This window comes from Bradyrhizobium sp. SZCCHNS1050 (genome assembly GCF_032484785.1).
GTDB lineage: Bacteria > Pseudomonadota > Alphaproteobacteria > Rhizobiales > Xanthobacteraceae > Bradyrhizobium.
The window spans coordinates 226,946-283,624 of record NZ_JAUETR010000002.1; the positions used below are offsets into that span (position 1 = coordinate 226,946).

The window sequence follows — 56,679 nt, forward strand, 5'->3', positions numbered from 1 at the left end:
CGCGATCCCCAGCCCATAGCAGATCAGGGCCGGCGTTGAGCCCCTTGGCGCGCATCAGCGCCTTGCGCTCGCGTGCGAACAAATGCCGCGCCAGCACGAACGACCACCACGGCACCTCATCGAGCCGGCGCAGCACGGCGTCGACGTCACCGGCCTCGCTCTTGAAGCGGCCGCGCTCGACGGTCGAGAACACGTCGCGCTTGAGCAGAACGCCTTCGCTCCAGCGCGCCGCCAGCACGGCGAAATCAGTCTTCGGCAAACTCATGGGGCTCTCACGCAGCGGCCGCGACGGGCAGGTGCTCGGCGATCCAGCGGTCGAGATCGGCCAGCGCGCGGGCGCTCATCGCCTGCTTCTTCGCCACCGTCTTCTCGTTGCCCTTCAGCCGCGTGCCGTCCGGCTTGCGGGTCGGGGTCGTCGCCAGCGGCGGGAACAGGCCGAAATTGATGTTCATGGGCTGGAACGAGCGCGTCGCACCGTCGATCGTCTCGATGTGGCCGCCGGTGATATGGCCGAGCAGGGCGCCGAGCGCCGTGGTTGGTGGTGGCGGCAGCAGATTGGCGCCGCGCACCTCGGCGGCGGCGTAGAGGCCGGCGATCAGGCCGATGCTCGCCGACTCCACATACCCCTCGCATCCCGTCATCTGGCCGGCAAAACGCAGCCGTGGCTGGACGCGCAGGCGGAGCTGCGCATCGAGCAGCTTCGGCGAGTTGAGGAAGGTGTTGCGATGCAGACCGCCGAGCCGCGCGAACTCCGCGTTCTCCAGCCCGGGAATGGTGCGGAAGATCTGCTGCTGCGGGCCATATTTCAGCTTCGTCTGGAAGCCGACCATGTTGTAGAGCGTGCCGAGCTTGTTGTCCTGGCGCAGCTGCACGATCGCGTAGGGCTTGACCGTCGGATTGTGCGGATTGGTCAGGCCGACCGGCTTCATCGGGCCGTGACGGAGCGTCTCGTGGCCGCGTTCGGCCATCACTTCGACCGGCAGGCAGCCGTCGAAATAGGGCGTGTTGGTCTCCCACTCCTTGAAGTCGGTCTTCTCGCCGGCGAGCAGCGCCGCGACGAAGGCGTCGTACTGCTCCTTCGTCATCGGACAGTTGATGTAGTCAGCCCCCGTGCCGCCCGGACCGACCTTGTCGTAACGCGACTGGAACCACGCCTTGGTCATGTCGATCGTGTCCTTGTGCACGATCGGCGCAATGGCGTCGAAGAAAGCAAGTGCCGTCTCGTCGGTCAGGTCCCGGATGGCCTCGGCGAGCGGCTGCGAGGTGAGGGGACCGGTGGCGACAATGACGCGATCCCACTCCGCCGGCGGCAAGCCGGTAACTTCGCCGCGGCGCAGCGCGATGCGTGGATGCCCTTCGAGAGCCGCTGCGACGGCCGCCGAGAAGCCGTCGCGGTCGACGGCCAATGCGCCACCGGCCGGAACCTGATTGGCGTCGGCAGCGCGCATGATCAGCGAGCCCAGCCGGCGCATCTCGGCATGCAGCAGGCCGACGGCGTTGTTGGCCGCATCGTCGGAGCGGAAAGAGTTCGAGCACACCAGTTCGGCCGGGGTGGCGGTTCGGTGCGCCTCGGTCATGCGGTCCGGCCGCATCTCGTGCAGCACCACATCGACTCCAGCCTCGGCGAGCTGCCAAGCGGCTTCAGAGCCGGCGAGGCCGGCACCGACAACGTGGACGGTATTCGAAGGTGATTTGGAGCCTGTCATGCGCGGGACAGGTAGCGCTTTTCCCGAGCGCTGCAAATGCGCCAATGAGGCTCGGCGCGAGAAAGCGGGCGCATGTGTTTCGCTGCGCCAGGCCTAGATGCGGCAACGCCCGCAGCGAGGCGGGCGATGTCCGGTAGATATCGGAAGAAGGCCGATCAGCCGTTGTAGTGACCGGCGGCAACGCGCGGGATGTCCGAGCGATCGAGACCGATGTCGGCGAGTTCGCGATCGCTGAGCTGCGACAGCTCGGCAACGTTGCGCTGATACTCACGGAACGCCTGAACCATGCGGATGAGCGAGAGCAACATGAGAAATCTCCTTTAGTTCACGATTCAGTTCTTCATTGGAACCTCATCGTTGAAATGAACATAGAAGAGATTGTTGCGATGCGGAAGTGCCGATGTTGCGATGCAGCTAAACCTCCGGCGCATAGCTTGGGTAACGCTTGAGTAAGAATCGGGCAGCGGATCAGAGGGTGCGGATCTGTTGGAAACCTCCGTAATCATGCTGTTTTTCAATCGTTCGTTTGAAAAGCCCGATCGATTGGCTGTCACTGCGGCTATGAAGCCGTTAGGCGTTGAGCATCTCGCGAGCCCCGACGAAGTGCATGGGTCGATCGGCGTGAATTTTTATTCACTCTTTGATGTCGCGACGGTGAACCGATGTCCACGATCACGCGCGGCTCGCAGTGATTTCATTTCGCGAGAATATCGCGGTGGTGCGACAAATTGTCGCGGCGTCCGGCAATGATGCCTGCGCCGTCGCACCAGCGAGGAAAAACAATGAACAGCAAACTGTTGGGGGCCGCGCTCGTCATCGCGGCGATGACCGCGTTCGGTCCGGCTCAGGCGGCGCGGATGCACGGCGCCGGCTGCAGCGGGGCCAACCTGGAGAAGACTGAGACGGCGATCGAGGCTATGGCTGATGGCGATGCCAGATACACGGCGCAGCGAGAGATCGCGGCGGCCCAGGATGCGCTGCTGAGCGGCAAGATGGGCGCCTGCAGCGTTCATCTGACGAAGGCGATGCAGGCCGGGATGATCAAGTAGCGCGTCAATCGTTCGCATCGTTGAACCAAGGGCCGATCGCGTCACCGCGATCGGCCTTTTTCCGGGCAGGCTATGGCGCCCGCGCCAGCTGCGTCGCGAAGGTCGCGATCGTCCGCGCATAGACCTCGCTCTTGTTCCACTGCTGGATGACCGCAAAATTCGGGCCGCCGGGCTCCCAGTCCTTGCCCTTCTGCCAGCCATAGCCCTTCAAATAGTTCGCAGTGGAGGCGAGAACGTCGGGCGCGCTGCGGATCAGGTCGCGCCGGCCATTGCCGTCGAAATCGACGGCATATTTGATCCAGGACGACGGCATGAACTGGGTCTGTCCGATCTCGCCGGCCCAGGCGCCGCGCATCTCGGCCGGCTGGAGATCGCCGCGGTCGACGATCCGCAGCGCATCCAGCAACTCGCCGCGAAACTGCTCGGCGCGGCGGCAGTCATAGGCCAAGGTCGCGAGCGCACGGATGGTCGGGAACTTGCCGACATTGACGCCGAAATCGGTCTCGAGGCCCCAGATCGCGACCAGCACCTCGCCGGGCACGCCGTAGCTCTGCTCGATCCGCGACAGCACCGAGCCGTATTGCTTCAGCATGTTGGAGCCGCGGGTCAGGCGCGGCGGCACCATGCGCCCGGAGAACTCTTCGAAGGTCTGGCTGAACACCTTCTGACCGCGGTCGCGGTTCAGCACGCTTTGGTCCGGCGTCACGCCCGTCAGCGCCGCATTGATCGTGTTTTGCGAGATGCCCTTGGCCGCAGCCTCGGTCTTGAACTCGGCGAGCCAGCCGTCGAAATTGCCGTTGCCGCAAGGTACCGCGGCGTGCGCTGGCGCTGACAGGGGGGTAAGGGCAGCGAGACAGGCAAGAGCGGACACGGCGAGAACGCGAGCAATCATCGAAACACCTGGACGGCAATGGATTCAAAAAGCGTTGCTGGGCGTGCTCCATGTCGGGCGTAACCGCGGCAGCAGCAAGGCCTTTCGATCACATTGGCGTCGGATTTCGTGAGCGCCGCCACACTCTGCGGCCGCTCGACGCGACCGCCGGCCCGGAGGCCGGCGGCAGTGAAAACTCATCGCTGCGTCCTCACATCTGGTCACGCGAGCGCCATGGGAACAGGTTCGCCGGGAAATCGGCCGCGGGCTTGGAGCTGCGGGGGACCGGCGGCACGATCCGGGCGGCGTCGGGGTGGATCGCGATGGCCTCACGGTAGAGATGCCAGGTGGCGTGGCCGAGCACCGGGATCACGACGGCGAGACCGAGGAAGAACGGGATCGTGCCGGCCACCAGAAGCACTGCGACGATGAGGCCCCAGGCCGCAACCGGAACTGGGTTCTTGGCCGCCACGCGGAGCGAGGTGACGACCGCTTCGAGCGCGCCGGCGTGACGGTCGAGCATCAAGGGGAAGGACACGATGCTGAGGCACAGCGCCAGCAACGCGAACAGGAAGCCTGCGCCACAGCCGACCGCGATCAGCCACCAGCCTTGCGGCGTGGTGAAGACCCGCTGCAGGAAATCGCTCACACCGGTCGCGCCGCCATAGCCGAACACTGCGACGTAGATCGCCTGCGCGGTCGCGACCCAGGTGACGAACAGCGCGAACAGCAGCGTGCCCAGTCCGAGCATCGAGCCGAACGACGGCGACCGCAGCACCTCCAGGGCATCCCAGGCACTGGTGTCCTCGCCGCGGTCTCGGCGGCTGCTGAGCTCATAGAGACCGAGCGCGGCGAACGGGCCGAGCAGGGCGAAGCCGGCCGCCAGCGGAAACAACAGCGGCACCACCGCATAGCCGAACACTGCACGCGCCAGCACCAGGCCGAGAACGGGATAGATCGCGCATAGCATCACGGCGTGACTCGGCACTGCCTTGAAGTCATCCCAGCCGAGCCGCAGCGCACGCATCAGGCTCGACATGTCGATCGTACGAATCGTCAGCTCAGCCGCGACCTCGTCTGCCGCCCGAACGTGGGAGGCAGCATTGCTGTGGTAGGTAGCCATCGTCGTGTGCTCCCTCAACTTGCGCAGGGCGCTTCCCAACCACGCAGGCGGGCTGCGCTTCTCGTTGGAACAAATTCGCGGATGGCCAGACGCGACGAACCTCGGGGCGGCCATTCGCGAACGGAAGTCATCAGGATAGTGGCAAAACAGGCTGCGCCTACTCACGCCTCGGTGAGGGCTGTGAATGTCGCAGTGCATTAGCTTGGCACGCCCATGCAGAAGCCTGAGCATGGTCCAATAAAGTCGTTCCGCCGTCATTCCGCCTTGGGTAAGCTTCACATTCGTCGCCGTGTTCGCGTTTGGCAGGCCACGGCGGTGGCGGAGCGGCTCCGACGGGCGTCTCTGCAACGGAACATCGCCGGCCGAGTTCTTCTTACGATCACCATCCATTGGGAGCCATTGATGAGCGTTTTCGGAAAGATCATGGGCGCGATTTTCGGCCATCATGCCGAGGCGGCACCGGCCGGCGGCAGCACGCCCGCCGCGGGCGGCGCCGCGCCGGCCGGCGGCGCGGCTGCGTCCCCGACGGCGGCCCCGGCTGCTGCGCCGCAAAATGTCGATGTGGCTGCGATCGTCGACAAGGCGGCGGCTGCCAAGCACGAGAAGCTGGAGTGGCGAACCTCGATCGTCGACCTGATGAAGGCGCTCGATATCGATTCGAGCCTCGCTGCGCGCAAGGAGCTCGCCAAGGAGCTCGGCTATAGCGGCGACACCAACGACTCCGCCAGCATGAACGTGTGGCTGCACAAGCAGGTGATGAGCAAGCTCGCCGCCAATGGCGGCAAACTGCCGCCGGAGATCAAGCACTGAGCGTGCGCCGCTCACGGCAAGAACAAGAAGCGAAAGGCCCGCCATCGTGCGGGCCTTTGTCGTCTTGGATCGCGTCTGGCGTGAGGCTGTGCCAGCGCCTCAGACGTGCACGAAGCCGGCGCGTTCCCAGGCCTCCGCATGTAGCTGGTCGCGGTCGAATCCGATGTCGCGCAGCGTGCGCTCGTCGAGCTGGTCGAGATAGGCGAGCTGCGTGCGGTAGTGAACGTAGCGCTTGAGAACGTCGAAAATGGCTGTGATGAACATGTGCCTCTCCCCATGGGTCTGGTTGCTTGCTCGGCGGGGGATTGCTGATCCATCCAGGTAGCCATTGCGTTAAGGCGCTCCGTCCAATCGTCTCGCCCGGTAATTCCACGGCCCATCAGGCCATGATGTCCCGGTTCTCCGGATGGTCTCGGAGGTAGTCGGCGACGAAGCTGCAGCCCGCGATGACCTTGCGGCCGTCGGCGCGGATCAGCGCGAGGGCACCTTCCACGAGCTGCGAACCGATGCCGCGGCCTCGCAGCGGTAGCGGGGTCTCGGTATGGGTGATGATCACCCCCTGCGGCGTGGCCCGGTAATTGGCAAACGCGACGTGGCCGTTGATGTCGAGCTCGAAGCGGCTCCCGGCCTTGTTGTCACGGACATCAGTCATGCGCCTCTACTTTCGTTTAGGTTTCTCGGTGATCTTGAGGAACTCCGCCAGCAGTGCACGGATCGACCATGGCTTGCCATCGACCGCACCCCGGATGTCGTCGATCTTCCATTGGCCCGCTTCGCGCACGAGGTCGTAACGGATGATGTCGTCGGCCTGTTCCTTGCGCTCGGTCCGGTGGCCGCGAATACTGACCGCGACGGTTGCCTTGTCGCCGTCCTGCATTTCCGACGTCACCTTGAACGAGGCGACATCGGGATCCTGCGAATTCGTGACGGGATCGAAATCGATCGCCCCGACCTCGCCCTTGGGCGTGCGGGCGTCCATCTTCGCCCATTGGGCGGCCAGCGACTTCGACAGATATTTCGCGCGCGCCGCCTTGTCCTCGATGACGAAGGTGCCGCCATCCTCCCCCTTGCCCTTGGCGACGCGGGTGTAGATCGCAGTCATGATGCCGACAGGCTCGCTGGAAGCAGGCGCCTGCGCGTGCAGCGGAGAAGCGGCGAGCACGCCAGCGAGGCCGAGAAGCAGGAAGCGACGATCGATCATGGTTGTCCTCAAATCAGATTCGGCGCGCGGTGATATGAAGAAATGCGCGGCCGGCCACGGTTTGTCGCGCGGCATCCGCATCCGTTCGAAACACGCCACCGCATGGGTGGGATGGGGAGGCCGGCCTTGCGAGGGCGAGCAGGACCGGGATAAACAGGCCCAAAGGTATCGGGCGGCTGAGATCGCCTGAAGGATCGATCGAGGGGACGCTTCCATGGGTCTGTTCGTCAGCAGCAGCGGCGCGAGAGATTGTCGATGACACCGGCACCCCTGCGCATGTCCCGCCGGGTGATGAACCTCGCGCATATCGTCACGCAAAATGGCCGCCGGCTCGGCGACCGCGTCGGCTTCGTCTGGGGCGAGAGGTCGTGGACCTGGCGCGAAATCGACGCGATGGTCTCGGCGCTCGCGGCGGCGCTGGCCGAGCAGGGGATCGCCAAGGGCGATCGCATTCTGGTGCACTCCAAGAACTGCGAGGAGATGTTCGTCTCGATGTTCGCCGCGTTCCGGCTCGGCGCGGTCTGGGTGCCCACCAATTTCCGACTGATGCCGGACGAGGTCGCCTATCTCGCGACCGCCTCGGGCGCGAAGGCGTTTCTCTGCCACGGCGACTTTCCGGATCATGCTGCCGCAGTGACGACTGCTGACTTTACCTGGCGCATCGGTGAAGGCGGCAGCTTCGGCACGGGGGCCGTGGCCGACGCAATGAAGGCGCATGTCGGCGCACACGTCGCGAACGCGGCCGTCGAGCATGACGATCCCTGCTGGTTCTTCTTCACCTCCGGCACGACCGGTCGCTCCAAGGCGGCGGTGCTGACGCATGGCCAGATGGCGTTCGTCATCACCAATCATCTCGCGGATCTGACGCCGGGCACGACCGAGTACGACGCGTCTCTCGTCGTGGCGCCGCTGTCGCACGGCGCCGGCGTGCACCAGCTGATGCAGAGCGCGCGCGGCGCCAAGACCGTGCTGCTGCCGAGCGAGAAGTTCGACATCACCGAAGCCTTCCGCCTGATCGAGATGCATCGCGTCAGCAACCTGTTCACGGTCCCGACCATCCTGAAGATGATGGTCGAGCATCCCGCGGTCGACCAGTTCGATCACTCCTCGCTGCGCCACGTGATCTATGCCGGCGCGCCGATGTATCGCGAGGACCAGAAGCGCGCGCTGGCGCGGCTCGGCAAGGTGATCGTGCAGTATTTCGGCCTCGGCGAGGTCACCGGCAACATCACTGTGTTCCCGGCCGCGGCGCACGAGGAAGAGGATGGACCGGAGGCGCGGATCGGCACCTGCGGCTATGAGCGCACGGGCATGCAGGTCTCGATCCAGGACGATCAGGGACGCGAGCTGAAGCCGGGCGAGACCGGCGAGATCTGCGTCATCGGTCCGGCCGTGTTCGCGGGCTACTACGACAATCCCGACGCCAATGCGAAGGCGTTTCGCGACGGCTGGTTTCGCACCGGCGATCTCGGCCACATGGATGCGCAGGGCTTCGTCTACATCACCGGCCGCGCCTCGGACATGTACATCTCCGGTGGCTCCAACATCTATCCGCGCGAAGTCGAGGAAAAGATCCTGACGCATCCCGACATCGGCGAGGTCGCGGTGCTCGGCGTGCCCGATCCGGTGTGGGGCGAGGTCGGTGTTGCCGTCTGCGTGGCGCGCGAAGGTGCGGCCGCGCCGAGCGAGAGCGCGATCGCCGGCTATCTCGCCACCAAGCTGCCGCGCTACAAGATGCCGAAGCGCTTTTTCTTCTGGGACGCGTTGCCCAAATCGGGCTATGGCAAGATTCCGAAGCGTCTGGTGCGCGACGAGCTCGAGGCGCGCGGCCTGCTCGATCTCACCAGGCAGGGCTGACGCGTGATGCGATCCATCACCCAGCCCGGTGCGCCCGTCGCGGATCGCATCCAGTGGGTCGAGGCCCGCGGCCGTGTGTTCACCTTCACCATGGAGCAGGGGTTGCCGCTCTTGGACGCCGCGCGCCGCGGCTTTGCGGCCAATGGCTTTGCCGGCGGTGTGCTCGATATCAAAGGCGGTGCGCTCGGACCGTTCGCCTATGTGATGCCGGCGCTGTCGAAGACGGCGGATCATGCCGCGTTCTACAGCGACACCTATCGTCCCGCCGGTGTGACGCGCCTGTCGACGGGGACGATGACGCTCGGCGTGCGCGACGGCGCGCCATTCTTCCATTGCCACGCGCTGTGGATGGAGGAGGGGAGCCGCAACGGCGGCGGGCACATCCTGCCGGAGGAGACCATCGTTGCCGAGCCGTTCGAGGTCGACGCCTTCGGGCTCGACGGCGCGATCTTCACGGCAGAGCCGGACGTCGAGACCGGCTTCAAGCTGTTCGGGCCGGTAGCGGCCGCGCGAAGCGGCGCCATGACGGATCGCCGCGCCTTCGCGCTCCGGCTGCGGCCGAACCAGGATTTCGCCGGCTGCCTTGAGGCATTCTGCCGGGCGCAGGGGATCAGCAAGGCCCGCATTCGCGGCGGCGTCGGCTCGACCATCGGGGCGCGCTTCGAGGACGGCGTCGTCGTCGAGCCGTTCGCGACGGAGCTGACCATCACCGCCGGCGCGATCGCGCCGGGCGACGACGGCCTTGAAGCCACTGTTGACGCCGCGCTGGTCGACTACACCGGCGCGCTCGCGCGGGGGCGCCTCGTCCGCGGCGACAATCCGGTGCTGATGACGATGGAGCTGGTGCTGGAGGTCGTGGCGTAGCCCGCGTGGGCCGGTGGCCGATGCGGGCGCGATGTGCGAGATTGCCGGTGATGTCACCGAGGTTGTGAAGGCGTCATGGCGAGGAAGCAACGCGAGATCCGGCTGCCGGCCCCTTATCTGAAGCGGCTGTGGCTCGATCCGGCGAAGATCTCCGATCGCGCGGCCTATCCGTTTTGCCTGCCGTTCCTGCAGGACGCGTTCGAGCTCAGCTTCACCAACGCCATCACCATCATTGTCGGCGAGAACGGCACCGGCAAATCGACCCTGCTCGAAGGCATTGCCGCGCTCGCGGGCTACGACGAAGCTGGCGGCGGCAAGGGTTACATGCCGGTCGACCATGGGCGTGCGATCGAGCGTATGGGCGGCGCACTCGCCGCCGCGCTGCGCGCGAGTTGGTTGCCGAAGATCACGCAAGGCTGGTTCTTCCGCGCCGAGAGCTTCTTTTCGGTGGCGCGCTATCTCGATCAGGCCGCACTGGACGATCCGTTCGGCGGGCCGCCGCCCGACTTCCTGTCCCATTCGCATGGCGAGGGGTTCCTGCGCTTCTTCGAGGAACGCTGCCAGCGCCAGGGCATCTACATTTTCGACGAGCCGGAATCGGCACTGTCGCCGGCGCGCCAGATCGAGTTCCTGAAGCTGATGCGGCGCATGGATGACTCCAGCCATTGCCAGGTGCTGATGGCGACGCATTCGCCGGTCCTGATGGCCTATCCCGGCGCGACCCTGTTGCGGCTGACCAAATACGGCCTGGAGAAGGTCGCGGTGCAGGATACGGATCATTTCAAGGCGATGCGTGAGTTCTGCGCCGACCCCGACGGCTTCGTGCAGGCGGTGCTGGCGGAGTGAGGCCGGGATGATAGGCGAGCAGAGCGAAGCCTGCTCGGCCCTCATTGCGAGCGAAGCGAAGCCATCCAGGACCCACGAGGACTCTGGATCGCTTCGTCGCTTTGCTCCTCGCGATGACGGAGAGACATGACTGCGCGTTCTCGCCGTGCCAAGTGCACCCGAGCTTTGACGTTCATTCCGCCCTCCTCAGTGAGAGGGCGCAGGGAAGGCCGGGTGCAGGCCGCACCCATGGCCCGCCTGCGAAAAAAATGCAGGCGGCAGGAACCACAGGATTGGCCGAACAACCGGCGGATTCAATTGGTCGTCGCAACACTCGATGAGGAGGTTGCGATGGGCATTCGAAAGAAACGGTCAACGCGGGGCAAGCTGGGATCATTGGGGCGCCCACCAGTTGCGGGGCGTGCGGAACAGCAGAAATTTTGGCGTGGGATTGCCGCTGGGTTGAACAGCGAGAATGCTGCGCTGGCTGCTGGATTATCGGATGCTGTCGGCCCCCGATTATTTCGAAAAGCGGGCGGCGTGGCACCGGCAATGTTCCGACCTTCAGCGAAGCCGCTCTCCGGACGGCACCTCTCTTTTTCTGAGCGCGAAGAGATTGCGCTGCTGAATGCGCAGCGCCATTCTGTACGAGAGATAGCGCGGCGTCTCAATCGATCTCCCTCGACCATCTCCCGTGAACTCGATCGCAATGCGGCCACGCACGGCGGCAAGATGGCCTATCGGGCGACGGCCGCCCAGTGGCATGCAGATCGATCGGCCCGGCGTCCTAAGCCGAGCAAGCTTGCAAGCAACGCCGCCTTGCGCGCTTATGTTGAAGAGCGGCTTGCAGGGTTTGTCGCACCTCCAGGCGGCGTTCGGCGGAAGGCCGGTCGTGCGGGCTCTAGCCAGGATCAGGGGTGGACGAAAGCGTGGAGTCCCGAGCAGATTGCCCGGCGCTTACCGATCGACTTCCCGGATGACGAGGCGATGCGCATCAGCCACGAAGCCATTTACCAGGCGCTTTTTGTTCAGGGCCGAGGAGCGCTGAAACGCGAGTTGTCGTCCTGTTTGCGAACGGGACGTGCGCTGCGCGTGCCCCGAGCGCGTACGCGGAAGCGCAGCAAAGGCTTCATATCGCCAGAGATCATGATCAGTGAGCGTCCGGCCGAAGTCGCGGATCGAGCTGTGCCGGGACATTGGGAAGGAGATCTGATCGTCGGCTCCGCCAGCTCGGCAATCGGCACGCTGGTCGAACGCAGCACGCGGTTTACAATGCTCCTGCACCTTCCACGGCTGCCGGGGTTTGACGATGGCCCACGTACGAAGGATGGGCCTGCGCTCTCCGGACACGGAGCTGAAGCGGTACGCGATGCGATCACGCGCACCATCGTCACCTTGCCCAAAGAACTCCGCCGCTCGCTAACCTGGGATCAGGGGACCGAAATGGCTCAACACAGTGACCTCAAGATCGATACAGACCTTCAGATCTACTTCTGCGATCCAAGAAGCCCCTGGCAACGTGGCACGAACGAGAACACGAATGGCCTGCTGCGGCAGTACTTCCCGAAAGGTACCGATCTGAGCGTCTACGATGCTGACGAGATCGCCGCCGTGGCCGCAGCGCTCAATTCCCGACCGAGAAAGACGCTAGGATGGAAAACTCCAGCAGAAGCGCTTGACGAGCTGCTGTCACGAATGAAAACACTTGGTGTTGCGACCACCGCTTGAGCCCGCCACCGGCCTTCCCTGCGCGACGGTTTCTACCGGCTTATACGCGCTCTCCTCGGTGCGCCGGGCCTTCTGGCCACCGTCATCGGCGCGACGCCTTGAAGGCATCGACACCCACTTGACCTCAGCGTCGGGAGGTCAGGACCACACGATTTCGCCGTCCGCCACAAAACCCGTCGTCTGCGCAAAAGCGCCGGGCCCGTGACGTCCATCGCATCCCGCCCTCCACGCCCGTGACGACCGCGAAGCGCCCCTCTCGTGAGGACAGGACGCATGCAGGAAAACAGAAATTCCGAAATGGCGAAACAGGAATATTTTTCACGGCAGGACTGGACAAGGGTGATGCCGCTGATCCCGTGCGCAAATTTAGGTTTTGCGCGCATGGCCGTTTTGGTGTCAAAACGGCCGCGTCGTGGCTCGGCCATGTGCGCGCCGTGCCCGTCGGGCGACTCGGAACGTGACAGGAGCGAAGGAAGAGGGGCTGCATGCCGGAGCAGATCGGTCGCCACGACAAGCTCGAACAGGCGCTCCTGGCCCTGGATGATCGCGCCATGGTGCTGGAGGAGCTCGACGGCTTCATCGCCGGCCTGCTCGTGCTCCCTGAGCCGATTCCGCCGGGCGAATGGTTCGCGGCGGCCTTCGGGCTCGGCAAGGGCCGTCGCTCCGTGTTCACCAGCATCGACCATGCCAACGAGGTGCTCGGGCTGGTCATGGACTATCACCGGGAGATCGCGCTGACGCTCGCGCATCATCCGGAGCAGTACCAGCCGCGCTTTCCCATCGACGGCTTCAACGGCGAGGTCGTCTGGGAGCTGTGGATCGACGGCTTCGCGGCGGCCACGAACCTGCGTCGTGACAGGTTCGATGCGTATGAGCGGGTGGGCGGCGAAGTCGCCATGGCTGCGGTCGGTCTGATGATGATGATCGGTGCAACTCTCGACGAGAACCCGGATCCCGTCGAATATCGAAATCTCAGTCGCAACGCGCCCCAGAATATCCGCGAGGCGGTGCTGACGCTGCATCAATACCGGCAGAGCGGGGCTCCGCTGCCCGCGTCCACCAGCTTCGCCCGGCAGCCCAATCCCTTCGCGTCGTTCGGCAGGGTCGGCCGCAACGACCCCTGTCCCTGCGGTTCCGGCCAGAAATACAAGCGCTGCTGCGGCGCGAATTGATCGGCCACGACACGGTCTTTTTTGTTGCAACAATCGGGAGCGGTGCAAAGATGCGCCGCCGCGCGCCGGATGCGCCGGCCAATGAGAGTGACTGAGGAAACGACATGAGGATGGTGTTCGGCAAGGCGCTGGCCGTGACGGCGGCGCTCGCGATCGCAACGACGGCCCTGACCACAGCGGATGCGCATGGTCCGACCCGGCGCAAGGTGCAGGAGCACGTCGAGATCAACGCCGCGCCCGCCAAGGTGTGGGCCGTGATCGGCAACTTCCAGGACATGAGCTGGCTCGGCGTCGTCGACAAGACCGCGGGCGACAAGGGCAACGAGATTGGCGCCACGCGCAAGCTGACCCTGAAGGGCGGCGCTACCGTCGACGAGGAGCTCTACAAATACGACGCCGAGAAGATGAGCTATTCGTACCGTATCACCGCCGTCGACGTGAAGGTGCTGCCGGTGACGAACTACTCGTCGACCATCGCGGTGACGCCGAGCGCGGACGGCAAGGGCAGCGTGGTCGAATGGACCGGCGCGTTCTACCGCGGCTTCCCCAACAACGATCCGCCGCCGGAACTGAACGACGAGGCTGCGGTCAATGCGGTGACCGGCCTGTACAAGGCTGGACTCGAAGGGTTGAAGAAGAAGGTGGAAAGCGGGAGCTAGCGTGGATTGACGATGTTGCTTGGTCGGCGCTCTCCATCTCACCGGACTGCTGCGAGCAACCCGGCCATGGCGGTCTTGGCGCAGACGAGCGCCAAACTCCGATTGCCATATGCGATCGCATTTCCGTCCATGGGCAGATGCCAAGCCAGCGCGCATCGTCTCCCGCATCATCTCCGTGCGCTTTTGTCCGGTATCTTGCTCGCGTCCGCCACAATCATCGCCCATGCCGAGGAGGCCTTCGTCACCAACCAGCTCAGCGACGATCTGACGATCGTCGACCTCGCGACCTCGAAGCCGGTGGCGACGATCCCGATCGGCGGCAAGCCGGCCGGCGTCGCGGTGGCTGCCGACGGACGCTTCGCCTATGTGGCGAGCCCGGACGACAAGAGCGTGAGCGTCGTCGACGCTGTCGCGCGAAAGGTGGTTGGACGGGTCGAGGTCGGTGGCGGGCCGCTCGGCATTGCCGTGACGCCGGACGGTTCGACGGTCTACGTCGCAGACTGGTACAACGCCGCAATCCGCGTGATCGATGCGAAGACCCGGACCGTGACCGGCAGCATCGCGGTCGGCGCCTCGCCGTCGGGGCTTGCGGTGACACAAGACGGCAAGCTGCTGCTCTCCGCCGACCGCGATGACGACATGGTCTCGGTGATCGACACGGCGACGCGCCAGCGCCTTGCGACCATCAAGGTCGGCACGCGGCCGTTCGGTGTCACCATCGACGCCGAGGGCAAGCGCGCCTACACGGCAAATGTCGCCTCCAACGACGTCTCGGTGATCGACCTCGCCGAGCGCCGCGAGATCGGCCGGGTCAAGACCGGTTTGCGGCCCTATGCGGTGGCGCTGGCGCAGGGCAGGGGCTTCGCCACCGACCAGTATGACGGCACGGTCAGCGTGTTCGACCTGGCGAGCCTGCAGCCGCTCAAGCGCATTAGCGTCGGCGACTATCCGGAGGGCATCGAGGCGACCGCCGACGGCCAGCGCGTCATCGTCGCCAATTGGGAGAGCAACATTCTGAGCGTCATCGACGTGGCCGCGCTGAAGGTCACCGGAGAGATCAAGGTCGGCGACGGTCCGCGCGCATTCGGCGCGTTCCTGCGGCGGTGAGCAGGTCCGCCGGTGGCGGAAATGGAGTTGCATCTGCAGCCTCCGTCACTGCGAGCGCAGCGGCGCAGCGAAGCAATCGAGGCCGCGCGAAGACTCTGGACTGCTTCGCTGCGCTCGCAATGACGCGGTGAGGTTATCGAGGCTCGTCACTATCCCTGCATGTCGCCGGCGGCGCTGATGCAGGCTACGAATCTCGTCTGGCGGGCACCACCAACCGCTCCACGATCTCGTCCATCCGGGTGAACAGCATCTCCGGCTGGTGGTCGCGCAACGCCTGCTCCGCGGCATAGCCCCATGTCACCGCGCCGAAGGCGATGCCGGCGGCGCGCGCCGCCTCGATGTCGCGGGTCTCGTCGCCGATCGCGATGGCCTGGGCTGGGTCGACGCGCAGCCGCTTCAGCACCCGGCGAAACTTCCGTGCCTTGCCGAACACCGAGGCCGAGCAATCGAAATCGGCGAACAGACCGGCGCGCGATCCGAGCTTCTGCCGCGCGTTGGCCTCGCTGTCCGACGACACCAATGCGAGCATGGTGCCGTTCGCGGCAAGCGTGTCGAGCATGATGTCGACGCCTGCAAACAGCGGGATGCTCGCTGCATGCGCCGTCTTCAGTCGGCGCACGTGGCGCGCGATGAAGGGCAGCTTCCAGCGCGGCACCTGAAGGAAATCGAGGATCTCACGGGTCGAGGCATGGCGGAGCCCGTCGATGTCCTCGTCCTTCACCTGACGAAAGCCGAAGCGCTGCGCGACGACGTTCACGTGGGTGCGAAACCACGGGAAGCTGTCGGCGAGGGTGCCGTCGAGATCGAAGATGACGAGAGAATATGGCATCCGGGCGCGGGGTGAGCGTGGCGAGGAGCTGATGATCGTCGAGGCGTGTCGTCCTGCGACAGCCCTGCGCCATAGCAATGGGAGGGGCGGCGCGCAAATGAGATGCGATCATTGCGTGTCGCAGCTCCACGGTGACGTTCGATGATCAGGGGTTGAACATGTTGTGATGTGCACCTGGAGATAACGCGGTCTATCATCCCGGCGGGCCGGCGGATCATGGTCTGCCTGCCCGATTTGATCGAAATTGTTTTCATCATTCAAGCCAGAGAGATTTCACATGGCCCTCAACAAGGTTGCTGCAGCGTATCTGTCCTACTTCGCCTATATCGACGACGCGCTCGATGTGGTTCAGCCGAGCGATTTCGTGGCGATGCTGAAGTCCGTCCCATCGGGTGCGGCGAACGGTCCGTGGTCGCTATGCTGGGGCCCGGCGGTCAACAACGGCGTGCTCGCCTACGTCGCGCAAGGCAACGACGGCAGCTACGCGGTGGCGTTCCGCGGCACCGATGTCGATGGCTCGGTCGCCGGCGCGTTCGAGAACGTGCTCGCCGATGCCGATGCTGTCTTCCAGGTGCCGTGGCTGTATCCGCAGCAGGCCGGAGCGCCGCTGCAGATCAGCGCCGGAATCAACGACGCGCTGGCGCTGGTCATCGCGCTCACCGATCCCACGACGGACCTGTCGCTGCTGGACTATCTGCGCGGCCTTGCGGCCAAGCAGAACCTGCAACTGATGGTGACCGGGCACAGCCTCGGCGGCGCGCTCGCCGTGGTGGCGACGGCGTGGCTGCAGGACCAGTTGCCGAAGCTGAACTCGTCGCTGACGTTCACGCTGTGGCCGCACACCTTCGCGGCTCCGACGATGTGGAACGCGGGCTTCGCGACGACCTTCGCAAAGAGCTACACCTATTACGCGGCGGTCAACAGCAACGATATCGTGCCGATGGCCTGGGCCAACCTGAACGGAATTCTCGGTACCTATCCGCCGCCGGCGCCGGTCCTGAAGGACACCAACTACTACTCGATCTACAAACCGCTCGAGTGGCTCAGCGCAGCGATCCCGACCTATACGTCGATTGCGCCGAGCAATCCGGATCTGTTCACGATCACGCCGATCGTCGAGGCGAACGACTCCTGGACCGCGGAAGCCGGCTACATGCATTCCATGCAGCTGCAGTATTTCCCGCATGCGACCGGCACGAAGGCGCCGCCGCTGCCGGGAGTCACCAAGACCGGCGTGGCGCGGCCACGGGCGGTCGCCGTCGCGGCCTGAGCGCCGCAGGGCAGCTTTTGCAGGGCTGGGTTCGCTCAGTCCTGCAAGGGGGGCTCCGTGCGTCGGCCAATCAACCTTTCATCACGTTTTTTGTGAGTGTGCGCTGCAGGAACGCCTTGCGCCGTGCGGTGGTTGACCCGCGCAGAAGCAAGGAGAGAGACATGCAACGCACGATCAAGATGGCCGCGCTGGCCGGAGCCACGCTGGTGATCGGCACCGCCGCGGCGTCCGCGCAGGGCTATGCCCGTTTCGGCGACTCGATGGCCTGGGTGCCGCCGGCGCAGACCTCCGATTCCGAGCCGATGTATGGCGCCGCGCCGGCGCCGGCCTACGCGCCGGGTCCGGTGGCTGGCCCAGTGGCCTGGGGCCACGGCTACAACGGCACCAACCATCCGACCCCTGGCTCGACCCAGGGCGACGTCGGTCCGTCCGGCAACAACAACGGCACGCTGACCGGCGCCTACCGGCAGTGGTAGTTGCCATCTCGCGCTGAAGTGAGTCGATCAAGCCCGCCGCTCCGACAAGAGCGGCGGGTTTGTCGTCCGAGAGGGCGCCCAGTCGCTTGCGAGGTGATGCGACCAGCATTCCGGATCATCTGATCGCGGCAACGTGAGCGCCACGTTGTGTCGCACACATGTTGTGGCGGGTGGCGGAACTGCCGGGGCATGACGATGGTTTGTTCCTCGATGAATTGGGAACAACGGAGCAAGTTCATGACACGCACGTTTGGATTGGCAGCGCTCACCGCCGTCACGCTGGTCGCCGGCACGGTCGGCGCCTCGGCCGGAGAATACGGGCCGGGCGGCTACGGCTATGGCGGCCAGGTCACCAGCACCTATGCCTACCGCGACTCCTTCGCCTGGGCGCCAGGGCCGGTCTATGAGGAAGGCTACGTCGCCGTCGCGCCGGGCCCGTATGACGGCCCGGGCTGGAGCGCCGGCTACAACGGCACAAACCACCCGACCCCAAGCTCGACCCAGGGCGACGTCGGCCCGCGCGGCAACAACAACGGCACGCGGAGCGGGTATTATCGCCAGTGGTAATCTGAGTTCGTTGCAGAAACATCGAGCCCGCCGCTCTGCAGAGAGCGGCGGGCTTTGCTGTCATGAACCGATATCGACCACATGCGTCATTGCGAGGAGCGCAGCGACGAAGCAATCCAGAGTCGCGTACGCGGCCCTGGATTGCTTCGCTTCGCTCGCAATGACGATCGATAAAAGGGAATTGAGGGCAACTACTCCGCCGCTTCGCTCGCCGCGCCGCGGCCGCGCTTCTTCGGCTTGGCCGACTTCTCCAGCACCGGCTTCAGGAACTGCCCGGTGTAGCTGCGCGGGGCCTTGACGATGTCCTCCGGCGGGCCCCAGGCGACGATCTCGCCGCCGCCGTCGCCGCCCTCGGGGCCGAGGTCGATGACCCAGTCGGCGGTCTTGATGACCTCGAGATTGTGCTCGATCACGACGACCGTGTTGCCCTGCGCGACCAGCTCGTGCAGCACCTCCAAGAGCTTCTTGACGTCGTGGAAGTGCAGGCCCGTCGTCGGCTCGTCCAGGATGTAGAGCGTGCGGCCGGTGGCGCGCTTGGACAGCTCCTTGGCGAGCTTGACGCGCTGCGCCTCGCCGCCGGACAGCGTGGTGGCCTGCTGGCCGACGTGGATGTAGTCGAGGCCGACGCGGCGCAGGGTCTCGAACGTGTCGCGTACGCGCGGCACCGCCTTGAAGAACTCGGCGGCCTCCTCGACGGTCATGTCGAGCACGTCGGCGATCGACTTGCCCTTGAACAGCACGTCGAGCGTCTCGCGGTTGTAGCGCTTGCCCTTGCAGACGTCGCAGGTGACGTAGACGTCGGGCAGGAAGTGCATCTCGATCTTGATGACGCCGTCGCCCTGGCACGCCTCGCAGCGGCCGCCCTTGACGTTGAAGGAGAACCGGCCGGGCTCGTAGCCGCGCGCCTTGGATTCCGGCAGGCCGGCGAACCATTCGCGGATCGGCGTGAACGCGCCGGTATAGGTCGCGGGGTTGGAGCGCGGCGTGCGGCCGATCGGCGACTGGTCGATGTCGATGATCTTGTCGATGTGCTCCAGGCCCTCGATGCGGTCGTGCGGCGCCGCCGCCTCGTTGGCGCCGTTGAGCTTGCGCGCGATCGCCTTGTAGAGCGTGTCGATCAGCAGCGTCGACTTGCCGCCGCCGGACACGCCTGTGATCGCGGTGAACAGGCCGAGCGGGATCTCGGCCGAGACGTTCTTGAGATTGTTGCCGCGGGCATTGACGACCTTGATGGTGCGGCGATGGTTCGGCGGCCGCCGCTCGGGCACCTCCACCTCGAGTTCGCCGGTGAGATATTTGCCGGTCAGCGACGCCGGATTGCGCATGATCTCGGCCGGCGTGCCCTCGGCGACGATGTTGCCGCCATGGGTGCCGGCGCCGGGACCGATGTCGAGCACATAGTCGGCGAGGCGAATTGCGTCCTCGTCATGTTCGACGACGATGACGGTGTTGCCGAGGTCGCGCAGCCGCTTCAGCGTGTCGAGCAGGCGGGCATTGTCGCGCTGGTGCAGGCCGATCGACGGCTCGTCGAGCACGTAGAGCACGCCGGTTAGCCCCGAGCCGATCTGCGACGCCAGGCGGATGCGCTGGCTCTCGCCGCCGGACAGCGTGCCGGAGGAGCGCGCCAGGGTCAGGTAGTTGAGGCCGACGTCGAGCAGGAAGGTGAGGCGGTCGCGGATCTCCTTGAGGATGCGGGTGGCGATCTCGGTCTGCTGCGCATTGAGCTGCTTCGGCACCTCGGCGAACCACTCGCCGGCCGCCTTGACGGAGAGGTCGCTGATCTCGCCGATGTGCTTGCCGCCGACCTTGACGCACAGCGCCTCGGGCTTCAGGCGGTAGCCGTTACAGCCGGCGCAGGGCACGTCGTTGAAGTACTTGCCGAGCTCCTCGCGCGCCCACTCGCTCTCGGTCTCGCGGAAGCGGCGCTCGATGTTGGTGATGACGCCCTCGAACGGCTTCTTGGTGTCGTAGGCGCGGACGCCGTCCTCATAGGTGAACTTGATCTCGTCGTCGCCGGAGCCGTGCAGCAGCGCGTTCTGCGTCTTCTTCGGCAGATCCTTCCACTTGGTGTCCAGCGTGAACTTGTAGAACTTGCCGAGCGCGGTCAGGGTCTGCAGGTAATAGGGCGACGACGACTTGGCCCAGGGCGCGATCGCGCCCTTGCGCAGGGTGACGTCCTTGTCGGGAATGACGAGGTCGGCATCGACGTGCTGCTCGACCCCCAGGCCGCCGCATTCCGGGCAGGCGCCGTAGGGGTTGTTGAACGAGAACAGCCGCGGCTCGATCTCGGGGATCGTGAAGCCGGAGACCGGGCAGGCGAACTTCTCCGAGAACAGGATGCGCTCGGGCCCGCTCTTATCGTGGATCTTTGCGGTTTTCTTTTTTTCCTTCTCCTCCGCCGGCGCGGCCGAGGCGGGAGCGTCCGCGAACTCGATGACGGCCAGGCCTTCGGCGAGCTTCAGCGCGGTCTCGAAGCTCTCCGCGAGGCGCTGGCCGATGTCGGGGCGCACGACGATGCGGTCGACGACGACGTCGATATCGTGCGGGAACTTCTTGTCGAGCGTCGGCGCCTCGGCGAGCTCATGGAAGGTGCCGTCGATCTTGACGCGCTGAAAGCCCTTCTTGAGATATTCGGCGAGCTCCTTCTTGTACTCGCCCTTGCGGCCGCGCACGACCGGCGCCAGCAGATAGAGGCGGGTGCCCTCGGGCATCGCCAGCACGCGGTCGACCATCTGCGAGACGGTCTGGCTTTCGATCGGCAGGCCGGTCGCCGGGGAGTAGGGCACGCCGACGCGCGCCCACAGCAGGCGCATGTAGTCGTAGATCTCGGTGACGGTGCCGACCGTCGAGCGCGGGTTCTTCGAGGTCGTCTTCTGCTCGATCGAGATCGCCGGCGACAGGCCGTCGATCTGGTCGACGTCCGGCTTCTGCATCATCTCCAGGAACTGGCGGGCATACGCCGACAGCGATTCGACGTAGCGGCGCTGGCCCTCGGCATAAATCGTATCGAAGGCGAGCGAGGATTTGCCGGAGCCGGACAGGCCGGTGAACACGACGAGCCTGTCGCGCGGGATCTCGACGTCGATGTTTTTCAGATTGTGCTCGCGGGCGCCGCGGATGGTGATGGCCCGCAGGCTCGACTGGTTGGCTTGCGCGCGCTGCTTGGCCTTGAGCACTTCATCCATGACGATCGTCCCACGGCGCAGAGTCGCGCCATCGTTGCAGGCGCGTTTCGCCGGAAGCCGGCCATCGGACGCCAGGGGGAAAAGGTATGGTCGGAACGTAGGAAGAACGGAGCTGGATTTCCAGTGCCGTCAGCGAATCATCAACAATGCGCTCAGGGAATGGCAGCGACTGGCAGGAGGCTGCCGGTTCCGTCCTGTTTTGTGCACGATCCCACAAAGAAAAAGCCTCCGCTCTTGCAGAGCGGAGGCTGTGTGCGTTGGCCCGGAGGCAAAAACTTAGAAGTGGTAGTTGATGCCGACCTGACCGGAATGCACGTTGAGGGTGCCGGTCGTGAGCGTGCCGAGGCCGGTGAAGGTGTAGCTCTCGCCACCGAAGCTCTTGTAGAGGTACTCGCCCTTCAGCGACCAGTTCGGGGCGAACATGTACTCGACGCCAGCGCCGACGGTCCAGCCGGAGTGGATCTTGCTGTCGGCAGCGGCGAAGCCGGGGGCCGTCAGCGAGATGCGGTTGTCGGCCCAGGCGTAACCACCGGTCGCGTACAGCAGGGTCGGGCCGAAGGCGTAGCCGATGCGGCCGCGGACAGTGCCCCAGTCGCGGATCTTGGACTCGGCGTTGACACCGAGCGCGCCGACGTTTGCGTTGATGTCGGCCCAAGCGGCGTCGGCCTCGAGGCCGAACACGACAGCACCCTGCTGCCAGTTGTAGCCGACGGTGCCGCCGGCGAAGCCGCCCTTCATGGCCGCGAAGTCAGCATTCTCGTTGGCGTAGCCGCCCATGGCACCGATGTAGAAGCCGGTCCAGGTCAGCACCGGCGCGGCAACCGGGGCCTTGGTGTAGGTCGGGCGTGCGGCAAGATCAGCGGCGGCAGCGGGAGCGGCCAGGGCGGCCAAGGCCACGGTCGCGAGCAGGATCTTCTTCATTCCAGTCTCCAGTTTATTTTTATTCCTCGAAGTCCGCATCGCACCGATAAGCTTACGCACGAAACAGACTCACCCGTTCAAGTTGACGAGGTTCCTATAGCCCGGTTCCGTACGGATTACCGTCACCCTGAAGACACACTCGCGCCCAAACCGCGTTTTTACGGCCAAGTTCCAGAAAGCCTATGTCGCTCAGTTACTTGGTTCCGGGTGTGGCGAGCCGGCAAGGTGGCATCAGGGCAACAAAAAAGGCCGGCTTTCGCCGGCCCTTCTCGGAACCTGTCGGTTTGCAGGCATCAGTACTTTGCGATGACCGGGCCGCCGAAGTGGTAGCTGAGGCCGGCCTTGACCGTGTGAACGGTGTCCTTCCACTCGGAGCGGTTGAGCGCCGCAGCGCTGTACTGGATCGTGCTCTTGCCGAAGTCGAGATAGTTGTACTCGAGCTTGGCCGACCAGTTCGGCGCGAACATGTATTCGGCGCCGGCGCCGACCGTATAGCCCCAGCGGGTGGTGTTCTGGCTGAAGACGTTGCCGGGCACGCCGTCATAGCGATGCTGCAACTGGCCCACCGCGGCGCCGCCGCTGACGAAGAACAGGGCGGGACCGGCGGCATAGCCGAGGCGGCCCTTGATGTCGCCGAAGCTGGTCAGCTTGGTGAAGAAGGTGTCGCCGACGCCGGCATTGACCACGGCGGAGCGGCCGTTGATGTCGGCCCAGTGATAGTCGCCTTCGAGGCCGAACACGACGTTGTCGACCTGCCAGTTGTAGCCGACCACGCCGCCGACGAAGCCGCCATTGGTGTTGTAGTTCTGGGTGCCCAGGAAGCCCGGCGCATTGAAGCGGCCGAGGAAGGTCTCCTTGCTGGTGCCCCAGCCGCCGCCGCCCTGGATGCCGGCGTAGAGGCCCGACCAGCTCAGGATCTGCGCGACCATCGGCGGCGCCTTGGTGTACGGGCGGGCCGCCATGTCGGCCGCCGACGCGGATGTGGCGGATGCGATGCCGACGAGCGCCGTCGTGATCACAAGCAACTTCTTCATCAAATTCTCCCCCGGGAGGTTGGAATGACAAGCGATGGGCAAGTCATACACAGGGCATCCCGGAGAGGCTGTAACGCGCCCGCCACAGAAATGAAAAAGCGTTATATATCATATATTTAGCACAAAAACGCCGCGACGCTGCCGGGCTGTTGACACGAAAAAGGCCGGCGCGACGGCCGGCCTTTCCGAATGCGTGCGAGCGGCGGCTTTTTTCAGTAGCGCGTGCCCATCGGCGCCCCGAATCGATAGTTCACGCGGACGGTCGCCATATCGATGTCCTGCTTGATGGTGTCGACGCGCGACAGCACGGTTGCGGTGGCGGGGAAGCTGATGTCGCGCGAGCCCATGAACAGGTGGTCGTACTCGACGGCGACCGACCAGTTCGGCGCGAAGCCGAACTCGACGCCGGTGCCGACGGTGCCGCCCCAGCGGGTCTCACTGGCGGAATCCAGCAGCGTGCCGACCGGGAAGGGCGCGGCCGCATTCGCCGTGCCGGTGTATTTGTTGTGGGTGACGGCGGCGCCGCCCTTCACGTACCAGAGCACGTTGCCCCAGGCGTAGCCGACCTGGCCGGTGAACAGGCCGATCGCATCGGTCTTGGTGGTGTTGGTGATGCCCGCGGCCAGCGCAGCCGTGCTCGCATTGGACGACTTCAGGTCGGTCCAGTTGCCCTGGGCCTCGACGCCGAACACCCAGCTCGCCGCCTGCCAGCGATAGCCGACCTGGCCGCCGATGAGGCCGCTCGAGGCATTGTGGCAGCCTTCGGACTGGGTCGGCGCGACCGCCACGCCGCCGACGCGGTTGAGCGTCCAGCAATTGTGGCTCCAGTCCGCGCCGCCATTGACGCCGAGGTAGAACCCGGCCCAGCTCGGCAGCGGCGTGACATAGGCCGGCGGTGGCGCCTTGCTGTAAGGGCGCGTCGCGAAGTCGGCCGCCGAGGCCGGCGCCAGTCCCAGCGCCGCGGCGCTTGCGGTCAAGATCAAGGTCGTCTTCTGCATTCGTCTCTCCCCAGTCCCAATACACCACGCTCCGGATCCCTCCGATCCGGGCCCACGCGAAGGTGGCCTGTGGCTGGTTGTAAGGGAGACTGCTTTCCAAACTCGTGACCGGGACGAGCCGCGTGGCGGGATGTGCCGATCGTGCTTAAGCGCGGGTAAAGACGGCGACTGCCAATGCCGACGGGGGGAGCTGTGTCACAGCGTGAGTGACGACAGGCCGGGCAAGCGCCGCCGCGTGAGATCCCGAGTGTCAGCCCTCGAGGGTCAGTGCTTGGAAACGACGGGACCGCCCCAGCGATAGTTCACGCGGACCGTCGCCATGTCGACGTCCTGGCCGACCGCATCGGTCCGGCCCGCGGCTCCAAGGGGAACACCCGAGAAGCCGAGGGTGCGGTTGCCCATGAACAGGTGCTCGTATTCGGCTGCGACCGACCAGTTCTTGGCGAAGCCGACCTCGACACCAGTCCCGACCGCAGCCCCCCAGCGCGTGGCGCTGGACACGTCGAGCACCACGCCCGTGGCCGTGGAGAGGCCGTTGTACTTCTCACCCGCGACCGCGGCGCCACCCTTCACGTACCAGAGCACGTTGTTCCAGGAATAGCCGATCTGGCCGGTGAACACGCCGATGCCGTTGATCTTGGTCTGGTTGGTCACGGCCGGGGCGAACTGGCTGGTGTTGCTGCCCTTGAGGTTGGCCCAGTTGCCTTGACCTTCGATGCCGAACACCCAGCCGCCAGCCTGCCAGCGATAGCCGATCTGGCCGCCCGCCAGCGCGCCGGTCGCATCATGGCAGCCTTCCGCGTTGGTTGCGGCCACGCCGGCAAAGCTGACCTTGTTGGTCCAGCAGGTGCGGGCCGCTGCGCCACCGGCATTCAGGCCGATATAGAAGCCACTCCAATCATAGATCGTCGTGATCATCGCAGGCGCTTTGGTGAAGGTGCGCGCGGGCAGATCGGCAGCGATGGCCGGCGCAATCCCCAGCGCCAGCGAAGTTGTCGCCCCCAGCAACAGCCTTCTCATCGCATTCCCCAAACCACGTCCGACGCCCGCACGCACGCTCTCACCAACGCCCACCCGCCGGACGTTGATAGCTCCTTCCGCCGTAAAAAGCCGTCACCCAAAGGACACAACGGCTCGGCAAGTGCCGGTTCTGGCACACAAAAAAGGCCGGCGCGAGGCCGGCCTTTCGACATATTCGCTTTTTGCGTGCAATCAGTAGCGCGACACGATCGGGCCGCCGAAGTGATAGGAGACGCCCGCCTTGACGGTGTGCACGGTGTCGCTCCACTCGGAGCGATTGGCCGGAACCGCGCTGTACTGAATCGAGCTCTTGCCGAAGTCGAGATAGTTGTATTCGACCTTGGCCGACCAGTTCGGCGCGAACATGTACTCGGCGCCGGCACCGATCGTCCAACCCCAGCGCCAGTTGTTCTGAGCGAAGCTATTGGCCGCGCCACCATTGAGCGCTGCGTCGTAGCGGTGCTGGAGATCGCCGACGGCAGCGCCGCCGCTGACAAAGAACAGCGCCGGACCCGCAGCCCAGCCGAGGCGGCCCTTGATGTCGCCGAAGCCGCGCAGCCTGGTGAAGTAGGTATCGCCGAGACCGGCGTTGACGACGCCCGACCGGCCGTTGATGTCGGCCCAGTGATAGTCGCCCTCGAGACCGAACACGATGTTGTCGACCTGCCAGTTGTAGCCGACCACACCGCCGACGAAGCCGCCGCTGGTGTCATAGTTCTGGGTGCCGGCAAAGATCGCCGTATTCGGCGCCCCGAAGAAGGTCTCGTTGCTGCGGCCCCAGCCGCCGCCGCCCTGCAGGCCGAGGTAGAAGCCGGCCCAGGTCGGAAGCGGCGCCGGCGCCATCACCGGGGCCTTCGTGTACGGGCGGGCGGCGAGATCGGCGGCTCCCGCCGGCGTCAGCGCCCCCAAAACCATCAAGCTGACAGCTCCGAGAAAAATTCGTTTCATCCCAAGTCTCCCGCGTTGGGCGTCTCCAAAATGGTCCCCGGAGACGCTCGTCTGTGAAGTTGGTGCGACCACGCTTGCGGCCCCAATCCATCCTCAAATATACGCGATTCAACCCTGGATACCGTCTCCCAAAAGCCACAGCCGAGGAGGAAGTGAGGCTGGCTAACTTGATGAAAGTTAATCCCTTTTTCGTGAATAAGGGAACTTTTTCCGGGTTCCATTGCGAGAACTTGCGGTTCCATCGAGTTCCGTGGAACTCGACGCACGGTTGTAGACATATGCGTGCGAACAAAACTGGAACAATGGCCTTCCGCCTGCTATATGTGGATAAGCAATGGACAGGGCGGGTGGACCGCGCGGCAACCGTATAGGGTCCGCCGCGAGAGGAAGGGTTAGCCACCGGACGCCGTGAGGCCGGTGTGGACGGCCGGTCCGATGATCGAGAACCGCGGGAGAGTGGTGATGGCGGGTAGTGTGAACAAGGTGATTCTGGTCGGCAACCTCGGCAAGGACCCCGAGATCCGGCGCACGCAGGATGGGCGGCCGATCGCCAATCTGAGCATTGCGACGTCGGAAACGTGGCGCGACAAGGCGACAGGCGAGCGCAAGGAAAAGACCGAGTGGCACCGCGTGGTGATCTTCAACGAAGGTCTTTGCAAGGTCGCCGAGCAGTATTTGAAGAAGGGCGCCAAGGTTTACATCGAGGGCGCGCTGCAGACCCGCAAATGGACCGATCAGAGCGGTGTCGAGAAGTACTCGACCGAGGTCGTGCTGCAGGGCTTCAACTCCACCCTGACGATGCTCGATGGCCGGGGCGGCGGTGGCGGCAGCTTCTCCGATGACATGGGTGGCGGTGATTTTGGCAGCAGCGGTCCGTCGATGGCGCCGCCGCGCCGCGCGGTTGCTTCGGCGGGCGGTGGCGGACGCAACAGCGACATGGACGACGACATTCCGTTCTGAGACGCGCGCGGACGCTGCTGATGCGAGCCGGCTTGCCCGTGTCTGGACGGCAGGCCGGCGGTCATCCGAGGGGGCCGGCCGGGGTGCTGCAAGCGATCGTGCGAGGTTGGTACGATGATGGAGGCTGTGGCAAGGACCCTCGACTTCTATCGGCTCGCCGAGGGCCTGAAGCGCGAGTTGCGCCACAGCTGGCTGTCCGACGGGCGCCGCGAGAGCGTGGCCGAGCATAGCTGGAGCATGTCTCTGCTCGCGTTGCTCGTGCACCGTCATCTCGAAAGACCGGTCGAGATCGATCGCGTGCTGAAGATGATCATCGTCCACGACCTCGTCGAGGCGCTGGTCGGAGACGTCCCCTTCTTCGAGACCGGCAGCCGAAAGGATGCCAAGGTCGCCAAGGAGCGCGAGGCGATCGAAGTCATCCGGTCGCGCTTGCCCGGGGGAGGCGGACAGGAGATATTCGACCTGTTCCACGAATTTGAGGCGAAGCTCACGGCGGAGGCCAAGTTCGCCGCGGCGCTCGATCACCTCGAGGTTCAGATGCAGCACAACCTTGCCGATCTTGGGACCTGGGAGCCCGTCGAGTACGATCTCGTCTACACCAAGATGGACGCTGTATGCGCCCATGACGCCATGCTCGTCGAACTGTGCGGGCTGGTGAAAGGCCAAGCCGAAGCCAAGATGCGTGCTGGCAGCGTGGATGTCGACGCAATCAAGGAACGTCTGCACGAGCTGCGGGCTGCAATCTAGCTCTGGGGGCTGCCATGAGCTTCGCGCCGCTGCTCGACGCCGAGCCCGCCGTCCAGCTGCACGCCGTCGCCGCAATGACGGCGTTCGCGCTCGGGCTCGTTCAGTTCGCCGCCCCGAAGGGGACCGTGCCGCATCGAACGGTCGGCTGGATCTGGGTCGCGCTCATGGAGCCCGATCCACCTGCTGTCGATCTACACGCTGGCCGTGCTGCCGCTGGCGGTGTGCATGATCATGCTGTTTTCCGGCGCCCTGGTGATCGCCGGACTGTTCACGCTGCTGCCGGGACGCATCATGCACAAGGTCGTCTTCGGGCCGTAGCCGAAACGGTTCCCGGAGCCTGCCATGGGCGGCCGCGGCAGCCGGTTAAGTGACTGGAAAGGCGAGCAGAAAAAGCGCGCTTCGGATCGCCTTGGGGGTGGCCTGCGGCACGCTCCTGCGCTATATGATTCCAAGCGATTTTCGCGTGTCAAAACCCACCGGTATCCCCTTTGTCCGATAAAGAAGATGAGAAGCCCGGCGAGCCGGGCGGACCTTCCGACATTCGTCCCGTTTCCATCCTCGACGAGATGAAACGCTCCTACCTCGATTACGCGATGAGCGTGATCGTGTCGCGAGCGCTGCCCGATGCGCGCGACGGCCTCAAGCCCGTGCACCGGCGCATCCTGTATTCGATGTACGAGCAGGGGCACACGCCCGACAAGAAATACGTCAAGTCCGCGCGCGTGGTCGGCGACGTCATCGGTAAATATCATCCGCATGGCGACCAGTCGATCTACGACGCCATGGTGCGCATGGCGCAGGACTTCTCGATGCGCGTGCCGCTGATCGACGGCCAGGGCAATTTCGGCTCCGTCGACGGCGATCCGCCGGCCGCCTACCGATACACCGAAGCGAAGCTCGCCAAGTCGGCGATCCCGCTGCTCGACGACATCGACAAGGACACTGTCGACTTCCAGCCGAACTACGACAATTCGGACAAGGAACCGTCGGTTCTTCCGGCCAAATATCCGAACCTGCTGGTCAATGGCGCCGGCGGCATCGCGGTCGGCATGGCCACCAACATCCCGCCGCACAATCTCGGCGAGGTGATCGATGCCTGCATCGCGCTGATCGACAATCCCGCGCTCACGATCGACGAGCTCATCAACATCATTCCGGGGCCGGATTTCCCGACCGGCGGCATCATTCTTGGACGCGCCGGCGTCCGCTCGGCCTATCATCTGGGCCGCGGCTCGATCATGATGCGCGGCAAGGTGACGATCGACACGATCCGCAAGGATCGCGAGGCGATCATCATCTCCGAGATTCCCTACCAGGTGAACAAGGCCACGATGGTCGAGCGCATCGCCGAATTGGTGCGCGAGAAGAAGGTCGAAGGCGTTGCCGACCTGCGCGACGAGAGCGACCGCGACGGCTACCGCGTCGTCGTCGAGCTGAAGCGCGACGCCGTGCCGGACGTCGTGCTCAACCAGCTCTACAAGTTCACGCCGCTGCAGACGAGCTTCGCCGCCAACATGCTGGCGCTCGACGGCGGCCGCCCACAGACGATGACGTTGAAGGACCTGCTGACGATCTTCGTCGCGTTCCGCGAGCGTGTCGTCACGCGCAGGACCAAGTTCCTGCTCAACAAGGCGCGCGACCGCGCCCACATCCTGGTCGGCCTCGCCGTGGCCGTGGCCAATATCGACGAGGTCATCCGGGTCATCAGGACCTCGCCCGATCCTGCGTCCGCGCGCGAGGCGTTGATGTCGCGCGACTGGCCGGCGCGCGACGTCGAGGCCATCATCACGTTGATCGACGATCCGCGTCATCGCCTCGCCGAGGACGGTACCATCCGGCTGTCGTTCGAGCAGGCCAAGGCGATTCTCGACCTGCGTCTGCAGCGCCTGACCGCGCTCGGCCGTGAAGAGATTTCCGACGAGCTCGACAAGCTCAAGGTCGAGATCAACGACTATCTCGACATCCTGCGCTCGCGGGCGCGGGTGCAGGGGATCATCAAGGACGAGCTCGCCGCGATCAAGGCGGAGTTCGGCACGCCGCGCCGCACCGTGATCGCCGAGCAGGAAGGCGAGGTCGAGGACGAGGACCTGATCCAGCGCGAGGACATGGTCGTGACCGTGTCGCATGCCGGCTACACCAAGCGCGTGCCGCTGTCGGCCTATCGGGCGCAGCGCCGCGGCGGCAAGGGCCGCTCGGGCATGCAGACGCGCGAGGAGGATTTCGTCAGCCGGCTGTTCGTGGCCTCCACGCACACGCCGGTGCTGTTCTTCTCGTCGCGCGGCCAGGTCTACAAGGAGAAGGTCTGGCGGCTGCCGATCGCGGCGCCCAACGGGCGCGGCAAGGCGCTGATCAACATCCTGCCGCTGGAGCAGGGCGAGCGCATCACCACGATCATGCCGCTGCCGGAGGATGAATCCTCCTGGGCCAATCTCGACGTGATGTTCGCCACCACCGGCGGCAACGTCCGCCGCAACAAGCTGTCGGATTTCGTCGACGTGCGCCGCTCCGGCATCATCGCGATGAAGCTCGACGAGGGCGAGGAGATCGTCAACGTGCAGATCTGCACCGAGCGCGACGACGTGCTGCTCACGGCGTCGGGCGGGCAGTGCATCCGATTCCCCGTCACCGACGTGCGCGTCTTCACCGGGCGCACCTCGATGGGTGTGCGCGGCATCGCGCTCGCCGGCGGCGACAAGGTGATTTCGCTGTCGATCCTGCGCCATGTCGAAACGACCTCGGACGAGCGTACGGCGTACTTGAAGATGCGCCGGGCGATGTCGGGCGATGCTGCCACCGAGGAGCCGGTCGAGACCGAGGGCGAGGAGGCGGCCGCTGGCGCGATCCAGCTGTCGCAGGAACGCTATGTCGAGATGTCGGCGCAGGAGCAGGTGGTGCTGACCGTCTCGGTCAATGGCTACGGCAAGCGCACCTCGTCCTACGAGTACCGCACCACCGGCCGCGGCGGCAAAGGCATCGTCGCGATGTCCGTCAACAACCGCAACGGCAAGCTCGTCGCCTCATTCCCGGTCGAGGATGGCGATCAGATCATGCTGGTGACGGACAAGGGGCAGTTGATCCGTTGCCCCGTCGACGGCATCCGCATCGCGGGACGCTCGACCCAGGGCGTCATCGTGTTCGACACCGCCGATGATGAGCATGTCGTGTCGGTGGAGCATATCGGCGAGGAGGCCGAGAACGGCAACGGGGCGAGCGAGCCGGCGAATGGCGAATAGGGAGTAGCGAATAGGGACGAATCAGGTTTCGGGCTATTCGCTATTCGCTATTCGCTATTCGCTATTCGCTATTCGCTATTCGCTATTCGCTATTCGCTCTCTCCTCACTGCGTCCGGTCGACTCCGATGATCCGCGCCTCACGAATGGTCCCCCGGGTTCCGGCGCTGCGCAGGCAGCCCGCTTCGAAGTTCGGCCAGGCCTGCTGTGAGCAGTCGCGGCCGATCGGTCGAATGTCCAGGCGGTCCGCCTTGGCGAGCGGACGCGGCACGCTGGCTTCGACCTGAGGAGCGAAGCCGGGCAGGAGGGTGATGCCGGCAGCCACCAAGCCGGCCGCTGCGACTGCAGATAGCGCTTTGATCATGACGGTCCCCTGTCTGGGCCGTTCGGCCCGTTGTTCGTTAAGGATTTGATAATCAGTTCGGGTTTCGAGACGTCTTCGCGGAACGGGCGAATTGGTTTCGTCTCGGCGCGAGCGTGTTTCGTGTCCCGAGTTCCGATGAAACAATCGCGGTAGCCGACCACAGTTCCGGCTCCCCGGTGTCGCAACCCATTTCATTGCGGTGCGGTCTCTCGGCCGCTCTTTGCCCATCACAGCCACGCCAGCGGGCCTGACGGCGGCTTGCCGGCCTGTTCCGGGCGGTATAGGACGGGCGCATGCAACGCATTGCGCTCTATCCGGGCTCGTTCGATCCCGTCACCAACGGCCATCTCGATGTGGTCCGGCAGGCCGTTCATCTCTGCGATCGCCTGATCGTCGCGGTCGGCGTGCATCACGGCAAGAAGCCGCTGTTCTCGACCGAGGAGCGGCTGGCGATGGCGCACGAGATCTTCGGTCCCGTCGCAGCCGCGGCGGGCTGCGGCTTCGAGGCTTCGACCTACGACAATCTGACCGTCACCGCCGCGCAAGAGGCCGGTGCGATCATGATGATCCGGGGCCTGCGCGACGGCACCGATTTCGACTACGAGATGCAGTTGGCCGGCATGAACCAGACCATGGCACCGCAGGTCCAGACGGTGTTCGTTCCAGCCTCGGTGGGTGTCCGTCCGATCGCGGCCACGCTGGTTCGCCAGATCGCCGCCATGGGCGGCGAGATCTCGCATTTCGTGCCGCCGTCGGTGGCCGAAAGTCTCAAGGCCAAGTTCAAGTGATCCTTCGGGCACCGGCCGCTTCCGGCGGTGCCTTCCTCTCCTCATCGTCTCATGTCATCGGAGTTGCCATGATCCGCGCTCTCGCCTTCGTCTTTGCTCTCGTGTTCGCATTGCCGGCGCTGGCCCAGTCGCTGCCTGCCGGCCTCGACAAGCAGAATGCCCTGGTCATCGACACCACCAAGGGCCGCATCATCATCAAGCTGCGCACCGATCTGGCGCCACAGCATGCCGAGCGACTGAAGACGCTGGCGCGCGAAGGCTTCTACAACAACGTGCCGTTCCACCGCGTCATGGACGGCTTCATGGCGCAGACCGGCGACGGCCAGAACTTCAATGGCACCGGCGGCTCGAAGTACCCGAACCTGAAGCAGGAGTTTTCGAGCACGCCGTTCAAGCGCGGCACCGTCGGCATGGCGCGTCGGGGCGATAGCGTCGATTCTGCCAACTCGCAGTTCTTCATCTGCTTCGGCGATGCGTCCTTCCTCAACGGCCAATACACCGTGATCGGCGAGGTCGTGCAGGGCATGGACGTCGTCGACAAGCTCAAGAAGGCGCCTCCGGGCTCGTCGGGCGGTGCCGTCACCGATCCGGACAAGATGGTGAAGGTTCAGGTCGCCTCGGACATCAAGTAGGCAGGCAGAGCGGGGGCATGCCCGGGTCTCGCGCCCGGGTTCCCCCGGGCCTTAAGGAACCTTTTGCCACGTCGCGGAGGCATGCCGATTCTGCCGCCCCGTCACATCGACAGGGCCGGTGGCTTCAGCTTTAAGCGCATTGGGTCTATTCTGGGCCAGCATCTCTGGGCCAGCATCGCGGGCCTCGTCGTGCTCGGATTGCCGTCAGGAGGGGTGACGGCCGCAAATGGGAAGGCGCCGCGACATTTCAGACCCAGGATTTGCTTTGTCCTGACCCCCGTCAATTCTACAAAAACCGAGAGACCAGAATGGCTGTGACCGAAAATACCTTGATCCTCGAGACCACTCAGGGCCCCGTCACGATCGAGATGCGTCCCGATCTCGCGCCCGGCCATGTCGCGCGCATCAAGGAGCTCGTCCGCGAGGGCTTCTACGACGGCATCGTCTTCCACCGCGTCATCGACGGCTTCATGGCGCAGACCGGCTGCCCGCAGGGCACTGGCACCGGCGGCTCCGGCAAGAAGCTGAAGGCCGAGTTCAACGCCGAGCCGCATGTTCGTGGCACCGCCTCGATGGCGCGTGCGGCCAATCCTGATTCTGGCGACAGCCAGTTCTTCATCTGCTTCGACGACGCCCGCTTCCTGGACAAGCAGTACACGGTCTGGGGCAAGGTCACCGAGGGCATGGAGAACGTCGACAAGATCAAGCGCGGCGAGCCGGTGCAGAACCCGGACAAGATCGTGAAGGCCTACATGGCCGCCGACGCGGCTTAGACTTTGCGATCCTCACGGTGAGGCGCGTGCGCAGCACGCGTCTCGCACCATGAGGCAGACAGTCGGGCCTTCATCCTTCGCGACGCGTGCTGTCGCACGCTCCCCGGAATGAAGGGCCGATGGTCGTCCCAGAACGACGATGCGCACCGACCTGTTCGATTTCCATCTTCCCCCCGAAAACATCGCGCTTCGCCCGGCGAGCCCGCGCGAGTCCGCGCGCATGCTGGTGGTGCAGGGCGACGGTGTCCTGCGCGACCGCACGGTCGCCGACCTGCCGGACTGGCTGGAGCCCGGTGATCAGCTCGTCGTCAACGACACCAAGGTGATCGCGGCGCAGCTGTCCGGTCGGCGCATCAGCCGCGAGACCGAGGCGAAGATCGAGGCGACCCTGATCAAGCGGCTCGACGGCTCGCGCTGGCAGGCTCTGGTGCGGCCCGCCAAGAAGCTCGCGCCAGGCGATACGATCCGGTTCGGCAACGAGGGCAAGGTCTGCCTGCTCGGGCATCTCGACGCCACCGTCGAGGCCAAGGGCGAGGAGGGCGAGCTGACGCTGTCGTTTGTGTTCCATGGGCCCGCGCTCGACCAAGCGATCGCCGATCTCGGCCGGCCGCCGCTGCCGCCCTACATCGCCGGCAAGCGGCCCGCAGACGAGCAGGACGCGACAGATTATCAGACCATGTTCGCGGCCAAAGAGGGCGCGGTGGCTGCGCCGACGGCTGGGCTGCATTTCACGCCGACGCTTGAGCAGCGGCTGCGCGAGCGTGGCGTCGGGCTGCAGCGTGTCACCCTGCATGTCGGCGCCGGCACGTTCCTGCCCGTGAAGGTCGATGACACCGAAGGCCACCGCATGCATGCGGAGTGGGGCAGTCTCACGCCGGACACGGCGGCCGCATTGAACGAGGCGCGCGCCAAGGGCGGCCGCATCGTCGCGGTCGGCACGACGTCGCTGCGGCTCGTGGAGAGCGCGGCGCAGCCCGACGGCACGATCGCGCCGTTCGAGGCGGAGACGTCGATCTTCATTACGCCCGGCTATCGCTTCCGCGCGGTCGATATCCTGATGACCAACTTCCATCTGCCGCGCTCGACGCTGTTCATGCTGGTCTCAGCCTTCGCCGGCTTGGAGACGATGCACGCGGCCTATGCGCATGCGATCCGCAGCGGCTATCGCTTCTATTCGTATGGCGATGCGTGCCTGTTGTTTCGTCAGCCAGACGAGCGCATCGTCGAGCCGTAGGGTGGGCAAAAGGCCCACCCTGCAAGTTCGCCCTGAGAGCTACGCCATCGCCCGCTCGGGCAGGAGCTCGGCGATCTGCACCGCATTGAGCGCAGCGCCCTTGAGCAACTGATCGGCGGCAACGAACATCGCGATCGAGTGGCCTGACGGATCGGACAGATCCTTGCGGATGCGACCGACCAGCACGTCGTCCTGACCGGAGGCGTCGACGGGCATCGGGAAGTAGTTCTTGGCGCGGTCGTCGACCACGCGCACGCCGGGCGCGGTCGCCAGGATGCGGCGGACGTCGTCCTCCGAGATCGGCTTCTCGCATTCGAAGGTGATGGATTCACAATGGGCGCGCAGCACCGGCACGCGGACGCAGGTGACGCCGATGGCGATGCCTTCGTCCTCAAAGATCTTGCGGGTCTCGTTGATGACCTTGGTTTCCTCGTCGTTGTAGCCGGTCTCGGGATCGATGGCGGTGTTGTGGCTGAACAGGTTGAAGGCGAACGGATGCGGCATCACCTTGGGCGCATAGACCTGGCCGTTGAGGCTCGCGCGAGTCGACTGCACCAGCTCGTCCATCGCCGCCGCACCGGCGCCGCTGGCGGCCTGATAGGTCGAGATGATCACGCGCTTGATGCGATTCTTCTGATGGATCGGCCACAGCGGCACCAGCGCCGTGATGGCCGCGCAGTTTGGATTGGCGATGATGCCCTTGTGGTCGCGGATTCGGCGGGCGTTGATCTCCGGGATCACCAGCGGCACGTTCGGATCCATGCGGAAGGCCGAGGAATTGTCGACCACGACGGCGCCAGAGCGCACGGCGATGGGCGCGAACTTCTTGGAAATGCCGCTGCCGGCCGAGAACAGCGCGATGTCGACGCCCTCGAAGGAGCGTTCGGTCAGCTCCTCGATCACGATGGTCTGGCCGCGGAAGGTCAGGGTCTGGCCGGCCGAGCGGGCGCTCGCCAGCGCCTTGAGCTGGCCGACGCGGACGTTGCGGCGGTCCAGGGTGGCGATGAATTCGGCGCCGACGGCGCCGGTCACGCCGACGATGGCAATGGTGGGATCGTGGGACACGTCTCAAGTCTCCGGTTGAAATTCGGGCAATAAAAAAGCCCCGGACCTTCATCAGGCGGGGCTTCGGTTCGAAGATGGTCGCAATCGAGTTCGACTACGCGCGCACGCCTCCCGAGGCCCTCGTGGGCTTGGTGGTTTTCGTCGTGCGTTTGGTCGAGATCGACATGGCGCGGGACCATAGGGGCGGTCGGAACCGCCGTCAACGGCCGAAATGGACGAAAACGGCGCCATCGCGGTTGAATCGGGGGCCATCCTGACGCAATAAGCCGGCCATGAGCTCCTCGGCCAGCGACCTTCCCAACCATTTCGAACTGCTCGGCAATGACGGCGCGGCCCGCACCGGCCGGCTGACGACGCCGCATGGCGTGGTCCGCACCCCGGCCTTCATGCCGGTCGGCACCGCCGGCGCCATGAAGGGCATCCACTGGCGCGACGTCCGCGAGGCCGGCGCCGACATCGTGCTCGGCAACACCTATCACCTGATGCTGCGGCCCACGGCGGAGCGCATCGCCGCGCTCGGCGGCCTGCAGCGCTTCACCGGCTGGGGCGGGCCGATGCTGACCGATTCCGGCGGCTTCCAGGTGATGTCGCTGTCGGGTTTACGCAAGGTGACCGAGCAGGCGGTGACGTTCCGCTCGCACATCGACGGGGCGAAAATCGAGCTGTCACCGGAGCGCGCCATCGAGGTGCAGCGCCTGCTCAACTCCGACATCGCGATGCAGCTCGACGAATGCGTGCGGCTGCCGGCCGAGCGCGACGATATCGAGCGCGCGATGCGGCTGTCGCTGCGCTGGGCCGAACGCTGCCGCCGCGCGTTCGAGAGTGCGCCGGCAGGCTACATGCTGTTCGGCATCGTGCAGGGCGGCGATGTGCCCGCACTGCGCGTCGCCAGCGCGCAGGCGCTGGTCGACATCGGCTTCCACGGCTATGCGATCGGCGGCCTGGCCGTCGGCGAGCCGCAGGCGGTCATGCTCGAGATGATCGAGGCGACCGCGCCGGTGCTGCCGGCCGACCGTCCGCGCTACCTGATGGGCGTCGGCACGCCTGACGATCTCCTGGAGTCGGTCCGGCGCGGCATCGACATGTTCGACTGCGTGCTGCCGACCCGCAACGGCCGCCACGGCGTCGCCTACACACGCTTCGGGCCGGTGAACCTGCGCAATGCGCGTCATGCCGACGATGACAGGCCGCTGGATGAGGAGAGCCCGTGGCCGGCGGCGCGCAGCTATGCCCGCGCCTATCTGCATCATCTGATCAAGGCCGGCGAGGCGCTCGGCGCCACGCTGCTGTCGGAAATCAACATTGCCTACTTCCAGCAATTGATGGCCGGGATGCGCGCGGCGATCGCACAAGGGCGCTTCACGGAATTCTACGAGCGCACCAAGGCCGATTGGGCGCGCGGCGACATCGCCCCGCGCGCCGGCTGACAGCCGCTTCAGGTGAAGGCCGCCAGCTCGTTGTGAGCCCGGCCCTATGCGCCGGCCCTCTTGAAATTGTGCTGATCATGCATTGCCGACCTGCCCGACGGTCGCGTTATCCTCAGCGACGGAACGGCCGCGACATCACGTCGCGGAACTCTCTCGCCCTGGCGCCGTTCAGTTGCAGACCGTTCAGTTGCACACGAAGCGGCTTTTCACGGAGTGCTTGGTGACGAAGCCATAGCCGCAGGTGTCGCAGGTCCAGAGATAGCTGATCGCATTGTCAGCCAAATATGCCGACGCCTCCGCGGCAATCATGGAGTCGGCGCAGACCGGGCATGTCGGCAGATCGCAGCCGCGAGGATTCGGGCGTGCGGTTGCGGTCGACACGAGATCAGCGAGTGCTGACATATTGACCTCCTGGACGATCTCTTTGTTGGCGATCTCTGCTTGAACGACGTCAATTTCGAAAAGGGTCGATTTCGAACGAGTCGCGTTCGAACGGGTCTATTCCGACGAGTCCAACTTTCGCGGATATCAAGTCCGTCACACAAAGAGTTTGTTTGGGTGGTCTGTTCTTATGTCTATTCTACAACGGTGCTGTCGTTTGGCACGAACGCCCCGATTGTATCACTCCGAAGATGACATCTTGCTGATGTCCGCCCGGGTTGCAGTCGACCTGCACCGTGAATCTTCGTCCGGCTGCAATCAAGCATACACCGAGTTTATTGACCTTGTCGCAACACAAATGCGTTGGTTTTTCGCAATTTAGCCACGACTTGTTGTGCGCCGCGATCGTCCTAAGATCGCGCAAACGTGCTTGCGCAGCGCAACAGGCTCGCTGAAGATGGTCGGAATCGTTGTCGACGTCGCGCGGGGCGCGCAGAGGAGTGATTTCATGGAGTCGTCAGCACAGCGTCCCGGACGCGGGCGCGTATTTGATTCAATTGTCGACGCGTTCGGCAATACGCCGATTGTGCGGTTGCGAAAGCTGCCGGAGCAACATGGCGTCAAGGCGACCATCCTCGCCAAGCTGGAATACTTCAATCCCGCCGCGAGCGTGAAGGATCGGATCGGCGTCGGCATGATCCTGGCGATGGAGCAGGCCGGCGTGATCAAGCCCGACACCGTGCTGATCGAGCCGACCTCGGGCAATACCGGCATCGCGCTGGCCTTCGTTGCTGCGGCGCGCGGCTACAAGCTGAAGCTGGTGATGCCGGAGTCGATGTCGGTGGAGCGGCGCAAGATGCTCGCGTTCCTCGGCGCTGAGATCGTGCTGACGCCGGCTTCGCAGGGCATGAAAGGCGCCATCGCCACCGCCGAGGAGCTGTTGCGGACGACGCCGAACTCGGTGATGCCGCAGCAGTTCAAGAACCTCGCAAACCCGGACATCCATCGCCGCACCACCGCCGAGGAGATCTGGAACGACACGGCGGGCAATATCGACGTGTTCGTCGCCGGCGTCGGCACCGGCGGCACCATCACCGGCGTGGGCCAGGTGCTGAAGGCGCGCAAGCCCGGTCTCAAGGTCGTCGCGGTCGAGCCGGAGGAGAGCCCGGTGCTGTCGGGCGGCCAGCACTCGCCGCACAAGATCCAGGGCATCGGCGCCGGCTTCGTGCCCGACATTCTCGACCGGTCCGTGATCGACGAGATCGTCAAGATCAACAGCACCACCGCCATCGAGACCTCGCGCGCGCTGGCCCGCAACGAGGGCATTCCCGGCGGTATCTCCTCGGGCGCGGCGATTGCGGCCGCGATCGAGATCGGCAAGCGACCGGAAAGCGCGGGCAAGACGATCCTGGCGATCGTGCCCTCGTTCTCCGAACGTTATCTGTCCACCGCGCTGTTCGAGGGGATCTGACCATGGCCGACCAGCCGCGGCGGCCCCGCACGCTCGCTGACGCCCGTACCGAGGCTGAGGCCGCGTTCAAGAAGGTGACCACCAAGCCGGTGGAGGCGCCGCCGAAGAAGGCGGCGGTTCCTGGCGTGCGCGAGCAGGTGACGTTGCGGATCGACCAGGACGTTCTCGAGCACTTTCAGTCCGAAGGGCCGGGCTGGCAGGACCGCATCAATGCGGCGCTGCGCAAGGCGGCAGGGCTCTGAGGGCCGGCTGCATTCTAACGAACAAGCCCGGAGCTCGTGCTCCGGGCTTTTTTTACGCGGGAAAGACGAAGACGTTTACCGGCGGAGCGCGCTGCCGAGCACACCGCCCATCATGCCACCGATGAAGGCGGCGCCGGCGGCGTTGCCCGCGTTGTCCTGCGGCGGCGGATTGCGATAGACCGGCGCACCCTGCGGCGGCGGGCCGCCGGCCGCGACGTTGCCCGCCGGCTTGGCGCGGCGCGGCCTGGCCTCATCGCCGACTGCGGCGGTCGCCGGCGCCGGCTGCGGCTCTGCCAGCAGCGCCTTGTGCTGCAGCTTGGTCAGGAATCCGGTCGACGGATAGCCTCGGGCCGCCTGCCAGCGCTTCATGACGCCGCGGGTCTGGTCGTCGAACACGCCCGTCATCTTGGTGTCGAAGCCAAGACCGGTCAGCCGCCGCTGCACGTCGCGGCGCTTGGTCTTGTCGAGGCCGATCTGATCCTCGCTGACCTGAGTGCCTTCCTCGGTGTAGGTGGCGGGATCGACGCCCTTGGCGACGTTGCGGGTGGCGGTGTTGATGGCCCCGCTCTCGATCGCGGCGATGCGCGCCATCGCCAGCGACTTGAACTGCCCGTTCGGGTAGGTCGAGAGATAGGCGTTGAGCTCTTCCGGCTTGTTGGAGTCCTTCACCGAGCGCCAGAATTCGAGCTCGGCTTCGCCTGCGGTCACGGTGGCCGTCGCGACGGCCGGCGTCGTGCCGGCCGTGGCGGCCGTTGCAGCGGGGGCAGCCGCCGGGTTGAGGTAGACCGCGCCGATCAGGTTGGTATGCCCCCAGGGCAATTGGCCCTTGCTGGTCTCCTCATTGACCTGGGCGCGCACGGCGGTCATGGCCTGCTGAATCTCGACGCCGGGCTGGGCGATGTGCGAGATCAGCGCGCGGGTGAACGGGCTGTTGGCGCCGGCCTCGCCGTCGAGGGCGGTCTGGCCCGGGCCGGTGGCGAACGCGATCAGCGTGCCCTCGCCGGACTTCATCTCGGCCAGACCGGTCTGCACCGACACGCTGCGGGTTGGCGAGTTCGACTTGATCTTGGCGGCGAACGGATTGTCGCGGCAGGCATCGAGGAAGACCAGCTTGACCTTGGCGTCCCCCATCGTCTGGTCGAGCGTCACGTCGATATTGATGGCTGAGCCCAGCTTGACGTCCATTTCCGACTTCAGGTCGGCGTCGACCGGCAGCAGGTAGTTGGTGCCCGCAATGGCGATGCCGTGCCCGGCGTAATAGAACACCGCGATGTCGGCGCCCTGCGCCTTGCGACCGAAATCGAGCAGCTTCTCGGTCATCTTGTCGCGCGTGAGATTGGTGCCCTCGACGACGTCGAAGCCGACGTTGCGCAGGGTGGCCGCCATGGCCTTTGCGTCGACCGGCGGGTTCGGCAGTTGAGCCACGCTCTTATAGGCGCCGTTTCCGACGACGAAGGCGACGCGGCGGTCGGCTTTGGCGGCTTCAGCGGTCAGCACCATGCAGAGCAGGGACAGGGCGACGGTGAGATAGCGCATCAGGAGATCCCCCAACGATCAAGCGAAGCGTTCACTGCAGCATTTGTCGCGGATCGGCGCGAAAAGTCTTGTTCCCAGGCAAAAAATCACGCTTCCGCCACAAACCAGTTCGCGGGTGTTGCGCCCGATCCACGACGATCGCGTGTAGCGCGCCGGTTCCGTGATCCGGATCACGCCGCTTGAGGGCTCCCCGGCGCCTCAGGTCCCAGCCGAACTGCCCATCGGCACGGCCCGAGGCTGCGGCGGACGCAGGTTCAGCAGGTTCCCGGCGAGAATCAACGCAGCGCCGACCACGGTCAATCCGTCGAGACGCTCCGCATAGACCAGCCAGCCGACGGTGGCGGTCAGCGGAACGCGGAGAAAATCCATGGGCACCACGATGGTGGCGTCGGCGTAGAGCAGCGCCCGCGTCATGCAGAAATGCGAGAAGGTCCCACAGAAGGCGACGAGGAGGATCCAGCCCCAGGTCGCGGCCGAGGGCGGCGTCCAGAATACGAGCGAAGGGATGAGGCCGGCGATGGACTGCACCACCAGCATCCAGAAGATGATTGACACGGTGGGCTCGGTGCGCGTCAGCAGCTTGACCAGCGCGATCGAGATACCGAAGCCGACTGCGGCGGCCAGCGCGATGAGCTGTCCCGGATTGATCGCCCCGGTATCCGGGCGGACGATCACGACGACGCCGACGAGGCCGAGCCCGATCGCCGCCAGCTTGAACAGGGTGATGCGCTCGCCGAGGAAGGCCGCCGCCAGCAGCGCCGTCCAGATCGGCATCGTGAACTCGATCGCCACCACCTGGCCGATCGGGATCAAGGTGAGCGCGAAGAACCAGCCAAGCTGCGCGCCGTAATGGACGAGGTTGCGCGCCGCGTGCTGTTTGAGGCGCGAGGTGCGCAGCCTGGCAAAGCCGCCGCTCAATGCGATGACCGGCGACAGCATCACCAGGCCGATCAGGCAGCGCAGCTCCATCAGCTCGAACACGTTGAGCTCGCGCATGGCTTCGCGTCCGGCCACCGCCATCACCAGCATCAGGCCGAGCCAGCCCGTCATCCACAGTGCGGCGATCAGTTTCGAAGCGGGACGATTCATGAGGTGGCGGGGAGAGGGAGGAGGGCGGCGAAGGCGGGCTGTATCACCTCGCGTGCAGAGCAATGCAAATGAAATCAACGGTGCAGTGCACCAACGCCGCGCCAGGTTCGCTCGCGACGGACGCGTGTCATCGAGAAAAACGTGGAGTGTGGCTGTGTTTCGTCCTAAAGCGACCGCCGCGATACAGCCCAAGGCAGCCAGAGACACGACATGACCGAACGCGCCGCTTCAGCCGACTTCGTGACCGCCTTTGCCACCGGCTGGCCGGAGCGGGAGCCTCATCTCATGGTGCTGTCGCTGACCACCCATAAAGGTGTGCAGGACTTCGCCATGACGCGGGAGCAGGCGCTGCTGGTCGCCAAGACCATCAAGCGCACCGCCGCGCAGCTTGCTCCGGCGCCCTCCGCAGGTGCAATCCCCGGCGCCAAGCGTGGCGGTTGATCGAGATCACCGCGACAGTGAAATGTTGGCTGCGCGGAACTGGCTGTCGGCCCGGATCGACACGGACTGCCTCTTGCCGCGGGTGGCGAGCGCGATGTTGGCGTTGAAGCCGGCGGTGGTCGCGAGCAGCTGGAAGTTGCCGCCGCCGCCACGGCCCTGCAGCACGCCATTGATGCCGCGGCTGGTCTCACTCCAGGTCCCCGAGATGGCCGAGCCCTCGGCGATCACCTCGGCCTGCAGCCCGAACTTGTAGGCATCGCTGGCGCAGGTCAGGACGAGCGTCATCCGCGGTCCCGAGACGCCGTAATTGGCCCGGCACCGGATACGCTCGGTTGAGCCGTCCTCAAGGGCAACCGTGCCGCTGCCGCCCCACGTTCCGGCCATGCCGGTGAACGGGCCCGGATCGGCGTGTCCCGGCGAGGCGGTCATACCCGCTGTCAAAACGACGGCGGCGGCCGCGGCCCGCCGCACCATCTTCAGGAGCGTGTGCGCGCCGTTACAGGCGCGAAGCCTGCCAGCGGCCGCTACAGGGGATGCCGGCCGAGGCGCCGTTCCACTTGCCCGAGCCAGAATTGCCGTTGAGCTGCCCATTCGCATATGCGCCATTGATGGAGACCTTGACGAGGCCTTCGCGTCCAATCGAACCCGACACATTGGCGCCAGCCGCAGAAATCTTACCGTCTGCGACGATCAAGGTCGAGCTGGCCGTGGGCTCGCAGCTGCCACTGTTGGTGACGATCGTCACCTGCCACTGACCGTCATAGGGCGACTGGGCGAATGCGGGGGCGGCCAAGCTACCCACCAGGATCGACGCGGCGAAAGCCATTCCAATGCGGTCGAGACGCATGAATCGTTGTCCCTCAATGTCGTTTGATCGGTACCTTATTTGGAGGAATTGTGACGAAAATTTGCCGCAGCGCCGCAACGAATTTTTATCGAGCAATTTCAGTCCATTAACGATTAATGCGGAACCCGGCTTTGAGCCATTCGGGCGGCATTGTGCGCAAACTGCGCCTTCGCCCACCCCATGAGCGGACGACCGCCCTCATCCTTCCGCTGACCGCCCATGCTGCCGTTCGCAGGGCACCGCGAAGGCGCCAGCGGGGAGGATGTCCACAACTTATCGGGGCGATGCGATCAGATGTTCAGTGCGGGGTGAGGCTGGGCGCGTTGGTCGCGAACTGCTCGTCCTGCGGCTTGGCCGGAATCGTGCCGGTCGCCTTGGCCGATTCGACGACATCGCCGAGCAACTTGAGCCCGAGCGGTGCGAGAGCGCGCTCCCACAGCTCGCGCGCGGTCTCGCCCTTCTTGACGAAGCACCATTCCTGGGCGGCGATGGCGCCGGCATCCATGCGGTCGGCGAGGTGGTAGATGGTGCCGCCCGCGATCGGATCGCCCTCCTTGATGGTCCACTCCACTGCGGCGATGCCCCGGTGGCGCGGCAGCAGCGAGGGATGGTAGCCGATGCCGCCGAGCCGGGCGGCTGCGACGGCCTCGTGGGTGACGCGGGCGTGGCTATGTGCCGTGACGATCAGGTCCGTGTCGGGGGCGATCTCACCGGCGGGCACGACCTTCGGATTGGCCTGGACCACGACCTCGATCCCGGCTGCTCGCGCCGCGGCTGCGAGCCGGTCCTCGCCATCATGAACGACGACCCGCGCGATCTCGATTCCTCTCTCGCGCAGCATGTTCAGTGTGGCGACACCGAAATGGCGGGAGCCGACGAGAGTGATGCGCATGGTCAGGGATCTTCCACGGTTGGGGGCTGGATCCGGTCGGGCTCTGACCGGATGAAACGGGTCAAACCAAGCCTTGGCCTCCAGGTCAAGCGCCTGCTGGGCCGTCGTCACAGTCTGGCTTCGTCCGGCCGGTGGAGGCGCTGGGGGATTCAAACGGGAAAGGAGAAAGCTGCTGCGAGCCAGAGTTGGGCGGGCGCTTCAACCTCGCCGAATGCCGTGGGGCGCCATCAAGGTGCAGGCCGAGATGACCGTGGCGGATGACACACCCTCGTTGGGACCGGCGTCAGCATCAGATGGACCGCGAGGCAGGACCGATACCCGAAACTCGCCGAAAGGTTGTGTCCGGACCGGTGCCGCATCGCGGCATGCCCGTCGACAGGCCTCAAACCCCACAGGAGCGAACTATCAATTGAACTGATAAGGACGACCGAAGGTGCTATCCTGGTGGCTTTTGGGTTCGATTTGGCCGGTCTGCGAACGCAATTCGCCTCAGCCAATGGCTGAGTGGATAGATAAACCCTTGATTGTGTAATTAGTTGTCGGTCTGCGTATTAAAACTGACGCTTCTGCATATGACGAAGATAATTTCTTAAAGGCCACGGAGCACAATGCTCCGGCCGCTCCGCCGCGCGGCCGGATAGCCGGGTGCCGCGCCTGTCACCAATCCCTGGGCAACAGCACCCGGTTATTTGCCGGCGGTCATGTGGATTCCGGCGGCGGAAGGTCGATGCCGAGGGCTTCGCAAAGCGGTCCAAGATGTTTCTCGTAGCGGCGCCAGCTTCCGATCGACCGGCGGTAGATCGGCTCGCGCACCTGCATCAGGCTCGCCGTGCGCACCATGCGCTCGGTGCGATGGAAGTCGAGGCAGGCATCCTCCCAGTCGAGGCCGCAATGATCGAGCACGCGGCGCGACACGCCCTCGAGGTCGTCGACCAGATCCTCGTATCGAACGTCCATCAGGACGCCGGGCGGCAGCACCTGGTGCCAGTGTTCCATCACGCCCTCATAGCCCCGGTAGTAGTGGCCGAGCTCGGTCAGGTCGTAAGCAAAGGGCTGTGAGCCGGTGAACAGCAGCGAGTAGCAGGAAACGCAATTGTCGAGCGGGTCGCGCCGCGTGTTGATGATCCTGGCGCGCGGGAACGCCGCATGGATCATCCCGACGAACAGGAAGTTCAGCGGCATCTTGTCGACGATGCGCTCGGCCTCGGGCGCCAGCGTCCGAACGCGGGCGGTGTACTCCTGACCGATCTTCGTCATCTCCTCGGGTGGCAGCAGCGTGATCAGATCGGGATACGCCGGAACGACCTTCTGGCGGTTGGCGCATTCGCCGACGAGATCCTTGAAGGTCTCGAGCTCGCCCGCGCCGAAGACCTTGGAATGGCTGGCCAGCACCTGCTCCATCAGGGTGGTTCCGGAGCGCGGCATGCCGACGATGAAGATCGGGGCCCAGGAGTCGTCGCCGTGCCCTGCAACCATGCGAAAGAACTCGGGCGTGAAGCGCGCCGCGACATTTTTCATCATGCCGAGCCGCTGCTCGGAGTCGTAGTCGAAGGTCTTGCGCTTGAGGGTGTTCGCCTTGTGCAGATGCGAGAAGGCCTGGTCGTAGTCCTTCAGGTCGGACAACGCCTTGCCCATCGCGAAATGGGCTGCGATTTGCTTCTCCTGATCGAGACGGTCGACGCGTTCGAGGAGCTGCCGCAGACCAGGAAGCCGGCTGTCGTCCGGCTTGAACTTCGACATGTTCGCGAGATTGAGATGGATCGGCGCGTCGTCCGGCGCCAGCTCCAAGGCCTTCTGGAACGCCGCCGTCGCCTCGTCGAAGCGGCCGAGCGCCTGGTAGGCGACGCCGAGATTGTTGTAGGAGCCGAAGCGTTCCGGCTTGATCTTGATGGCCAGCAGGTTCTGCTCGATCGATTCCTCGAGCCGGTTGAGCTCAAGGAAGGCATTGCCGAGATTGCCATAGGCGTCGGCATAGTCGGGCCGGCTCGCGATCGCCCGCTTGTAGTGCTCGATGGCGCGCTCGCGATGGCCCTGGCGCAGCAGCACGTTGGCGATGTTGTTGTGGGTCTCGGCGTGTTCAGGACTGAAGTCGAGAACCTTGAGATAGTGCTTCGCCGCCTCGATATCCTTGCCCGCCGTATAGAGCAGGTTGCCGAGCGCAAAATGCGCATCGAGGTGCTGCGGCTTGTTGTCGATCGCCCGCCGGAGCAGGGCGATCGCCTCGTCGATCAGCCCCTGGTTCTGGCGCACCATGGCGAAGGCATAGAGGATGCCGGCGTGGCTCGGCGCCAGCGCAAGTGCCGTCTCGTAGTGCTGGACGGCCGTCTCATAATGGCCGGCGGAGGCCTCGACGGCTCCGATGCTGCCATGGGCCTCGGCGGACTTGTCGTTCACCGCGACCGCGCGCCGGAAGAACTCCTTGGCCTCGTCGAGCCGGTTGGCGGTGGTGCAGACCATGCCGAGCCCGACCAGCGCGTCGAACTGGTTCGGCTGCCCCGCGAGGATCAGCTTGAAGATCGTCTCGGCATCCTTGAAGTCACCGCGGCCTTGCAGCTTCTTTGCCACGGCGGCGGCGCCTTCGGCCAGAGTCTGCAGCGATCCGGCCTGCTGCGAAGCGAAGGAAAGCGATGCTGTCGTCGGCGTCACCACGGGCGGAGCGACGTTCACCGGCTGGGGCGGCTTGGCGCCCGCGATCGCCTCGGCAATCGTCGGCCGCACGGCCTCGCTGCCGAGCGCATCGAGCAGCGGCTTGAGCCGGTCGCCATACATGCGCCAGCGGCCGACCGATCCGGAGAACAGCGGCTTACGGACCTGGACCAGGCTGGCGGTGTTCACCGGACGCTCGTTCTCGTGGAACGACAGGCAGGCATCATCCCAATCGAGCCCGCAATGCGCAACGATCTTGCGGGCATGCGCATCGAAGTCGCGCACCATGTCCTCATACGTCACCTCCAGCATGACGCCCTCTGGCAGCACCGAGCGCCAATGGCTCATCAAGGCGTCGTAGGCCCGGTAGTAGCGGCCGAGCTCGGCCAGATCGTAGGCGAAGGGCTGCGGCTCGGCGAACAGTTGGGTGTAGCAGGACAGGCAGGTGTCGATCGGATTGCGCCGGACGTGAATGATCCGGGCATTCGGCAGCGCGAGATGGATCAGCCCGGCGAACAGGAAGTTCGACGGCATCTTGTCGACGATGCGCTTGGTGTCCGCCGGCAGGTCCGTGAACCGGTCGAGATAGGCGCGCGCGAGGGTCGTGATGTCGGCGTCGGACAGCTTGGCGAGCATCTCCGGATAGTCACCGCGGTCACGATCGGTGAACAGCCCCGCGGCGGCCGCGAAATAGTTGACCTCGCCGGCGCCATGCACGGCGGAATGGCTGGCGAGGAGCTGCTCGACCAGGCTGGTGCCGGACCGGGGCATGCCGATGACGAACACCGGCGCGTGCGATGGATCGCCATGGCCTGCGCGCGCCTGTAGCATGTCCCTGGAGAACACCGCGCGGATGCGCTCGATCTGGCGCAGCGTCTGGTTCTCGTCATAGTTGATGCGGCGGCGCTCGAGAGCATTGCCGGCGTTGAGGTGCACCAGCGACCGTTCGCCGTCCTTGATGTCGGCATAAGCCCGCCCGAGGGTGAAGTGCAGGGCGATGCGCGCATCCTCGGTGAGTGTCTCCGATCTCGCGGCCAGATCCTGCAGAGGTGCCCAGCGCGCGTCGTCGACCGCGAACGGCTTGACCACGCCGTAATTGAGGTGCGTGCCGATACTGCGCGGGTTGACAGCCAGGGCCGATTCATACGCGAGCGCCGCCTCGTCGAGCCGCCCCAGGATCATCAGCACGCCAGCGAGATGGTTCATCGTCGTGGCATCGCGGGGATCGTGGGCGAGGGCGGTTCGATAGCTCGCGACGGCGTCCTCGTAGCGCTGGATGTCGCGCAGCGCATCGCCGCGGTTGCGGTGGGCGACGGCATAGTCGGGGCGCCGGCGTACCGCCTCGTCGTAATGCGCGAGCGCCAGGTCGTGCTTGCCGCGCGATCGCAGCGCATTGGCGAGGTTGTTATGGGCCTCCGGGAAGTCCGGCCGCGCGGCGATGGCACGCTCGTAATGGAAGATGGCGGCAGGGCCGCTCTTCATCTCCAGGTGCAGATTGCCGAGATTGTAGTGCGCCTCTGCGAGCCGGGGGTTCAGGGCAAGGGCCTGCTGATAGGTGTGGATCGCGGCGTCGAGCTGACCGGTGGCCTGCTGACAGCCGCCGATGTTGAGCAGCACGACCGGCGCGTTGGGCTGGATCGCGAGCGCGCGCGAGTAGTGGACAATGGCTTCCGAGTGCCGCCCAAGCATGCGGCAGGCGTCGCCAAGGCTGGCGGCGGCTGCGGCGAAATCCGGCCGCGCGTCGAGTGCGGCCTCGTGATGCGCGAGCGCGCGCTCGTACTGGTCGAGGCGCTGCAAGGCAAAGCCGAGCGCCTGGTGCGCATCGGCGCTGCCCGCGTCCGCAGCCAGCAACAGCTCCAGATGCCGAACCGCGCCGGCAGGATCGCCGAGGCTGGTGAGCGCGCTGCCGAGCAGAAGCCTGGCCTCGGTCGAGGTCTCGTCGAGCGCGACGGCGCGCTGCAGATGCGCGCTCGCTTTGGCGAGGTCGCCGAGGCCTGCGAAGGACTTGCCGAGCGACAGGTGCCGATCCGCGGCGTCACCGGCTTCCTCTGCGGCCTGGTCGAGCAGGTCGCGTGCCTCATGTGTGTCGCCGAGCTGCAGGCGGACCATGGCGAGGCTGCACAGGGTGCGGAAATGACGGGGCTGAAGCGAAAGAACCTTCCGGTAGGCCTGCTCGGCGATGCGCAAGGCTTGATCATTGAGCGCGGCCGCCGACGGCTGTCTGCCGTCGGACGCTGCGGGGACGAGGCGGGGACGGAAGGCGACGGCGAGCTCGTTCATGATGGCAACTTGCTGAATGTTCGACGAATGCCGTTGTCGAGGCGGATTGAAGCGAAACGGAGGCTTAGGTGAGGCCGATCGCAAACGGTCGGCTAGAACCCTTCGAGCAGCGGATGGAGCTTGTCCGGCCACGTGCAGCGTCGATGGCCGGTGCTGCCACAACGCAACGAGCCGGCGTAGACCCAAGGGATCTGCGCCGGCCAATGTTGGTCAGGTTGCTGAAGGCGTCAGCCCCACATGTGGTGCATCGCGTGGTGGTGGGACATGTCCGGACCGCTCGAGGCTGCTGCCGCCGTTGCGGCCGTGGCCGCGGCTGCCGCCGTGTGGTGGCTGCTATGATGGCTGTGGTGGCCGCCGCAGTGATGCGTCGTGGTGGTGTTGTTGCCGCCGGTGGTTCCTCCGCCGGCCGTTCCACCGCCCGTCGTGCCGCCACCGGTCGTCCCACCACCCGTGGTGCCGCCGCCCGCAGTGCCGCCTCCGGTGGTGCCACCACCGGTCGTGCCACCTCCGCCCATGCCGCCGCCGGGCGTGGTCGTGCTCGTAGGCGTTCCGCCCGTGCCGTTGGCGATGTTCGGATTGGCGCCCGCCGGCATGCCGGTGCCCTGGGCAATGCCATTGACCGCAGTCGCTGTCACGAAGCTCGTCGCTGAGGTCACGTAGGCCGATCCGCCGATCGCGATGTTGTTGCCCGCAATGTCTCCGGCATTGCCGATGTAGTTCGCGGCGGCAGCCTTCAACATCGCCTGATCGGTCGCCAGGGCTGTACCCGTGTCGCCGTTCATGATGCCCATCAATGCCTTGGTGGCCATGATGGTGTCAGACTGCAGAGCTCCGGCGGCGAGCTCGTCGTCGAACCGTCCCTTGAACACCGCCCCCTGCGCCGCATCGAACGCGGCGCCAAAGTTCTGGTAGTTCGTGATCTGGTCGATCAGGGCCTGTGACGCCGTACCTGTTCCATTTGCGACCGCAACCAACTTCGCACCCAGCGTATTGCCCTCGGCGAGGAACGACGCCCAGAAATTGGTCTGCGCCTGATTATCCTGGAACTTCGTGACGGTCCCGGTCAGGCCGCCGGGCATTTCGGAGAACCCGCCGATGTGACCAGGCGCGCCGGTGCCGCCCGCCGCTGCGTTGAGCGCCGCGTCGTTCTGAAACACGTCGATCATGTCGACGATGTTGTCGGCGGAGCCGCGCAGCGCCGTCGGATTGGCCATCGTCTCGGCGACATCGTATTTGTTCAGCTGAAGGTTTGCTTGGCTGAGCAGCGTCATCAGGTGAAGTGTCGTCGTTTGGGCCGCAACGGCGGTTTCACCGGCTTCAATCGCAGCGAGCTTCGCGGGGTCATTCAGGATCGCCTGAAGGCCCTGCGTCACGGCCGTAAAATCAGCCTGGATCTGGTTGATGTTGTTGGCGCTCATGCCGCCCAGCGAAAGGTCAGCGGCGGCATTGAACACCGTTCCGATGGCGGTCAGGTCGCCCGCGGCCGCTGCAGCGAGATTGGTGGCGCTGTCGTTGCCGGCGGGAAGGCTCTGGAACGCCACGTCCATGGCACCCGTGTTGGCCAGGAAGGGAACGTTGTTGAGCGCGGCGGAAAGATGCGCGTCACCCTGGATCTGCGCCAGGATCTGCATCTGCACGTTGTGGATGGTCTGGTCGGCCTCGGCGAGGGTCGCCGGATTGGTCGTGTTGGGTGCGGCGTTGATCAGCGTCGTGATCTCGTTCGAGACCTGGGTGAGCACCGCGGTGTCGGTCGCGTTGAGCGTGAATGCCTTGCCGCCGATCGTGACATCTCCGGGATTGGCCAGCATCGCGTTGATGTCGTTCTGCACGGCATGCAGGTCTGTGGTGTAGCTGCCGAGGAACGGGTTGGAGTTGCCGCTGTTCTGGGGCGTCGAGAACAGACCGGTCGAGATGCGAACCGCGTCGTTGAACACGACGCCGGCCTGGACGAGGTCGGTCGACGGGTTGAGCGCAGAGGCGCGAACCAGCAGATTGGACGTGCCATTCGCCAGCGCCGTCGGGTTGAAGGTATTGGCTGCCATTGATCATCTCCCCAAGTTTCAACCCGGCGTCTGCTGCTTGGCGTATGGGCAGCACGCGGGCGTTGATCGGGCAGCGACGTCTCGTTCGCTCCTTCGCGGAACGGGCGAAATGTCGCAGCCTCAGAGCACCTGGGAATTATTTGCTCCAATGGGGCCAAAAGAAGCGCCGCGGAGTCCTCAAATATGATGTTGTTCGGGCAAATGGCTCCTGTCGCAGCCGGGTCACGGCGGCGGTCGGAAGCTTACTAACTCGTTGATTTCCGTCGTGGCATCCCCGCAACATCGTCGCTCAGCGGCGCTTCGACGCACGGTCCAGACAAGAAGTTGCCCCGATCTTGCGACCGGTCACCGATCTCTCCTTAGAAAAGTTCCAGCGTGACGAGCCTCCGCGGTGCGGAACGGAACGTGCATCTTTGTTGATCTTCCGAGGCCTCCTTCTTCAACGCGTGTCGTCTCGCCCGGCTCATTGTCCTTCTCATTTCCCCCGGGAGCACTGCGCGAGTGGACCTCATCTGCTTGCTCCCGGGTATCCGTATCCCAGCCGCAGCAGCTGCTGCGGCTGCCTCGTCAACCCCACATGTGATGCATCGCGTGGAGATGCGACATGTCGGGCCCGGCAGCCGCGGCCTGGCTCATATGCGCGCCCTGGCTTTGATCGTGATGATGGTGATGATCGCTGTGATGCGTGGCGTTGCTGCCGTTGTTGGCCGTGGTACCCGTCGACGTGCCGCCAGCCGCCGTTCCGCCAGCCGCCGTGCCGCCAGCCGCGGTTCCGCCGGTCGACGTGCCTCCGTTCGCCGCGGTGCCACCGGCTGCAGCGCCACCGGCGGCGGTGGTTCCTGCCGCAGCAGTGCCGCCGGTGCCGTTGGCCAGGTTCGGTGTCGCGGTGACCGGAATGGTGCCGTGCGCGGTCCCCTTGATTGAGGTCGCCGCCGAGACCGTCGTGGCCGTCCCAACATAGGTGCCGCCATTGACCGGAATGTTGTTGCCGGAGACGTCCATGGCGTCGGCGGCAAAGCCCTGGCCGGCCGCGGCGACCATCGCCTTGTCTGCCGCAAGTGCTGCGCCGGTGTCGCCGTTGAGGATGCCTTGCAGGCCCTTGACCGCGTTGGCGGTGTCGGCTTCGAGCGTGCCGCTGAGCAGTTCGTTGTCGAACCGACCCTGGAACACGGCCCCCTGGGCGGCGTCGAAATTGGCGCCGAACTGCTGGTAGTTCTGGATCTGCGTGATCAGGGCCGCGCTCGCCTGCGCACCGCCGGTCGAGATTTTCTGCAGCGTGGCGTTGATGGTGTTGGCCTCGGCCAGGAATGCGGCCCAGAAATTCGTCTGCGCCTGGTTGTCCTGGAATTTGGTGACCGTCCCCTTGAGCCCGCCCGGATCCTCGGCAAAGCCGCCCGCATGGCCGGCGTTGCCGTTGCCACCTGCCGCCATGTTGAGGTTGGTGTCGCCCTGGATGATGTCGATGATGTCGAGCAGGTTGTCGGCCGTGCCGCGGAGAGCGGCCTGATTGCCGGTGGTCGCAGCCTGATCATACTTGCCCAGCTGCAGGTTGATCTGGCCGAGCGCTGTCTGCAGATGGATCGTCGTCAGCGCCGCGGCGTTGGCAGTCTCGCCAGCCTCGATCTGCGCGAGCTGGGTCTTGTTGTTGAGGATGGCCGTCAGTCCGTGCTGGACGGCGGTGAAGTCCGCGGTCACCTCGGCAAGGTTACCGGTGTTGATGCCGCCCGAGGCGACCTCGACGGCCTTGTTGAAGACCAGACCAACGTCCTTCAGGCTGTTGCCGGCGGTAGCGGCGGCAAGACTCGCCGGATCGTCCGCGCCCGCGGGCGACGTCTGGAAGGCGACGTCCTGGCCGCCGGTATTGGCGAGGAAGGGGACGTTGTTCAACGCGTTCGCCAGATGCGCGTCGTTGTGGATTTCGCCGAGGATTTCCTGCTGCAGCGCATGGATCGTCTGGCTTGCCGCTGCCGATGTGCTGGCGTTGGCGAACTGTCCCGCCGCCTGCAGCAGTGTGCCCAGTTGCCCCTCGACATTGGTCAGCACCGCCGTGTCGGTCGCGTTCAGGGCGAAGGTCTTGCCGCCGAGCGTGACCTGACCAGGGTTGGCCAGCATCGCCGCAATATCGGTCTGCACCGCCGTGATGTCGGCCTGGTAGCTGGTGAGGAAGGCCGGCGAGTTGCCGCTGTTGGCGAGGCTGAAGAGGCCGAGCGAGGCGCGCACCGCGTCGTTGAAGACGACGCCAGCCTGCACCAGGTCGGTCGAATGCTGGATCGCCGTGGCACGGGTCAAAAGGTTCGACGTGCCGTTGGCAAGCGCGGTCGGGCTGAAATTCACCGGCGTGGCGCCACCAGCCGGCGGCGTCGACGATGAGCCGCCGGTGCCGTTGGCAATGTTCGGGGTTGCCGTGACCGGGATCGTGCCCTGGGCGAGTCCGTGCACCGACGTGGCCGTCGAGACCGTGGTCGCCGAGCCGACATAGGTCGCGCCGCCGATCGCGATGTTGTTGCCGGAAACGTCCATGGCGTCGGCCGCGAAGCCCTGGCCGGCCGCGGCGAGCATCGCCTTGTCCGCGGCAAGCGCAGCGCCCGTATCGCCGTTCAGGATGCCTTGCAGGCCCTTCACCGCGGCCGCCGTGTCGGCTTCGAGCGTGCCGCTCAGAAGCTCGTTGTCGAAGCGGCCACGGAAGACGTTGCCTTGCGCGGCATCGAAATTGGCGCCAAATGCCTGATAGTTCTGGATCTGAGTGACCAGTGCGGCGCTGGCCTGCGCTCCGCCGGTTGCGATCTTCTGCAGGGTCGCGTTGATGGTGTTGCCTTCCGCCAAGAAGGCGGCCCAGAAATTCGTCTGCGCCTGGTTGTCCTGGAACTTGGTGACCGTGCCGGTCAACCCGCCCGGATCCTCCGCGAAGCCGCCGGCATGGCCGGGCATGCCGTTGCCGCCCGCGGCCTTGTTCAGATTGGCGTCGTTCTGAATGATGTCGATGCTGTCGAGCAGATTGTCCGCCGTGCCGCGCAGCGCAGCCTGATTGCCGGTTGTTTCCGCCTTGGCATACTGGTTGAGCTCGAGATTGATCTGCCCGAGCACCGTTTGCAGATGGATGGTCGTGAGCGCGGCCGCGTTCGCCGTTTCGCCATTCTCGATCTGGGCAAGCTGGGTCTTGTTGTTGAGGATCTTGGTGAGACCTTGCGAGATCGCGGTGAGGTCGTTCGTTACCTCCTGCAGGTTCGCGGTGCTGATGCCGCCGGAGGCGAGGTCGACGACCTTGTTGAAGACGAGGCCGACATCCTTCAGCGTGTTGCCTGCGGTCGCTGCGGCCAAGGTCGCCGCATCATCGGCACCGGCCGGCGTGTTCTGGAAGCCGACGTCCTGGCCGCCGGTGTTGGCGAGGAAGTTGACCTTGTTGAGCGCGCCGGACAGATGCGCGTCGCCGTTGATCTCCTGCAGGATCTCCTGCTGGACCGCGTGCAGGGTCTGATCCGCGGCTGTGATCGTCGCAGCATTCGTGGTCTGCGGTGCGGCCGTGAGCAGCGTCGAGATCTGCGCCTGCACGTTGGTGAGAACGGCGGTGTCGGTCGCATTCAGCGTGAAGGCCTGGCCGCCCAGGGTCACCTGGCCGGGATTTGCGAGCATCGCGGCGATGTCGTTCTGTACGGCGTGGAGATCGGTCGTGTAGCTGCCGAGGAACGGGTTCGAGTTGCCGCTGCCTGCCTGCGTGAACAGGCCGAGCGAGGCGCGCACCGCATCGTTGAACACCACGCCGGCTTGGACGAGGTCGGTCGACATCTTGAGCGCTGAGGCGCGCACCAGCAGGTTCGACGTTCCGTTGGCCAGCGCCGTCGGGTTGAAGGTGTTATTCGCCATAGATCATCTCTCCCCAAGTTCATCCGACGCCCGGCAGGGCCCCGTACCGAAACTGGCCGGACGATGCGGAAGCGCATCGGCCCTGCGTCGGACGTGCTGCGCCGCGCCTCACGCCCGTGCGCCGCTGTGTCGCGCGCTTTTCTGACGCGCGCTACTTTGTCGCACCTCGCTATATGCTCGGAGCAATCGGGCCAAAAAAGGCGTGGGGGAGTCCGCAAATATGTTGTTCTCGGGACATCGCGGATCTGTGACAGATGCGCCGCGATCGCGTGCCAAGTGATTGATTTCTGGCGGCAAGCAGCAAATGCGGGGTGCGGCGATCGGGCGCGAATTGCATGTTGTCGTCAAGATGCTGCCTGCATCTCGCCGGTGAGTGGCCGGTCTCCGGAGATCAGACGCAGGGTTGGTCTGATGCGCTCGAGGTTGCCCGGCGACACGGGCGCGCGGCATTGTCGCAGCGCGATCGCTGGAAAAACGCCACGATGGATCGTCTGTCCGGGGGAGTGAGAGGCGAAGGCGCCTGGGCGTATCGGCCGACCTCGCCGTGCGCCGTTCAGGACGGCGGCGCGGCCTGACGCTGTGCCAGGAGCGCAGTCCTGATCTTCTGCAGCAGTGTAGTGTAGAGCTGATTCCAGGCCGGGTCATTCTGCCCGTTCGCGTCCAGCCCTTGCTTGGTCAGGCCCAGGCTGATCCGGTAGACGGCGAGCGCGCCGTCGATGTTGCCGAGTGGAATGAAGGCATCGCCCAGACTCTGGTAGGAATTTGCAAGCGCCTGCTGCAGCGACGGATCGTTGGCGACCGTGTTGGCGAGGTGGGTGATCAGCGCGGTATTGGCGCGACGCTGCTCGAAGGCTTCGGCATGGCGGCCCTGGGCGGCGAGCACGTCCGCCAGCAGAGCGTGGCACCAGGCGAGGTCGCGCTCAAAGCTGAGATTGCCGCGGTGAGCTGCGGTCAGCTTCCGGATGATGGCGAGGCTGGCGGAATAGGCGGCATGCGCAGCCTCGAGGTTTCGCTGAACGAACAACACGGCGCCAATGCGGTTCAAGGCGACCGAGAGGTTGCGTTGAAACCCGGCGTCGTCCGGATTGGCTACGGTCAGGTACCTGACGATGGCGATGCTCTGCTTGTAGTTCTGCAGCGCGCCCATGAGATCGCTCGCGGTGGCTGCGCGATCGCCTTCCGCGATGCCGGCGGCAGCCTGATCCAGCAGCCTGCCGGCGGCGACCGTGACGCCGACTGCAAGGCCCCCGCGGGCAACGTCGCCGCACGGTTGCGCCAGCAGTGCTGCGAGCGCGACCGGTTCGTCGCTCTCCACGGATTCCGGCGCCGACTCTGCCCTCGAGGTTCGATGCCGATCAAAGGGCGCAGGCGCCGCCTGCTGCTGAGAGGTGCGCGGTTGCGGATGCAATCCCTGTCCGAAGCCGGGAATTCGGCGCAACATGCCCTCGACCTGCGCGGCCGTGATCAGGCGCGTGCACTCGAACTGTCGGGACGTGCCCTGCCATCGCGG

Annotated in this window: 51 protein-coding genes and 1 pseudogene (2 of these 52 only partly in view); 25 read left to right on the top strand and 27 right to left on the bottom strand. The window is 65.3% G+C overall.

Annotation, left to right across the window (positions count from 1 at the left end):
- From QX094_RS25435 to QX094_RS25445, 3 genes are all read right to left on the bottom strand, one after another.
- Positions 1 to 265 carry the start of a serine/threonine protein kinase gene (locus QX094_RS25435; RefSeq protein ID WP_316186128.1) on the bottom strand. The gene continues 836 nt to the left of window position 1, outside the view, so 265 of the gene's 1,101 nt are visible here — the first part of the coding sequence; its start codon is at positions 263 to 265; the stop codon falls past the left edge of the window.
- A 7-nt stretch (positions 266 to 272) separates the two neighbouring features.
- Positions 273 to 1,706, bottom strand: a complete 1,434-nt coding sequence (gene trmFO / locus QX094_RS25440) for a methylenetetrahydrofolate--tRNA-(uracil(54)-C(5))-methyltransferase (FADH(2)-oxidizing) TrmFO (protein WP_316165331.1) — start codon at positions 1,704 to 1,706, stop codon at positions 273 to 275.
- Between the two features lie 155 nt (positions 1,707 to 1,861).
- A complete protein-coding gene (locus QX094_RS25445) occupies positions 1,862 to 2,014 on the bottom strand; it encodes a DUF1127 domain-containing protein (protein WP_006614327.1) in 153 nt (50 codons plus the stop codon).
- Between the two features lie 196 nt (positions 2,015 to 2,210).
- Here QX094_RS25445 and QX094_RS25450 point away from each other — a divergent pair, with 196 nt between their 5' ends.
- Both QX094_RS25450 and QX094_RS25455 read left to right on the top strand, forming a co-directional pair.
- Positions 2,211 to 2,456 carry a hypothetical protein gene (locus QX094_RS25450; protein WP_316188284.1) on the top strand — a complete coding sequence of 82 codons (246 nt, stop codon included), beginning with the start codon at positions 2,211 to 2,213 and terminating at the stop codon, positions 2,454 to 2,456.
- Positions 2,457 to 2,488: 32 nt separating this feature from the next.
- Positions 2,489 to 2,755 (top strand): hypothetical protein, encoded by a 267-nt coding sequence (locus tag QX094_RS25455; RefSeq protein ID WP_315712608.1) that lies wholly within the window; start codon positions 2,489 to 2,491, stop codon positions 2,753 to 2,755.
- A 70-nt stretch (positions 2,756 to 2,825) separates the two neighbouring features.
- Here the strand turns inward: QX094_RS25455 and QX094_RS25460 are convergent, their stop codons facing one another.
- Entirely contained in the window at positions 2,826 to 3,647 is an 822-nt protein-coding gene (locus QX094_RS25460) for a lytic murein transglycosylase (RefSeq protein ID WP_315711736.1), read from the bottom strand.
- Positions 3,648 to 3,837: 190 nt separating this feature from the next.
- Positions 3,838 to 4,749, bottom strand: a complete 912-nt coding sequence (locus QX094_RS25465) for a DUF2189 domain-containing protein (RefSeq protein WP_315711738.1) — start codon at positions 4,747 to 4,749, stop codon at positions 3,838 to 3,840.
- Between the two features lie 402 nt (positions 4,750 to 5,151).
- On the opposite strand from QX094_RS25465, the gene QX094_RS25470 reads away from it, so the two are divergent.
- Complete coding sequence (locus QX094_RS25470; protein ID WP_315827531.1) at positions 5,152 to 5,559, top strand: DUF3597 domain-containing protein; 408 nt, start codon at positions 5,152 to 5,154, stop codon at positions 5,557 to 5,559.
- Positions 5,560 to 5,658: 99 nt separating this feature from the next.
- Here the strand turns inward: QX094_RS25470 and QX094_RS25475 are convergent, their stop codons facing one another.
- The 3 genes from QX094_RS25475 to QX094_RS25485 form a co-directional block, all read right to left on the bottom strand.
- Positions 5,659 to 5,823: a DUF1127 domain-containing protein gene (locus QX094_RS25475; protein ID WP_315751025.1), complete on the bottom strand. Its 165-nt coding sequence runs from the start codon at positions 5,821 to 5,823 to the stop codon at positions 5,659 to 5,661.
- A gap of 115 nt (positions 5,824 to 5,938) precedes the next feature.
- On the bottom strand, positions 5,939 to 6,211 hold the full coding sequence (locus QX094_RS25480) for a GNAT family N-acetyltransferase (protein WP_315711742.1): 273 nt from the start codon (positions 6,209 to 6,211) through the stop codon (positions 5,939 to 5,941).
- Between the two features lie 6 nt (positions 6,212 to 6,217).
- Positions 6,218 to 6,760 (bottom strand): DUF3828 domain-containing protein, encoded by a 543-nt coding sequence (locus tag QX094_RS25485; protein ID WP_315827630.1) that lies wholly within the window; start codon positions 6,758 to 6,760, stop codon positions 6,218 to 6,220.
- Positions 6,761 to 7,015: 255 nt separating this feature from the next.
- Here QX094_RS25485 and QX094_RS25490 point away from each other — a divergent pair, with 255 nt between their 5' ends.
- The 7 genes from QX094_RS25490 to QX094_RS25520 all read left to right on the top strand — a co-directional run bounded on the left by QX094_RS25490 (position 7,016) and on the right by QX094_RS25520 (position 14,972).
- Positions 7,016 to 8,617: an acyl-CoA synthetase gene (locus QX094_RS25490; protein WP_316188285.1), complete on the top strand. Its 1,602-nt coding sequence runs from the start codon at positions 7,016 to 7,018 to the stop codon at positions 8,615 to 8,617.
- Positions 8,618 to 8,623: 6 nt separating this feature from the next.
- Positions 8,624 to 9,481, top strand: coding sequence for a PCC domain-containing protein (locus QX094_RS25495; protein WP_316188441.1), 858 nt, complete (start codon positions 8,624 to 8,626; stop codon positions 9,479 to 9,481).
- A 75-nt stretch (positions 9,482 to 9,556) separates the two neighbouring features.
- The gene (locus QX094_RS25500) at positions 9,557 to 10,327 is read left to right on the top strand and encodes an AAA family ATPase (protein WP_315827535.1); all 771 of its coding nucleotides are present in this window, start codon (positions 9,557 to 9,559) and stop codon (positions 10,325 to 10,327) included.
- A gap of 330 nt (positions 10,328 to 10,657) precedes the next feature.
- Positions 10,658 to 12,034 (top strand): IS30 family transposase, encoded by a 1,377-nt coding sequence (locus tag QX094_RS25505; RefSeq protein WP_315715219.1) that lies wholly within the window; start codon positions 10,658 to 10,660, stop codon positions 12,032 to 12,034.
- 485 nt (positions 12,035 to 12,519) lie between these two features.
- Positions 12,520 to 13,206, top strand: coding sequence for a UPF0149 family protein (locus QX094_RS25510; protein ID WP_316165338.1), 687 nt, complete (start codon positions 12,520 to 12,522; stop codon positions 13,204 to 13,206).
- Positions 13,207 to 13,310: 104 nt separating this feature from the next.
- Positions 13,311 to 13,865 (top strand): SRPBCC family protein, encoded by a 555-nt coding sequence (locus tag QX094_RS25515; protein WP_316165339.1) that lies wholly within the window; start codon positions 13,311 to 13,313, stop codon positions 13,863 to 13,865.
- A 129-nt stretch (positions 13,866 to 13,994) separates the two neighbouring features.
- The gene (locus QX094_RS25520; protein ID WP_316165340.1) at positions 13,995 to 14,972 is read left to right on the top strand and encodes a cytochrome D1 domain-containing protein; all 978 of its coding nucleotides are present in this window, start codon (positions 13,995 to 13,997) and stop codon (positions 14,970 to 14,972) included.
- 184 nt (positions 14,973 to 15,156) lie between these two features.
- Here QX094_RS25520 and QX094_RS25525 read toward each other — a convergent pair whose 3' ends face one another.
- Entirely contained in the window at positions 15,157 to 15,801 is a 645-nt protein-coding gene (locus QX094_RS25525) for an HAD hydrolase-like protein (protein WP_316188286.1), read from the bottom strand.
- A gap of 277 nt (positions 15,802 to 16,078) precedes the next feature.
- On the opposite strand from QX094_RS25525, the gene QX094_RS25530 reads away from it, so the two are divergent.
- The 3 genes from QX094_RS25530 (at position 16,079) to QX094_RS25540 (ending at position 18,114) form a co-directional block, all read left to right on the top strand.
- Complete coding sequence (locus tag QX094_RS25530; RefSeq protein ID WP_316188287.1) at positions 16,079 to 17,071, top strand: lipase family protein; 993 nt, start codon at positions 16,079 to 16,081, stop codon at positions 17,069 to 17,071.
- Between the two features lie 161 nt (positions 17,072 to 17,232).
- A complete protein-coding gene (locus tag QX094_RS25535; protein ID WP_316188288.1) occupies positions 17,233 to 17,547 on the top strand; it encodes a hypothetical protein in 315 nt (104 codons plus the stop codon).
- Positions 17,548 to 17,784: 237 nt separating this feature from the next.
- The gene (locus QX094_RS25540) at positions 17,785 to 18,114 is read left to right on the top strand and encodes a hypothetical protein (RefSeq protein ID WP_316188289.1); all 330 of its coding nucleotides are present in this window, start codon (positions 17,785 to 17,787) and stop codon (positions 18,112 to 18,114) included.
- 191 nt (positions 18,115 to 18,305) lie between these two features.
- Here the strand turns inward: QX094_RS25540 and uvrA are convergent, their stop codons facing one another.
- From uvrA to QX094_RS25570, 6 genes are all read right to left on the bottom strand, one after another.
- The gene (gene uvrA / locus QX094_RS25545) at positions 18,306 to 21,299 is read right to left on the bottom strand and encodes an excinuclease ABC subunit UvrA (RefSeq protein ID WP_316188290.1); all 2,994 of its coding nucleotides are present in this window, start codon (positions 21,297 to 21,299) and stop codon (positions 18,306 to 18,308) included.
- 276 nt (positions 21,300 to 21,575) lie between these two features.
- Positions 21,576 to 22,220 (bottom strand): porin family protein, encoded by a 645-nt coding sequence (locus QX094_RS25550; protein WP_315827541.1) that lies wholly within the window; start codon positions 22,218 to 22,220, stop codon positions 21,576 to 21,578.
- Between the two features lie 293 nt (positions 22,221 to 22,513).
- Complete coding sequence (locus QX094_RS25555) at positions 22,514 to 23,254, bottom strand: outer membrane protein (protein WP_315827542.1); 741 nt, start codon at positions 23,252 to 23,254, stop codon at positions 22,514 to 22,516.
- 212 nt (positions 23,255 to 23,466) lie between these two features.
- Positions 23,467 to 24,252 carry an outer membrane protein gene (locus QX094_RS25560; RefSeq protein ID WP_316188291.1) on the bottom strand — a complete coding sequence of 262 codons (786 nt, stop codon included), beginning with the start codon at positions 24,250 to 24,252 and terminating at the stop codon, positions 23,467 to 23,469.
- Between the two features lie 264 nt (positions 24,253 to 24,516).
- Positions 24,517 to 25,272, bottom strand: coding sequence for an outer membrane protein (locus QX094_RS25565; protein WP_315827544.1), 756 nt, complete (start codon positions 25,270 to 25,272; stop codon positions 24,517 to 24,519).
- 192 nt (positions 25,273 to 25,464) lie between these two features.
- Positions 25,465 to 26,220 (bottom strand): outer membrane protein, encoded by a 756-nt coding sequence (locus QX094_RS25570; protein ID WP_315827545.1) that lies wholly within the window; start codon positions 26,218 to 26,220, stop codon positions 25,465 to 25,467.
- A 462-nt stretch (positions 26,221 to 26,682) separates the two neighbouring features.
- Between QX094_RS25570 and QX094_RS25575 the strand changes: the two genes are divergently transcribed.
- The 4 genes and pseudogenes from QX094_RS25575 to gyrA all read left to right on the top strand — a co-directional run bounded on the left by QX094_RS25575 (position 26,683) and on the right by gyrA (position 31,160).
- Positions 26,683 to 27,180, top strand: a complete 498-nt coding sequence (locus tag QX094_RS25575; RefSeq protein ID WP_315711764.1) for a single-stranded DNA-binding protein — start codon at positions 26,683 to 26,685, stop codon at positions 27,178 to 27,180.
- A 114-nt stretch (positions 27,181 to 27,294) separates the two neighbouring features.
- Complete coding sequence (locus QX094_RS25580; RefSeq protein ID WP_315827546.1) at positions 27,295 to 27,927, top strand: HD domain-containing protein; 633 nt, start codon at positions 27,295 to 27,297, stop codon at positions 27,925 to 27,927.
- A 14-nt stretch (positions 27,928 to 27,941) separates the two neighbouring features.
- A pseudogene (locus QX094_RS25585) lies at positions 27,942 to 28,245 on the top strand (hypothetical protein).
- A 170-nt stretch (positions 28,246 to 28,415) separates the two neighbouring features.
- Positions 28,416 to 31,160: a DNA gyrase subunit A gene (gene gyrA / locus QX094_RS25590; protein ID WP_316188292.1), complete on the top strand. Its 2,745-nt coding sequence runs from the start codon at positions 28,416 to 28,418 to the stop codon at positions 31,158 to 31,160.
- Positions 31,161 to 31,264: 104 nt separating this feature from the next.
- On the opposite strand, the gene QX094_RS25595 is transcribed toward gyrA, so the two are convergent.
- Positions 31,265 to 31,522 carry a hypothetical protein gene (locus tag QX094_RS25595; RefSeq protein WP_316165348.1) on the bottom strand — a complete coding sequence of 86 codons (258 nt, stop codon included), beginning with the start codon at positions 31,520 to 31,522 and terminating at the stop codon, positions 31,265 to 31,267.
- Between the two features lie 293 nt (positions 31,523 to 31,815).
- Between QX094_RS25595 and coaD the strand changes: the two genes are divergently transcribed.
- The 4 genes from coaD (at position 31,816) to queA (ending at position 34,949) form a co-directional block, all read left to right on the top strand.
- On the top strand, positions 31,816 to 32,310 hold the full coding sequence (gene coaD / locus QX094_RS25600; protein ID WP_316170188.1) for a pantetheine-phosphate adenylyltransferase: 495 nt from the start codon (positions 31,816 to 31,818) through the stop codon (positions 32,308 to 32,310).
- A gap of 68 nt (positions 32,311 to 32,378) precedes the next feature.
- A complete protein-coding gene (locus QX094_RS25605; protein ID WP_315711771.1) occupies positions 32,379 to 32,942 on the top strand; it encodes a peptidylprolyl isomerase in 564 nt (187 codons plus the stop codon).
- A gap of 308 nt (positions 32,943 to 33,250) precedes the next feature.
- Positions 33,251 to 33,715, top strand: a complete 465-nt coding sequence (locus QX094_RS25610; protein WP_315799860.1) for a peptidylprolyl isomerase — start codon at positions 33,251 to 33,253, stop codon at positions 33,713 to 33,715.
- A gap of 139 nt (positions 33,716 to 33,854) precedes the next feature.
- Positions 33,855 to 34,949, top strand: a complete 1,095-nt coding sequence (gene queA / locus QX094_RS25615) for a tRNA preQ1(34) S-adenosylmethionine ribosyltransferase-isomerase QueA (protein WP_315711775.1) — start codon at positions 33,855 to 33,857, stop codon at positions 34,947 to 34,949.
- 39 nt (positions 34,950 to 34,988) lie between these two features.
- On the opposite strand, the gene QX094_RS25620 is transcribed toward queA, so the two are convergent.
- Complete coding sequence (locus QX094_RS25620; RefSeq protein WP_315827552.1) at positions 34,989 to 36,014, bottom strand: aspartate-semialdehyde dehydrogenase; 1,026 nt, start codon at positions 36,012 to 36,014, stop codon at positions 34,989 to 34,991.
- Between the two features lie 272 nt (positions 36,015 to 36,286).
- On the opposite strand from QX094_RS25620, the gene tgt reads away from it, so the two are divergent.
- Complete coding sequence (gene tgt, locus QX094_RS25625; RefSeq protein WP_315711780.1) at positions 36,287 to 37,441, top strand: tRNA guanosine(34) transglycosylase Tgt; 1,155 nt, start codon at positions 36,287 to 36,289, stop codon at positions 37,439 to 37,441.
- Between the two features lie 183 nt (positions 37,442 to 37,624).
- On the opposite strand, the gene QX094_RS25630 is transcribed toward tgt, so the two are convergent.
- Positions 37,625 to 37,843 carry a hypothetical protein gene (locus QX094_RS25630; protein ID WP_315711782.1) on the bottom strand — a complete coding sequence of 73 codons (219 nt, stop codon included), beginning with the start codon at positions 37,841 to 37,843 and terminating at the stop codon, positions 37,625 to 37,627.
- Between the two features lie 487 nt (positions 37,844 to 38,330).
- Between QX094_RS25630 and cysK the strand changes: the two genes are divergently transcribed.
- Together cysK and QX094_RS25640 are read left to right on the top strand one after the other, a co-directional pair.
- Positions 38,331 to 39,293, top strand: a complete 963-nt coding sequence (cysK, locus tag QX094_RS25635; RefSeq protein WP_315711783.1) for a cysteine synthase A — start codon at positions 38,331 to 38,333, stop codon at positions 39,291 to 39,293.
- A 2-nt stretch (positions 39,294 to 39,295) separates the two neighbouring features.
- Positions 39,296 to 39,535: a BrnA antitoxin family protein gene (locus QX094_RS25640; protein ID WP_315711784.1), complete on the top strand. Its 240-nt coding sequence runs from the start codon at positions 39,296 to 39,298 to the stop codon at positions 39,533 to 39,535.
- A gap of 75 nt (positions 39,536 to 39,610) precedes the next feature.
- On the opposite strand, the gene QX094_RS25645 is transcribed toward QX094_RS25640, so the two are convergent.
- Together QX094_RS25645 and QX094_RS25650 are read right to left on the bottom strand one after the other, a co-directional pair.
- Entirely contained in the window at positions 39,611 to 41,071 is a 1,461-nt protein-coding gene (locus tag QX094_RS25645; protein WP_315711785.1) for a caspase family protein, read from the bottom strand.
- 198 nt (positions 41,072 to 41,269) lie between these two features.
- Positions 41,270 to 42,160, bottom strand: coding sequence for a DMT family transporter (locus QX094_RS25650; protein ID WP_315711787.1), 891 nt, complete (start codon positions 42,158 to 42,160; stop codon positions 41,270 to 41,272).
- A 210-nt stretch (positions 42,161 to 42,370) separates the two neighbouring features.
- Between QX094_RS25650 and QX094_RS25655 the strand changes: the two genes are divergently transcribed.
- A complete protein-coding gene (locus tag QX094_RS25655) occupies positions 42,371 to 42,601 on the top strand; it encodes a hypothetical protein (protein ID WP_315711788.1) in 231 nt (76 codons plus the stop codon).
- Between the two features lie 6 nt (positions 42,602 to 42,607).
- Here QX094_RS25655 and QX094_RS25660 read toward each other — a convergent pair whose 3' ends face one another.
- The 7 genes from QX094_RS25660 to QX094_RS25690 all read right to left on the bottom strand — a co-directional run.
- Positions 42,608 to 43,075: a hypothetical protein gene (locus QX094_RS25660; protein WP_409977878.1), complete on the bottom strand. Its 468-nt coding sequence runs from the start codon at positions 43,073 to 43,075 to the stop codon at positions 42,608 to 42,610.
- A gap of 22 nt (positions 43,076 to 43,097) precedes the next feature.
- Entirely contained in the window at positions 43,098 to 43,448 is a 351-nt protein-coding gene (locus tag QX094_RS25665; protein WP_315711791.1) for a hypothetical protein, read from the bottom strand.
- Between the two features lie 298 nt (positions 43,449 to 43,746).
- Positions 43,747 to 44,340 carry a formyltransferase family protein gene (locus QX094_RS25670; protein WP_315711792.1) on the bottom strand — a complete coding sequence of 198 codons (594 nt, stop codon included), beginning with the start codon at positions 44,338 to 44,340 and terminating at the stop codon, positions 43,747 to 43,749.
- A 699-nt stretch (positions 44,341 to 45,039) separates the two neighbouring features.
- Positions 45,040 to 49,266, bottom strand: a complete 4,227-nt coding sequence (locus QX094_RS25675) for a sulfotransferase (RefSeq protein ID WP_315711793.1) — start codon at positions 49,264 to 49,266, stop codon at positions 45,040 to 45,042.
- Between the two features lie 227 nt (positions 49,267 to 49,493).
- On the bottom strand, positions 49,494 to 51,308 hold the full coding sequence (locus tag QX094_RS25680) for a hypothetical protein (protein ID WP_315711794.1): 1,815 nt from the start codon (positions 51,306 to 51,308) through the stop codon (positions 49,494 to 49,496).
- A gap of 567 nt (positions 51,309 to 51,875) precedes the next feature.
- Entirely contained in the window at positions 51,876 to 55,169 is a 3,294-nt protein-coding gene (locus QX094_RS25685; RefSeq protein WP_315711795.1) for a hypothetical protein, read from the bottom strand.
- A gap of 553 nt (positions 55,170 to 55,722) precedes the next feature.
- Positions 55,723 to 56,679: the 3' end of an autotransporter strand-loop-strand O-heptosyltransferase gene (locus QX094_RS25690; protein WP_316186143.1), read on the bottom strand. It continues 1,173 nt past the right edge of the window; only the last 957 of its 2,130 coding nucleotides appear in the window; the start codon falls outside the window, past its right edge; the stop codon is at positions 55,723 to 55,725.

Coding starts and splice junctions, on each gene's coding strand:
- trmFO (WP_316165331.1), bottom strand. CDS start 1,706: ATGACAGGCTCCAAATCACCTTCGAATACCGTCCACGTTGTCGGTGCC.
- QX094_RS25445 (WP_006614327.1), bottom strand. CDS start 2,014: ATGTTGCTCTCGCTCATCCGCATGGTTCAGGCGTTCCGTGAGTATCAG.
- QX094_RS25450 (WP_316188284.1), top strand. CDS start 2,211: ATGCTGTTTTTCAATCGTTCGTTTGAAAAGCCCGATCGATTGGCTGTC.
- QX094_RS25455 (WP_315712608.1), top strand. CDS start 2,489: ATGAACAGCAAACTGTTGGGGGCCGCGCTCGTCATCGCGGCGATGACC.
- QX094_RS25460 (WP_315711736.1), bottom strand. CDS start 3,647: ATGATTGCTCGCGTTCTCGCCGTGTCCGCTCTTGCCTGTCTCGCTGCC.
- QX094_RS25465 (WP_315711738.1), bottom strand. CDS start 4,749: ATGGCTACCTACCACAGCAATGCTGCCTCCCACGTTCGGGCGGCAGAC.
- QX094_RS25470 (WP_315827531.1), top strand. CDS start 5,152: ATGAGCGTTTTCGGAAAGATCATGGGCGCGATTTTCGGCCATCATGCC.
- QX094_RS25475 (WP_315751025.1), bottom strand. CDS start 5,823: ATGTTCATCACAGCCATTTTCGACGTTCTCAAGCGCTACGTTCACTAC.
- QX094_RS25480 (WP_315711742.1), bottom strand. CDS start 6,211: ATGACTGATGTCCGTGACAACAAGGCCGGGAGCCGCTTCGAGCTCGAC.
- QX094_RS25485 (WP_315827630.1), bottom strand. CDS start 6,760: ATGATCGATCGTCGCTTCCTGCTTCTCGGCCTCGCTGGCGTGCTCGCC.
- QX094_RS25490 (WP_316188285.1), top strand. CDS start 7,016: ATGACACCGGCACCCCTGCGCATGTCCCGCCGGGTGATGAACCTCGCG.
- QX094_RS25495 (WP_316188441.1), top strand. CDS start 8,624: ATGCGATCCATCACCCAGCCCGGTGCGCCCGTCGCGGATCGCATCCAG.
- QX094_RS25500 (WP_315827535.1), top strand. CDS start 9,557: ATGGCGAGGAAGCAACGCGAGATCCGGCTGCCGGCCCCTTATCTGAAG.
- QX094_RS25505 (WP_315715219.1), top strand. CDS start 10,658: ATGGGCATTCGAAAGAAACGGTCAACGCGGGGCAAGCTGGGATCATTG.
- QX094_RS25510 (WP_316165338.1), top strand. CDS start 12,520: ATGCCGGAGCAGATCGGTCGCCACGACAAGCTCGAACAGGCGCTCCTG.
- QX094_RS25515 (WP_316165339.1), top strand. CDS start 13,311: ATGAGGATGGTGTTCGGCAAGGCGCTGGCCGTGACGGCGGCGCTCGCG.
- QX094_RS25520 (WP_316165340.1), top strand. CDS start 13,995: ATGGGCAGATGCCAAGCCAGCGCGCATCGTCTCCCGCATCATCTCCGT.
- QX094_RS25525 (WP_316188286.1), bottom strand. CDS start 15,801: ATGCCATATTCTCTCGTCATCTTCGATCTCGACGGCACCCTCGCCGAC.
- QX094_RS25530 (WP_316188287.1), top strand. CDS start 16,079: ATGGCCCTCAACAAGGTTGCTGCAGCGTATCTGTCCTACTTCGCCTAT.
- QX094_RS25535 (WP_316188288.1), top strand. CDS start 17,233: ATGCAACGCACGATCAAGATGGCCGCGCTGGCCGGAGCCACGCTGGTG.
- QX094_RS25540 (WP_316188289.1), top strand. CDS start 17,785: ATGACACGCACGTTTGGATTGGCAGCGCTCACCGCCGTCACGCTGGTC.
- uvrA (WP_316188290.1), bottom strand. CDS start 21,299: ATGGATGAAGTGCTCAAGGCCAAGCAGCGCGCGCAAGCCAACCAGTCG.
- QX094_RS25550 (WP_315827541.1), bottom strand. CDS start 22,220: ATGAAGAAGATCCTGCTCGCGACCGTGGCCTTGGCCGCCCTGGCCGCT.
- QX094_RS25555 (WP_315827542.1), bottom strand. CDS start 23,254: ATGAAGAAGTTGCTTGTGATCACGACGGCGCTCGTCGGCATCGCATCC.
- QX094_RS25560 (WP_316188291.1), bottom strand. CDS start 24,252: ATGCAGAAGACGACCTTGATCTTGACCGCAAGCGCCGCGGCGCTGGGA.
- QX094_RS25565 (WP_315827544.1), bottom strand. CDS start 25,272: ATGAGAAGGCTGTTGCTGGGGGCGACAACTTCGCTGGCGCTGGGGATT.
- QX094_RS25570 (WP_315827545.1), bottom strand. CDS start 26,220: ATGAAACGAATTTTTCTCGGAGCTGTCAGCTTGATGGTTTTGGGGGCG.
- QX094_RS25575 (WP_315711764.1), top strand. CDS start 26,683: ATGGCGGGTAGTGTGAACAAGGTGATTCTGGTCGGCAACCTCGGCAAG.
- QX094_RS25580 (WP_315827546.1), top strand. CDS start 27,295: ATGATGGAGGCTGTGGCAAGGACCCTCGACTTCTATCGGCTCGCCGAG.
- QX094_RS25595 (WP_316165348.1), bottom strand. CDS start 31,522: ATGATCAAAGCGCTATCTGCAGTCGCAGCGGCCGGCTTGGTGGCTGCC.
- coaD (WP_316170188.1), top strand. CDS start 31,816: ATGCAACGCATTGCGCTCTATCCGGGCTCGTTCGATCCCGTCACCAAC.
- QX094_RS25605 (WP_315711771.1), top strand. CDS start 32,379: ATGATCCGCGCTCTCGCCTTCGTCTTTGCTCTCGTGTTCGCATTGCCG.
- QX094_RS25610 (WP_315799860.1), top strand. CDS start 33,251: ATGGCTGTGACCGAAAATACCTTGATCCTCGAGACCACTCAGGGCCCC.
- queA (WP_315711775.1), top strand. CDS start 33,855: ATGCGCACCGACCTGTTCGATTTCCATCTTCCCCCCGAAAACATCGCG.
- tgt (WP_315711780.1), top strand. CDS start 36,287: ATGAGCTCCTCGGCCAGCGACCTTCCCAACCATTTCGAACTGCTCGGC.
- QX094_RS25630 (WP_315711782.1), bottom strand. CDS start 37,843: ATGTCAGCACTCGCTGATCTCGTGTCGACCGCAACCGCACGCCCGAAT.
- cysK (WP_315711783.1), top strand. CDS start 38,331: ATGGAGTCGTCAGCACAGCGTCCCGGACGCGGGCGCGTATTTGATTCA.
- QX094_RS25640 (WP_315711784.1), top strand. CDS start 39,296: ATGGCCGACCAGCCGCGGCGGCCCCGCACGCTCGCTGACGCCCGTACC.
- QX094_RS25645 (WP_315711785.1), bottom strand. CDS start 41,071: ATGCGCTATCTCACCGTCGCCCTGTCCCTGCTCTGCATGGTGCTGACC.
- QX094_RS25650 (WP_315711787.1), bottom strand. CDS start 42,160: ATGAATCGTCCCGCTTCGAAACTGATCGCCGCACTGTGGATGACGGGC.
- QX094_RS25655 (WP_315711788.1), top strand. CDS start 42,371: ATGACCGAACGCGCCGCTTCAGCCGACTTCGTGACCGCCTTTGCCACC.
- QX094_RS25660 (WP_409977878.1), bottom strand. CDS start 43,075: ATGGTGCGGCGGGCCGCGGCCGCCGCCGTCGTTTTGACAGCGGGTATG.
- QX094_RS25665 (WP_315711791.1), bottom strand. CDS start 43,448: ATGCGTCTCGACCGCATTGGAATGGCTTTCGCCGCGTCGATCCTGGTG.
- QX094_RS25670 (WP_315711792.1), bottom strand. CDS start 44,340: ATGCGCATCACTCTCGTCGGCTCCCGCCATTTCGGTGTCGCCACACTG.
- QX094_RS25675 (WP_315711793.1), bottom strand. CDS start 49,266: ATGAACGAGCTCGCCGTCGCCTTCCGTCCCCGCCTCGTCCCCGCAGCG.
- QX094_RS25680 (WP_315711794.1), bottom strand. CDS start 51,308: ATGGCAGCCAATACCTTCAACCCGACGGCGCTGGCGAATGGCACGTCC.
- QX094_RS25685 (WP_315711795.1), bottom strand. CDS start 55,169: ATGGCGAATAACACCTTCAACCCGACGGCGCTGGCCAACGGAACGTCG.